This is a genomic window from Streptomyces sp. NPDC093591 (assembly GCF_044764885.1).
Lineage (GTDB): Bacteria > Actinomycetota > Actinomycetes > Streptomycetales > Streptomycetaceae > Streptomyces.
Map to the genome: position 1 here is coordinate 57,672 of NZ_JBIWIY010000008.1, position 57,671 is coordinate 115,342.

The window sequence follows — 57,671 nt, forward strand, 5'->3', positions numbered from 1 at the left end:
ATGGCGCGTACGAACATGACACCTCCCGGAAATCCGGGCCCACATCCGAAATCTTCGGCATGTCCAGTCTTCTACTGGGGTCATGACGCCGCAATCAGCACAAGTCAGGAAAGTTTCCTAATAGACCTGTTTCCGGAAGAGAGGCCCTTCCCCAGTGCGCATCCGAACACTGCCCCTCGCCGCGGTTTCCGTCGCCGCGCTGCTCGCCGCCGGGCTGTTCCCCGCGAGCGCCTCCGGCGCGTCACGGCCGCCGTCCGTCCGGGAGGGCTCGGTCGGCGCGGCCGACCTGCTCGCGAAGGTCGCGTCCTGCTCGCAGATCTCCCACGGCAGGTACCGTACCGACGCGGGCGCCTCGGCCACCGTCCCCGTGTGCGGCAAGAACGGCGCCGTCTTCTGGACGGCCGACATGGACATCGACTGCGACGGGCAGCGCACCGACGAGTGCAATGAGGACACCGACCCCTGGTTCCAGCCCGACACCGCCTTCCACCAGTCCGACGGCCTGCCGCTGCGCTCCGAGACGCTGCCGTATGTCGTCGTCCCCAGGATCAGCGACATCTGGGACCACTCCGCGGCGGGCATCGAGGGCGGCAGCGTGGTCGCCGTCGTCCACGACGACCAGGTCCTCTACGCCGTCGTCGGCGACACCGGCCCTCAGGGGGTCATCGGCGAGGCCTCCTACGCCGCCGCCGAGGCGCTCGACATCGACCCCGACCCGGCGACCGGCGGCGCCGCCTCCGGCGTGACGTACATCCTCTTCGCGAACTCCCGCGTCACGCCCATCGAGAGCCACGACGCGGCGGCCTCGCTGGGCGAGCGGCTGGCGCAGCAGTTCATCCGGGACAACTGAACGCGCCCGTACGTCAGTTGGGCTGCCCGAGCGGCCGTACGACGACGGTGTTGACGTCCACGCCGTCGGGCTGCCGGATGGCCCACACCACCGAGTCGGCGATCTGGTCGGCGGTCAGCAGATGCCCCGGCGGCAGGCTGCCGTAGCTGTCCCAGAACGGTGTCTCGACGCGTCCGGGCGCGATGTGGGTCACGCCGACACCCCAGTCGGTCACCTGCCGCCGGGTGTTCTCGGCGAGCCCGGTCACCGCCCACTTCGTCGCCCCGTAGAGGTTGCCGGGACCGGGCACGAACCCGGCGACGCTTCCGACCAGGACGATCCTGCCGCGGGTCTCCTTGAGGGCGTCGATGGAGGCGCGGATGAGCAGGGCCGGGCCCAGGACGTTGGTCAGCACCATCTCGGTCCAGCCGGACGGGTCACCCTCGGCGACCGAGTCGTGGGTGGCGAAACCGGCGTTGGCGACGACCGCGTCGAGTCGGCCGAAGGCCTTGAGTACCGTGTCGACGGCCGCCTGCACATCGCCGTACTCGGCCGCGTTCCCGACGATCGTCAACAGACCGTCGGGAGCCCCGAGTTCCTCGGCGAAGCCCCGCAGCCGCGCCTCACCGCGGCCGGTGACGGCGACCCGGTACCCGGCGTCCAGCAGTTGCCGCGCGACCGCGGCGCCGATGCCGCTGCCACCGCCGGTGATGAGTGCGACCGGAGAGTCGGTCGCGGTCGATCCGGTCAGGGCTGAGCTGGTCATGGTCGATCCGGTCATGGTGATCCCCCTGCGTTTTCGTTCGGACGCCGGGGATTCCATCACTTGGAGAGTTCTCGAAGTCAAGGCTCACTTCGTCCGTACCGCCGTGTACACCGTCTGCGCGGCCAGGACGAACACGTCCGGCCGGTGGTGCACGCTCGCCTTGTCGTCCGGGTCGAGGAGCCGGTCGAGGGTCGCGCGGTCGTCGGCGTCGAGGTGGTCGCCGAGGCCCTCGCGGGTGCGGGTCAGGGAGGCGACGACGTAGGCGCGGGCCCGGTCCGTGGTCGGGGCGGGCAGGTCGAGGAGGAAGGTGCGGGTTCCGGTGGGCCTGAGTCCGGCGGAGGCGAGCAGCGCCGGCCAGTCCTCGGTCTCGGCGACGGAGCCGGGCAGGTCCGCGCGCATCGCGGCGAACCGCTCCTCCTCCAGCGCGTCGAGGCGCGCCTGCAGTCCGGGCCGTCCGAAGCCGAGGTCGCGCGGCAGGAACCGGGCCGGCAGGCCGCCCTCCTGGAGGGCCAGGGTGCCGCCGGGCGTGAGGCGGGCGGCGAACGCGGCGAGGGCGGCGCGCTGGTCACCGAGGTGGTGCAGGCTGCGGCCGGCCCAGAGCAGATCGGCCGGGTAGTCCAAGTCGTCGAGGATGCCGGGGAGTTCACCGGCGAGGGTGCCGAAGCGGTCGGCGACGCCAAGTCGCTCCGCCCGCGTCCGGGCCCGTTCGAGGAGCGGCGCGGATCCGTCGACGGCGACGATCCGGGCGCCGGGGAAGGTGTCGGCGAGCAGACAGGCGATCACGCCCGGTCCGCTGCCCACGTCCACGATCAGCCCGGGCTCGGTCTGCCGCTTGGCCAGCCAGGCCATGGCGTGCTCGTACAGGGGCGTGAACAGCTCCGCCTGCGCCTCCAGCAGCGGGGCCATCTCGTTCCAGTCGATGTCGGTGTGGTCGTGGTGAGAGTGATGGTGACCGGCCTGGTGGTCTCCGTGATGGTGGTGCGCCATGCTCGTCAGCCTCTCCTTCGGATGGGGCCAGCGTGCGCCGACGCACCGTCGTGAGGCCACTGTCGTTGCCGCAACGGCAAAAATAGGACGGCAGAAATACGGCGGTGAAAATGGGATGCGGCCCGCACGACCGATCACCCACGATGGCCCGATGGACGACGAGATGGTGAAGCGCTTCCTCGAGGACGGGTTCGTGAAGATCGAGGGCGCTTTTCCGCCCCGCGTCGCCGAGCACTGCGCGCGGCTGCTGTGGCGGGAGACGGGGTGCGACCCGGAGGACCCGGGCACCTGGCAGGCCCCCGTGCACTGGGTTCACGACATGGCACAGGGCCCCTTCGCGGCCGCCGTGAACACCCACGTCCTGCACGAGGCCTTCGATGTGCTGGTGGGTGAGGGCCGCTGGCAGTCGCGGTACTCGCTGGGCAGTTTCCCGCTGCGGTTCCCGCACGAGGAGGAACCGGACGACGCGGGCTGGCACATCGAGGCCAGCTATGTGCCCGAAGGCGCCGAGCACCCACATACGAACGTGCGCTCGAAGGACCGCGCACTGCTCATGCTGTTCCTGTTCAGCGAGGTCACCGAGGACGACGCCCCGACCCGCATCCGGGTCGGCTCCCATCTCGACGTACCGCCGGTCCTGGAACCGTACGGCGAGGCCGGCGCCTCCTTCCTGGAGCTCGGCCCGAAGGTCGCCGAGGCCTCCGCGCACCGCCCGCTCGCCCACGCCACCGGCGTCCCCGGCGACGTCTACCTGTGCCACCCCTTCCTGGTCCACGCCGCCCAGCCCCACCACGGCACGCGACCTCGCTTCATGGCGCAGCCGCCGCTGCACCCGGCGGTGCCGCTGGAGCTGGAGCGGCCTGACGGTGACTACTCGGCGGTGGAATTCGCGATCCGCCGGGGCCTGGCCCAGGAGAACTGACCAGCCCCGGCGGCTCCCGCGCCCCGTCAGGGGCGCGGGACTGTTTCAATTTGCGGCTCCGCCGCTCGGGCGCGATCAACCACAACGGATCCGCAGTCGAACACAGCGTTACGAGCGAGCCGTCACAGCGCCGGGTACGCGTTCTGCATCAACTGCTGGAACTGCGCCGAGAACCAGTGCCCCGACAGCGGGGAGTTCGGCAGGGCGCCGGACATGTTGTTGCCGTTGCGCGGGTTGCCCGTGTAGGTCGGGTCGCACATCCGGTCGAAGCCCTTGCCCTCGTTGTTCGGGATGGCCGTGCTGGAGCCGTCGGACTCGCCCGGCGGCTTCATCCAGACGTACGCGTCGATCCCGGCCGCCGGGTTGGCCTGCGGGCGCTCGCCGAGGCCGGCGCCGGACTGGTTGCACCAGTTCCCGATGTGGATGCGGCGGTCGTAGCGGCCGCCGTTGACGTACGTGTCGACGTCCGTCATCGCGCCCGGACCGGCAGGCCGGGCGGAGCCGCCCCAGCCGTTCCTCGACGTGTCGATCAGCATGCCGATGCCGGAGTTGAAGCCGGTCGTGACCAACTGGTTGCGGAAGGCCTGCGCGAAGGACAGCTCGTCGGTGTACCGGTTCCAGTCGACCCACTTGGACTCGCGGACCGACTTGCCGGCCACGGAGTCGTTGATGGTGAAGTTGTTCTCCTTCAGGGCGCTGTAGTTGGCCGTGTTGGTGATGAAGCCGTGCACGTCGTTGACGGTGGCGCCCTCGGAGGTGGCGGCCTCCTTCATCACGGTGGCGCTGGCGGCGAAGTTGTCGTCCCAGCCGATCCAGCCGTGGTGGCCGGCGTCGATGTAGTTGTAGACGTTGGGCGCGTCACCGAGCTTGTTGAGGGCGTAGCCGACGCCCTTCTGGTAGTTGCCGTTGGCCTTCATCACGTCGCACTGCGGGGTGGCCGTGGGACGGCTGCCGGTGTTGGTGACCAGGTTGGGCAGCGAGTCGATCTCGATGGTGGTGACGATCCGCAGCGAGGCGTACTTCGGGTCGGCGAGGATGGCGGCGATGGGGTCGATGTACTCGGTCTTGTAGCGGCCGAGCTCCGTCGGGCCGAGCTCGCCGTTGGAGGCGAGGGCGGCGCAGTCGCGGCCCGGCAGGTTGTAGATCACCAGCTGGACGACGAGTTCGTCCGAGCCCTTCTGGGTGAGGGCCTCGTCGAGGTGGTCGCGCAGACCCATGCCGCCGTTCACGCCGTTGATGGCGGCGATACGGTCCAGCCAGACGCCGGTGGGCTGGGTGGCGATCCGGCCGCCACCCGGCTCGGCCGCGGCCTTGGCGGACCACTCGGGGTTCACGTACACCTTGGCGCCGGAGTACGGGTTGTCGACCTTCGGGCCGGTGGGGTCGGGGTCGGTCGGGTCCGTGGGACCGCCGCCGCCGTCGTCGACGTTGCAGGTCACGCCGTCGAGGGTGAAGGTGGCCGGAATGGCGTTGGTGCCGCTGTAGGTGCCCTGGAAGCCGAAGCTGACCGAACCGCCCGTCGACAGGGTGCCGTTGTAGGTCTCGTTGGTGGCGGTGACGGCTGCGCCGCTCTGGCTGATCTTGGCGTTCCAGCCGTTGGTGACCTTCTGGTTTCCGGCGTACGACCACTTCACCGACCAGTTGGACTTGGCGGCGCCGCTGTTGGTGACGGTCACGGCGGCGGTGAAGCCGGTGTCCCACTGGTTCTGCACCTTGTAGTCGACGGTGCAGGGGACGGCGGCCGTGCCGACGTCCGCGGGGACGGCCGCGGCGAGCGCGGTCCCCGCGGACCCGGCGACCAGCGCCAGGGCGGCGAGCATCGCTGTTCTGGTACGACTCATGAGTGCGGGTTCCTTCTCCGTGAGGGGGTGAGAGGGGTTATCCGTCGAGGGCGCGCAGGTGATCACGCAGCCCCGTGCCGTACGACGTGGGAGTTCCGTCGTAACTGGAGATCAGGGCGGGCCCGGAGCTGCAGTTCCAGGTGTTCCAGGTCCAGCCCAGGTAGGACAGGCCGCGGTCGTCGAACCACTTCATGACCTGGTCGCCGGCGACCTCGTACCCGATGCCGGGACAGGTGCCGCCGTCCCGCCGGCACTGCCACGCCTGGGTGGTCGTGGAGGTCGCGCGGTCCGGGTAGGGCTCGTTGAACAGGTCGAAGACGACGGTGGGGTCGTCCTTGAAGGTGCCGGCCGACGCCCAGAACGCGGGCGTGTACTGCATGTTGGGCATCGGCTTCTGGCAGCCGGCGTGCACGTCGGAGCAGCCCGCCGAATTGCCGGTGTACTGGCCCAGGACCAGTGGAGTTCGAGCATCGGCGTCATGCCGTGCGCCTTCACCCGGGCCACCAGGTCCTTGACGGCGTCCATGTAGTTCGCGCCGCCGTACTCGGGGTTGATGTTGGACAGACCCAGCCAGCACTCCTCGTTCAGCGGAATGCGGACGGTGTTGGCGTTCCAGTCGGCGATCGCCTTGATGGCGGCGTCGTCGACCGGACCGTCCCAGATGCCGTGGCCCTGGACGCACATGAACTCGCCGCCGGAACGATTGACGCCGAGCAGACGACGGGTGGTGCCGTCGGCGTCCACGAGCTTGTTCCCGGAGACGTGCAGGGCCGGCACCGTGCCGTCACCGGGGCCCGTCGGATCGGCCGGCGACGGTTCGGCGGCGACATTGCAGCTGGTGCCGTTGAGCTTGAACGCCGTCGGTACGGCATTGCTCCCCGACCAGGAGGCGATGAACCCGGCGCTGACGCTCGCGCCGGTCCCGAGCGCGCCGTTCCAGCTCTCGTTGGCAGCGGTCACCGTCGTACCGGACTGGGACCACTTGGCGTTCCAGCCCTGGGTGACCTTCTGGCCGCCCGCGAAGTCGAACGTCACATCCCGACCAACCCCCGGACTCCCAGCAGAAAAGCGGGTCGGCAGGGGCAGTCGGCGCGGACGTCGCGAGGCGAACCTGAGTAAAGGTACTGAACGCGGGGGGTGTCGCATGAGCGACTCCTTGCAGATCAGCGCGTCGTGACGGACGCGTCGACTGATGGAATCGCTCCCACTGGTGTCAATGAAGCTAGCGCCAAGTGACGGTAAAGGACAGAGGGGTTGCTGACTTTCCCTCAACTAAATCCGTCGAATCTTTTCGACTCTTCAAGCACCTTGACCCCTTGCACCCCCGTCCCCACTATGGGAGCGCTCCCACTGGTTCAAGCCTTGACTTCTCCGAGCAACAAGGAGGAACCAGCACGTGCATCCCCCACGCAGACGCAGAGCCGTACGACGGTTGTGGACAGCCGTCGTCGCGGCCCTGGCGCTTCCCTTGACGATGCTGAGCACGGGTTCGACACCCGCTCAGGCGACGGCAGTTCAGTGCAGTGTCGACTACAAGACCAATGACTGGGGCTCCGGCTTCACCGCGGAGCTGACGATCACCAACCGCGGTACGGACGTCATCGACGGCTGGACCCTGACGTACGGCTACGCGGGCAACCAGAAGCTCAGCAACGGCTGGAACGGCACCTGGTCCCAGTCCGGCCAGTCGATCACAGTGAAGGACGCCGGCTACAACGGCAGGATCGCCGCCGGAGCCGCCGTCACCACCGGCGCGCAGTTCACCTACAGCGGCGCCAACGCTGCTCCGACGAACTTCGCGATCAACGGCACGAGTTGCACCGGCGCCCACCAACCCCCCATCACCGTGCTGACCAGCCCGGCGGCGGGCGCCGTCTACACGCAGGGCGGCGCCGTCCCGCTCGCGGCCACCGCCGCGGCCGCGGACAACGCGACCATCAGCAAGGTCGAGTTCTACGACAACACCACGCTGCTGGGCACGGACACGACGGCGCCGTACTCGCTCTCGGTCTCAAGCTTGACCGTGGGCAGTCATTCGCTCCTCGCGAAGGCGTACGACAGCCTGGGCGCGTCCGCCGAGTCGACGCCGGTCGGCATCACGGTCGCCTCGGGTCCGGCCGTGGTGGCCTCGCAGACCCAACTCCCGGTCCAGCAGGGCAAGTCGGCCTCGTACGACGTCAAGCTGTCCACGCAGCCGTCGTCCAACGTGACCGTCACGACCGCCCGCGCGAGCGGCAACTCGGGCCTGTCGGTGACCGGCGGCGCCTCGCTCACCTTCACTCCGTCGAACTGGAACACCGCGCAACAGGTGACCATCACCGCCGACAGCTCCGGCACCGGCGCGGCGACCTTCGAGTCGACGGCCAACGGGCACGCGAAGGCGTCGGTCACGGTGACCCAGATCGCGGCGACGAAGGCGTACGACGCCCGTTTCCTGGAGCTCTACGGGAAGATCACCAACCCGGCGAACGGCTACTTCTCGCCCGAGGGCATCCCCTACCACTCGGTCGAGACGCTGATCGTCGAGGCACCGGACCACGGTCACGAGACGACCTCCGAGGCCTACAGCTACCTTCTCTGGCTGCAGGCGATGTACGGCAAGGTCACGGGCGACTGGACCAAGTTCAACGGCGCCTGGGAGATCATGGAGAAGTACATGATCCCGACGCACGCCGACCAGCCGACCAACTCCTTCTACAACGCCTCGAAGCCGGCGACGTACGCGCCCGAGCTGGACACACCCAACGAGTACCCGGCGAAGCTCGACGCGTCGGTCTCGGTCGGCTCGGATCCGATCGCGGGTGAGCTGAAGAGCGCGTACGGCACGGACGACGTCTATGGCATGCACTGGCTGCAGGACGTCGACAACGTCTACGGCTACGGCAACTCGCCCGGCAAGTGCGAGGCGGGGCCGACGGACACCGGGCCGTCGTACATCAACACCTTCCAGCGCGGCGCGCAGGAGTCGGTGTGGGAGACGGTGCCGCAGCCGACCTGCGACGCCTTCAAGTACGGCGGAACCAACGGCTACCTGGACCTGTTCACCGGTGACGCCTCCTACGCCAAGCAGTGGAAGTTCACCAACGCCCCCGACGCCGACGCACGTGCGGTGCAGGCCGCGTACTGGGCCGACAAGTGGGCCGACGAGCAGGGCAAGGGCGGTCAGATCTCCGCGACCGTGGCCAAGGCCGCGAAGATGGGCGACTACCTGCGCTACGCGATGTACGACAAGTACTTCAAGAAGGTCGGCAACTGTGTCGGCGCCTCGTCCTGCCCGGCGGGCACGGGCAAGGACGCCTCGCACTACCTGATGTCCTGGTACTACGCCTGGGGCGGTGCCACCGACACCTCGGCGGGCTGGGCCTGGCGCATCGGTTCCAGCCACGCGCACGGCGGCTACCAGAACCCGATGGCCGCGTACGCCCTGTCCAACTACGCCGACCTGAAGCCCAAGTCGGCGACGGGACAGGCGGACTGGGCCAAGTCCCTAGAGCGGCAGGTCGAGTTCTATCGCTGGCTGCAGTCCAGCGAGGGCGCGATCGCGGGCGGTGCGACCAACAGCTGGGCGGGCCGGTACGCGACGCCACCGGCCGGGAAGTCCACGTTCTACGGCATGTACTACGACCAGCAGCCCGTCTACCACGACCCGCCGTCCAACCAGTGGTTCGGCTTCCAGGCGTGGTCGATGGAGCGGGTGGCCGAGTACTACCAGCAGACGGGGAACGCGGCCGCGAAGACCGTCCTCGACAAGTGGGTCGACTGGGCGCTGTCCGAGACGACCGTCAACCCGGACGGCACCTTCCGGTTCCCGTCCACGCTCCAGTGGTCGGGCCAGCCCGACACCTGGAACCCGTCAAGTCCGGGCGCCAACAACGGACTTCACGTCACCGTCGCCGACTACACCAACGACGTCGGGGTGGCGGCCGCGTACGCCAAGACCCTGACGTACTACGCCGACCGCTCCGGTGACACCGAGGCCGCGACGACGGCGAAGGCGTTGCTGGACGGCATGTGGGACAACTACCAGGACGACCTCGGTATCGCCGTCCCGGAGACCCGCGCCGACTACAACCGCTTCGACGACGGGGTCTACGTCCCGAGCGGCTGGACCGGCACCATGCCGAACGGTGACGCGATCAACGCGTCGTCGACCTTCGACTCCATCCGCTCGTTCTACGAGGACGATCCGGCCTGGTCGAAGATCGAGGCGTATCTCGCGGGCGGTGCGGCGCCGTCGTTCACGTATCACCGGTTCTGGGCCCAGGCGGACATCGCCTTGGCCATGGGTTCGTACGCGGAGCTTCTCGAATAGTCCCCGCCAGGCGCTCCGCGGGTTGGGCCGTGTTTCGACTGCGGGTCCGTTGTGGCTGGTCGCGCAGTTCCCCGCGCCCCTGAAAGCAGGGCGTGGCAGGTCACGGTGTTTCCTCGGAACCGCTTGAAGGCTCCTCGTACGTGGTCTCGTCACCTGACGGCGAGGCCGAACTGCCGGGCGCCCCCCTCCCGCACTGGGGGTCGCCCGGCAACTCTCGCGAGCGGTGGAAAGCGCTTGCCATCGCTGGTCTCCTCTCCCCCCACCCCGGAAAGGACCCCTCGTGCGAAGAACCCGCATCCTCACCGCCGCGCTGGCCCTCGCGGCCGGGCTGCTCGCGGGCGCCCCGCCCGCGCTGGCCGCCGACGCCGCGAAGGACGTGTCGATCAGCGCCGACAGCTACACCTGGAAGAACGCCCGCATCGACGGCGGCGGTTTCGTCCCCGGCATCGTCTTCAACCGCAAGGAGAAGAACCTCGCCTACGCCCGTACCGACATCGGCGGCGCCTATCGCTGGCAGGAGTCGACGAAGACCTGGACGCCGCTGCTGGACTCGGTCGGCTGGGACGACTGGGGGCACACGGGTGTGGTGAGCCTGGCGTCCGACTCGGCCGATCCGGACAAGGTGTACGCGGCGGTCGGGACGTACACCAACAGCTGGGACCCGAAGAACGGCGCGGTCATGCGCTCCGCCGACCGCGGCGCCAGCTGGCAGAAGACCGACCTGCCGTTCAAGCTGGGCGGCAACATGCCGGGCCGCGGCATGGGTGAGCGGCTGGCGGTCGACCCGAACAAGAACAGCGTGCTGTACCTGGGCGCGCCCAGCGGCAAGGGGCTGTGGCGCTCGACCGACTCCGGGGTGAGCTGGTCGCAGGTGGGGAACTTCCCCAACGTCGGCAACTACGTGCAGGACCCGAGTGACACCAGCGGGTACTCCAGCGACAACCAGGGGATCGTCTGGGTCACCTTCGACGAGTCCACGGGGACGTCGGGGAACGCGACCAGAACCATTTACGTCGGGGTCGCCGACAAGGACAACGCCGTGTACCGGTCGACCGACGCGGGCGCCACCTGGTCGAGGGTCGCCGGGCAGCCGACGGGATACCTGGCGCACAAGGGTGTACTGGATACCGTCAATGGTTATCTGTACCTCGCCTACAGCGACAAGGGCGGCCCGTACGACGGCGGCAAGGGCCGGCTGTGGCGGTACGCGACGGCGACCGGCACCTGGACGGACATCAGCCCGGTCGCCGAGGCCGACACCTACTACGGCTTCGCCGGCCTGACCGTCGACCGCCAGAAGCCGGGAACGGTGATGGCGACGGCGTACAGCTCCTGGTGGCCAGACACGCAGATCTTCCGCTCGACGGACAGCGGCGGCACCTGGTCGAAGGCGTGGGACTACACGTCGTATCCCAACCGGACCAACCGCTACACGATGGACGTCTCGTCGTCGCCGTGGCTGACCTGGGGCGCGAACCCGTCGCCGCCCGAACAGACGCCGAAGCTGGGGTGGATGACCGAGGCGCTGGAGATCGACCCGTTCGACTCGAACCGGATGATGTACGGGACGGGCGCGACGATCTACGGCACCGAGGACCTGACGAAGTGGGACAGCGGAAGCCAGTTCACCATCAGGCCGATGGTGCAGGGCCTGGAGGAGACGGCCGTCAACGACCTGGCCTCTCCCCCGTCGGGCGCCCCGCTCCTGAGCGCCCTCGGTGACATCGGCGGCTTCCGGCACACGGACCTCACCAAGGTGCCGTCGATGATGTTCACGCAGCCGAACTTCACCTCGACCACCAGCCTGGACTTCGCCGAGTCGAACCCGAACACTCTCGTGCGGGTCGGCGACCTGGACTCGGGGCCGCACATCGCGTTCTCGACGGACAACGGCGCCAACTGGTTCGCGGGGACCGATCCTTCGGGCGTCAGCGGCGGCGGCACGGTCGCGGCGGCGGCGGACGGCAGCCGGTTCGTGTGGAGCCCGGCCGGTACGGGCGTGCAGTACGCGACGGGCTTCGGCAACTCCTGGGCGGCCTCCAGCGGCATTCCGGCGGGGGCGGTCGTCGAGTCCGACCGGGTCGACCCGAAGGTCTTCTACGGCTTCAAGTCCGGGAAGTTCTACGTCAGTACGGACGGCGGCGCCACCTTCACCGCGTCCTCGGCGACGGGGTTGCCGAGCGGGGACAGCGTCCGCTTCAAGGCGCTGCCCGGGGTGAAGGGGGACGTGTGGCTGGCGGGGGGTGCGACGGATGGGGCGTACGGGCTGTGGCACTCGACCGACGGCGGCGCGACCTTCACGAAGCTCTCGAACGTCGAGCAGGCCGACACGATCGGCTTCGGCAAGGCGGCGACGGGGGCGTCGTACCAGACGCTGTACACCAGCGCGAAGATCGGCGGCGTACGCGGCATCTTCCGGTCGACGGACAAGGGCGCGACCTGGACCCGGATCAACGACGACGCCCACCAGTGGGGTTGGACGGGGGCGGCGATCACGGGTGATCCGCGCGTGTACGGCCGCGTGTACGTCTCGACGAACGGCCGGGGCGTCATCTACGGCGACACCTCCGACGCGGGTGGCGGAGACGGCGGCGGTGGCGGAACCGACCCCACCCCGACACCGACCGGCGCCTGCGCGGTGACGTACAAGGTCACCAACCAGTGGTCGGGCGGTTTCCAGGCGGACGTACAGCTGTCCAACACCGGTTCAAGTGCCTGGAGCGGCTGGTCCCTCGGCTGGTCCTTCGCGGACGGTCAGAAGATCACGCAGCTGTGGAACGCCGAGCACACCCAGTCGGGCTCGGCGGTGACCGCGAAGAACGTCGACTGGAACGGCAACGTGGCGGCGGGTGCCTCCGTGAGCTTCGGGTTCACGGGAAGCTGGTCTGGGGCGAACGCGAAACCGACCGCGTTCAAGCTGGGCGACCAGACCTGCACGGTGAGTTGAGCGAGCCCGAGGGCGCGGGCCGGCGACGGCCCGCGCCCTCGGTGCCGTCCTACAGCGTCCACTCCCCGATCTGCTCGGCGAAGCCCGAGTCCATCCCCCACGTGACCGTGGCCGCCTTCGACGCCTTCGGCACCTCGAACACGACCCAGCCGAGCGCCTTGGCGCCGGGCTTCAGCCGGACGTCCGACGACATCGACGGCCCGGCCGTGATGTCGGCGAGGACGGTCCCGAACTGCTGGCCCTTGTCGTCGGTCATCTTCGCCCCGTTCACGGGAGCGTCGGAGTAGACCGTGGTCCCGGTGTTGACGAGCTGGAACTGCACGCCGATCCACCGGTTGCCGGACTCGGGGGCGAAGAACTCGTCGCTGGACTTGGCGTTGTCCACGACCTTGACGACGGTGGCATCGACTCCGCTGCCGTCCTCCATGCCCTTGAGGGCGAGCGTGTCGCCGACCTTGGCGACGCCGGGCGCGGCGCTGCTCTTCTCGGCGGCGGGCTCCTTGTCGTTGCCGCTGCCGCTGTCGGCCTTGGCGGAGGCCTTCGCCTTCGGCTTGTCGACGACCTCGTCGCCGGAGCCGGAACCACAGGCGGTCAGGCCGAGTACGGCGACGGCCGCGGTGGCGGCGAGACGTATGCGGGTGTGGTGGAACATGTTCTCCCCAGGTTTTCGGTGGTACGCGTGTGAATGACCTGTGAAGAACCCGCATGGTTGCACGGGACATCGAAAAAACCCGGACCCGAGAAGCAACCTGGCAGCCCGTCACTACGTCCGGGCTGCCAGGTGGGGCGACTTGGTCCGCTCAGGGTGTGTACACCGTCGGCCGGGGGGCCGTCGGCATGCCGTTGCCGATGAAGAAGCTCGGGTGCGGGGGCTGGTTATAGGCGGTGTTCTGCCAGGCCAGGGCCGTGCGGTACATCGGGTCGTGGAGCAGGGTCGTGATCTTCGTGCTCGTCTCGTACGGCGTCGAGTAGATCCTGAGCGCCGTGTTGCCGCTGGTGCGCCAGATGACCTCCTCGCGCCAGTCGCCGAGGATGTCGCCGGACAGGACGGGCGTGGCCTTCGTGCCGTTGTTGGACGAGACACCGGAGCCGGTCAGCAGACGGGTGTCGGACGCGGTGCCGTACTTGTCGATGCGGGTGCCGTCGAGGAGTTCGCGGACGGGGTCGCCGTCCCACCAGGACAGGAAGTTGATGCTGGACGGCTCCCGGCCGAGGGAGCCGCCGGACGCCGAGCGCAGGGTGGTGTCCGAGGCGGACCAGGCCTCGGCGCCCGCGCTGCCGGCGTAGATGTCGCCGGCGACGCCGCGTCCGTTGTCGGCGCCCGAGGCGGTCTGCCACAGGATCGAGCCGGTGCGCGCGTCGGCCATCCAGGAGCCGGGCTTGCTGGAGTCCTCCGAGACCTTGAAGTACTCCAGCCCCGCGCGGGACGGGTTGAGGTCCCCGACGTGGCCCGCGTCGCCGTGGCCCAGCTTCGTGGTCCACAGCCCCCAGCCGTTGTCGTCCACGGTCATGGCGCCGTACACGATCTCGTCCTTGCCGTCGGCGTCGACGTCCGCGACGGACAGGCTGTGGTTGCCCTGACCGTCGTAGCCCTGACCGGCGTTGGTGGAGGAGTTGGTGTCGAAGGTCCAGCGGCGGGTGAAGGTGCCGCCTCGCCAGTCCCAGGCGGCGATGACCGTGCGGGTGTAGTAGCCGCGGGCCATGATGAGGGAGGGGCGGGCGCCGTCCAAGTAGGCGGTTCCGGCGAGGAACCGGTCGACCCGGTTGCCGTACGAGTCGCCCCACGAGGACACCGTGCCCCGGGCCGGCACGTAGTCGACCGTCCCCATCGCCCTGCCGGTCTGCCCGTTGAACATGGTCAGGTACTCGGGTCCGGAGAGGATGTACCCACTCGAATTGCGGTGGTCGGCGGACGAACTGCCGATCACCGCGCCGGTGCCGTCCCGCGTACCGTCGGCCGTCTTCATGGCGACCTCGGCCTTGCGGTCGCCGTCGTAGTCGTACACCTGGAACTGCGTGTAGTGGGCGCCGGAGCGGATGTTGCGGCCCAGGTCGATGCGCCACAGCCGGGTGCCGTCGAGTTTGATGCCGTCGACGAAGGTGTTGCCGGTGTAGCCGGACTGGGAGTTGTCCTTGGCGTTGGTGGGCTGCCACTTCAGGACGATGTCGAGGGCGCCGTCGCCGTCGAGGTCGCCGACGGAGGCATCGTTGGCCTCGTAGGTGTACGCCACTCCATCTGGGGTCGTACCGCCGGCGGGCGGGCTGATCGGGACGTCCTTGTAGCCCGGGCGGAACTGGATGGCGTGCACGGAGTCGCCCTGCTCCACGCCGCCCACGATCGCGCGGACCGTGTAGTCGGCCTGCTCGGGGGCGCCGGAGTGGAAGTAGTTCGTGGAGCCGGTGATGGGGGTCGCGTTGACCTTCGTGCCGGCCCGGTAGACGTTGAAGGAGACGTCGTTCGGGTCGGTGCCGAGCCAGCGCCAGCTGACCAGGTTGCCGCCGGCCGTGTGGACGCTGACCACGCCCCGGTCGAGGGCCTCGACCTGGCGGGCGGTGGCGGCCTCGGCCGTGCCGGCGCCGTTCAGCGTGGTGATTCCGGCGGCGACCAGGGCGGTGGTGGCGACGGTCGCGTAGAGGGCGGCCCGGCGTCTACGGTGCTTGCGCGGGTGCTGCACGTGACGTACCTCCTCGGGAGGACGGACGGGTTCCGTTCCCTCAGTCGCCGCTGTGCGCCCCGGAGTTGCCGTACCTTTCGGCCAGTTCGGCCACCGTTCGGGCCATCTTCGCGCGCAGCTCCGGCGGTTCGAGCACCTCCACGCCGGCGCCCAGACGCAGGAACTCGGCGTGGGCGTGGTCGACAGACTCGATGGGGACGGTGACCCGGGTCCAGCCGTCCGCCTCCGTACGGTGGTCGACCGCGCGGTCGAGGATCACGCCGGGCGCCAGCCGGACCACCGCCTCGCCGGGGCGGAGCCGGTCGTGGAAGTCGCGCTGGTAGGCCGACCAGTGGGCGGCCAGGTGGAAGTCGTCGGGGCGGGTGAACTCCTCGCCCGTGCCGTCGAGTCGGAGGATCTGGTCGACGCGGTAAGTGCGGGGTCCGGGTCCCGCGACGACGTACCAGCGCCCCGCCTTGAGGACCAGTCCGTACGGCTCCAGGCGACGCTCCACATCCGTGGGTTCACGCCAGCGGCGGTACAGGACGTGCAGGACGCGACTGTTCCAGACGGCGTCGGCCACCGCGGGGAGGAACGGCGTCTCGTCGGCGTCGGCGTACCAGCCGGGTGCGTCGAGGTGGAAGCGGCCGCTGATCCGGTCGGCGTGGGGGCGCAGTTCCTGCGGCAGGGCGGCGCGGACCTTGAGCTGGGCGGCGGCCAGGACGGAGCCGAGGCCCAGCTGGGCGGCGGGGCCTGGGGCGCCGGCGAGGAAGAGGGCCTCGGCCTCGTCGGCGGTGAGTCCGGTGAGGCGGGTGCGGTAGCCGTCGACGAGGCGGTAGCCGCCGGCGTGGCCCGCGTCGCCGTACAGCGGGACGCCGGCGGCGCTCAGCGCCTCGACGTCCCGGTAGACCGTGCGGATCGACACCTCCAGCTCGTCGGCGAGTTGGGCGGCGGTCATCCGTCCCCGGGTCTGGAGGAGGAGCAGGATCGAGACCAGTCGGCTGGACTTCACTGCCACAGGATGTCAGTGAAGCGGTCCTAGCGTCCTGCCATGAGCTTCGCCGAGAAACTGCTGACCGTGCCCCCGCCCATCGAGGTGGCCGGGCGGCACGTCAAGCGCTACCACGTCACCGCCGACCCCGCGGGCATCGCGCCCGAGGTCGAGAAGGCGGCGTACGAGATCCTGCCGGACCTGCTGCCGGAACCGGACGGCACGCCCCCGGCGACCTTCGTCGTGCTGCACCGGGGCGGCGACGACGGCGCCTACCTGAACGCCTACAGCTGGGTGTGGGACAACGTCCTGCACTTCAAGGGCGCCGCGGCGGGCCAGCCGGTGCTGGGCTGCCCGGACCGCGACCCGACCCACTTCGTCACCCCCGACCTGCCGTGGATCGGCTGCGTCTGGGAACTCCCGCCGATCCTGCACGAACGGGACGCCTGGGTACGGCACCTGCTCGCGCCCGAAGTCCCGGACCTCAAGGCCTACTTGGCCGACTCCCTTCCCTCAGGAACCACTGGAGACCGCACATGAGCAGCCCACACGACTTCGACTTCTTCCACGGCGCCTGGGATGTCCTCAACCGCCGCCGCACCGACTTCCTGAACCCGGACAGCGACTGGGAGGAATTCCCGGCGACCAGCAGGTGCTGGCCGCTGTTCGACGGGACCGCGAACCTCGACGAGATCGACATGCCGCGACTGTCGGCGAAGGGCGCGACCCTGCGGCTCTTCGACCGGGAGACCGAGCAGTGGTCGCTGAACTGGGCCTCCAGCATCAGCGGAACGCTGTTCCCACCTGTGTTCGGCCGGTTCGAGGGCGGGCGCGGCGAGTTCTACGGCGACGACACGCACGACGGCAAGGACGTGCGCGTGCGGTTCGTGTGGTCGGGAGTCTCCGTGGAGTCGGCCCGCTGGGAACAAGCGTTCTCCGTGGGCGAGGGCCGGACCTGGCTCACCAACTGGACCATGGACTTCACTCGGGCTTGCGGAACGCCCGCAGGCTGAACACCGGGTCCGGCCGGGGCCGGTCCTGGTCCGGGAGTTCCGCCAGCCGGACGGCGAACTCGTCGGCGAGCGCGCCGCCGGGCGGCAGGGCGACGAACCAGCCCCGGCGCAGGTCGGCGACCGTACGGCGGGGGCTGCGCCCCTGGCCGCGGCCGGTGAAGCGGGCCTGCCCGGCCGGGACCAGGCCGTGGTCGAGGGCGTACGACTCGACGAGCGCCGCCTCGTCCCTGGCCGGGCGGCGCGGGCGGGAGGCCAGCACGGCATCGATGTCACTGCCCACGTTGTGCGCGGCGGCCTTGTCGACCGTGGTGATGTACACCCCGCCGGGCCGCAGCACGCGGGCGCACTCGCCGACGATGGTCCGCACGTCCTCGTCGGTCGCCGCCAGGTGCAGCAACCACACGCTGCTGACGGCGTCGAACCGGCCGTCCCGCAGCGGCAGCCGGCGGCTGTCGGCGAGCAGGACGGCGCCGGGCAGGCGGGCGGCGGCGTGCCGGGCCATGGCGGGTGCGAGGTCGACGCCGGTCACGCACAGGCCGTCCCGCGCGGCGGCGAGCCGACGCGTCACGATGCCGGTGCCGCAGGCGACGTCGAGCAGGCGCCGGGTTCCCTCCGGCATGAGCCCGAGCACCGCCTCGGCCGCGGCCGCCGCCCGGGGCTCGCCGCCGCGCGAGGCGTCGTACCGCTCCGCTTCCTTGTCGTAGTCCAGCACGCCCGTCAGTGTGCCCCGTGGCCGGGAGCGAGATCCTCGATTTTCCGGGCGAGGGCGAAGTCCCGCTCGGTCACCGCGCTGACGGTGTGGGTGTTCACGGTGAGGGACACCGTGTTGTAGCCGAGGGTGAGGTCGGAGTGGTGGTCGAGCTCCTCCTGGACCTGGGCGATGTGCACGACCATCGCCGTGGCCGCGAAGTGTGAGGGGAGCCGGTAGGAGCGGGCGATGCGGTCGCCGTCCAGCGACCAGCCCGGCAGCTCCGCGAGCCGGTCCTCGATCTCCTTCTGCGACAGCGGTTCGAGGGGCATCCTCGCTCCTTCCTGCAGTGGGGGTCCGTCTTCAGCCTGCCACAGCCTGGCCTCGGCGGCCCTGGTCGGACGGCGCCCCGGGGTGAGCGGCGGGCGGATTCGGCCGCCCGGGCGCACCAGCAGGCCCCCCGCGCGCCTGTCACCGGCGAAGGCCGGCCCACTCACCCCGCGCTCGCCGTGGCCGGCTCGGATCCGAGCCGGCGAGCTGAACCCGATCGGGTAGCCGAGGGCCCCGCCGAGGAGACAGCCACGTACTCGGGCGCGGACCAGGCCCTCGCCCGCCAGGGACGACGTCCGCGCCTCGGTCATTCCACGCGGTCCTCGGCTACGGTCGTACCCATGACCATCGGTCCGTCCGCAGACGCCGCGCGCGCCACCGCCCCCGCCCCCAGCGACCAGGGCGTGGGCCCTCTGCTACGGGCCTGGCGGGTGCAACGGCGGGTCAGTCAGCTGGAGTTGGCGCTGCGGGCCGACTCCTCGGCGCGGCACATCAGCTTCATCGAGACGGGCCGTTCCCGGCCGAGCGAGGAGATGGTGCTGCGGCTGGCCGAGCACCTGGACGTGCCGGTGCGCGAGCGCAACGCGCTGCTGCTGGCGGCCGGATACGCCCCGCGCTACCCGGAGACCCCCCTCGACGATCCCGCACTGGACGCCGTCCGCGCGGGCATGGAGCAGTTGATCCAGGGCTACGAGCCCTACCCGGCGCTCGTGGTCGACGCGATGTACAACGTCCACGCGGCCAACCGGGGCGTCCTGATGCTGCTCGACGGCATCCCCGAGCACCTTCTCGCGCCGCCGCTGAACGCGATGCGTCTGACCCTGCACCCGGAGGGTCTCGCGCCGCGCATCCGCAACCTGCGGGAGTGGCGCGGGCACCTGCTCGCACAGATGGACCGGCAGATCGCGCTGCACCGCTCCGAGCCGCTGCGGAAGCTGTACGAGGAGGTGGCGGCGTATCCGGTGCCGGAAGAGGCACCGGACGCCGGGCCCGCCGAACCGACCGGGCCCGTCCCGTACTTCGCGCTGCCGATGCGGATCGAGCACGAGGGCCGCGTCCTGTCCTTCGTCTCCTCCATCTCCACCTTCAACACCCCCATGGACGTGACCGTCGCCGAGCTGGCCATCGAAACCCTCCTCCCGGCCGACCCGGCCACGGTCAAGTACCTTCAGTCGCTGATGTCCTGACGGGCTTTCATGGCGGCCTGCTGGAGTGCCGCGAACCCTGCGACGGTGACCGCCTGCAGGACCGTCCACACGGCACCCGCGGTGGTGGGCGTCAGCCACACCACGAGGGCCACGAGGCTCAGCACCGCCCAGGCGAGGTTGGCCTCGATCACCGCGCGCACCGCAAGCGCGGCGGGACGTGCACGGGAGGCGAGCAGGCCGACGGCGGCGGCGTAGCCGGTGAGGAAGGCACCGAGCGCGAGCAGCAGCGCGCGGTCGACTCCGAGCAGCCGCCCCAGCGGCTCGGACGCGACGAGGTAGGCAAGCCCGTTCGCCCCGGTCACCACCGCGTCCAGGGCCAGGAAACGGCGCAACACGCTCTGCGGGTCGGAGGTCCGGGCAAGCGCGGCAAGCGAGGTGGCGGACATGACGAATCACCCTCCGTCGGGGTCGAGGTGCGGTTGTGGGGTCCGGGCTCCGGAACGGAGTGCGCCGCCCCGGAGTCCGGTGCCCCAACGATCTCGCGGACGGGCAGAGGGGTCGATTACTCGCGAGGTAATGCGGGCCGCGAATCGACCGAGCTGTGCGGCTCCGCCGCCTGGGCGCGACCAGCCACAACGAACCCGCAGTCGGCACCCCACACCGACCACCCCGTTCGAGCCCCGAACATGGCACACTGCTCGACGTACTTCCGGCGCGTAGGGGAGGCGTGGCGTGAGTGAGCGGCGACCAGCCCCGACCGTGGGCCAGGTGGTGCTCGGCAAGCGCCTGCAGGAACTGCGCGAGGCGGCCGGCCTGAGCCGTGACGAGGCCGCACGGGTCCTACGGGTGGCCTCGGCGACCGTACGCCGCATGGAGACCGCCGAGGTCGCCCTGAAGATCCCGTACGTGCAGGTCCTCCTGGAGACGTACGGCGTGCCCGAGGACGACGCGGCCGCGTTCGTCGCCCTGGCCGAGGAGGCCAACCTGCCGGGCTGGTGGCAGCGGTTCCACGACGTGCTGCCGGACTGGTTCAGCCTGTACGTCAGTCTGGAGGGCGCCGCCCGCATCATCCGCTCCTACGAGCCGCACTTCGTGCCCGGTCTGCTGCAGACGGAGGAGTACGCGCGTGCCGTGATGGAGGCGGGGACGATCGGGCAGACGGGGCCGGAGACCATTGAGCGGCATGTGGCACTGCGCATGGCGAGACAGCGGCTGCTGGAGCGCCCGGACCCGCCCCACCTGTGGGTGATCATGGACGAGACGGTGCTGCGGCGTCCGGTGAGCGCGCGCGACGAGGTGATGCGCGACCAGGTGGACAAGCTCCTGGAGTTCGCCGAGCGCGACCGGGTCACCCTGCAGATCGCCGAGTTCGCCTCCGGCCCGCACCCGGGGACGTACGCGCCGTTCACCCTGTTCCGCTTCGCCGAGCCCGAGCTGCCCGACATGGTCTACACCGAGTATCTGACCGGCGCCCTGTATCTCGACTCCCGCAAGGAGGTCGCCGCGCATCTGGAGGTACTGGACCACATGTCGACGGGCGCCGCGTCGGCCGAGCGCACGAAGAGGATCCTGCGGGAGCACCGCGAGGAGTTCTGAGCGGCGCACGCCCCGATCTTCCCGGTCCTTCACGGCAACCTCCGCGCCCCACGCGGCGACTTCCGAGTGACTCCCCCAGCTCCGTTCCGAGACCCGAGGAGAACACACCGCATGACCGGATCCAAGGCCGAGCCCACCCGCGTCGACACCAGCCGACCGCATCCGGCCCGCGTCTACGACTGGTGGCTGGGCGGCAAGGACAACTACCCGGTGGACGAGGAGCTGGCCCGGAAGATCCTGGCCGTGGACGGCACGGTCCTGCGCGGGGCGCGCGCCAACCGCCGGTTCATGCACCGGGCCGTGCGCACCTCCGCCGAGGCCGGGATACGCCAGTTCCTGGACATCGGCACCGGCATCCCCACCGAGCCCAACCTGCACCAGGTCGCACAGGGCGTCGCCGCGGAGTCCAAGGTCGTCTACGCGGACAACGACCCGATCGTGCTGCGGCACGCCGAGGCGCTGCTGCACGGCACCGCCGAGGGCAGCACCGACTACGTGCACGCCGATGTGCGCGACGTCGACGCCCTGCTGGGCCGGGCGGGCGAGCTGCTCGACTTCGCCGAGCCGGTCGCGCTGTCGCTGGTCGCGCTGACCCACTACCTGGGCGACGATCCGGACGGCGACGACGTGTACGGCCTGCTGCGGAAGTACGTCGCCGCGCTCGCCCCGGGCAGCTTTCTGATCCTGTCCCAGGTCACCCCGGACCTCAGTCCCGACGCCATCGAGAACGCGGCGAACCAGTTCCGGCGCAGCGGAACCCCCTTCTTCCCCCGGTCGCTGGCCGAGTTCTCCCGCTTCTTCGACGGCCTGGAGCTGCTCGGTCCCGGCGTCATCCCCGTGTACGGCTGGCGTCCGGAGCCGGCGGACGTGGCGGCCCAGGCCGAGGGCATCGTGCCTGTGTACGCGGGGGTCGCCCGCAAGAACTGACCCGTACGGCTGCCGTGAAGGGGTGCGCTCCCGCGCCTCGCCCTAGGTTCGGGACCAGGGCAAGCAAGGGAGCGCCTGTGACCGACACGCGGATACCGCCCACCCCGCCCGCCGAGCCGGAGTCCGGCGACCCGCCCGCCGAGCCGCCGGCCGAGCCGGGCGCGGCGCTGCTGAAGGCGGGCAGGTTCTTCCGGCCGGGCACGCCCGCGCCCGATCTGCACAGCGTCGAGCTGACCGGCGGGCGGGAGGCGGACGCCTTCTACCGGGACCGCTGGAGCCACGACAAGGTCGTGAACTCCACCCACGGCGTGAACTGCACGGGCTCCTGCCGCTGGAAGGTGTACGTCAAGGACGGCGTCATCACCTGGGAGACCCAGGAGACGGACTATCCGAGCGTCGGCCCAGACCGCCCCGAGTACGAGCCCCGCGGCTGCCCCAGGGGCGCCGCCTTCTCCTGGTACACCTACTCCCCCACCAGGGTCCGCTACCCGTACATCCGCGGGGTGCTCCTGGAGATGTACCGGGAGGCGAAGGAACGCCTGCGCGACCCCGTCCTGGCCTGGGCGGACGTCCAGAACGACCCCGAGCGCCGCCGCCGCTACCAGCTGGCGCGCGGCAAGGGCGGCCTGGTGCGGGCGAGTTGGGACGAGGCGGTCGAGCTGGTCGCCGCCGCGCACGTGCACACCATCAAGACGTACGGCCCCGACCGCATCGCCGGTTTCTCCCCCATCCCCGCGATGTCGATGGTGTCGCACGCGGCGGGCGCCCGCTTCCACTCCCTGATCGGCGCCCCGATGCTGTCGTTCTACGACTGGTACGCCGACCTGCCCGTGGCCTCCCCGCAGGTCTTCGGCGACCAGACCGACGTGCCGGAGTCGGGCGACTGGTGGGACGCGGCGTATCTGATGATGTGGGGCTCGAACGTCCCGGTCACCCGCACACCCGACGCGCACTGGATGGCGGAGGCCCGCTACCGGGGCCAGAAGGTCGTGGTGGTCGCGCCCGACTACGCCGACAACGCCAAGTTCGCCGACGAGTGGCTCCACCCGCACCCGGGCACGGACGGCGCGCTGGCCCTCGCCATGGGGCACGTCGTGCTCAAGGAGTTCTTCGTCGACCGTGAGACACCGTTCTTCGCGGACTACGTACGGCAGTTCACCGACCTGCCCTTCCTGGTCACGCTGGAGGAGCGGGACGGCGCCCACGTCCCCGCGAAGTTCCTGCGCGCTTCGCAACTGGGCCAGGGCGGCGGGAGCGCCGAGTGGAAGACGGTCGTACTCGACGAGGTGACGGGCCGCGCGGTCGCCCCGAACGGCTCTCTGGGCTTCCGCTGGTCCGAGTCGGGCGAGGGCAGCTGGAATCTCGAACTCGGCGAGATGCGCCCGCGGTTGAGCCTGTACGGCAGTGAGGTCGCCGCGGGTGTGGAGGTGCTGCTGCCGCGCTTCGACACCGAGGGCGGACCGCACGGGCAGGGACGCGGGGACGTCGTACGGCGGGGTGTCCCGGCGACCAAGCTCGGCGGCGCCCACGGGCCCCTGGTCACGACGGTCTTCGACCTGCTGCTCGCCCAGTACGGGGTGGGGCGGCCGGGGCTGCCGGGCCGCTGGCCGGTGTCGTACGACGACGCCGACGCACCCGGCACGCCCGCCTGGCAGGAGGCGCACACCTCCGTCCCGGCGGCCAAGTGCATACGGATCGCGAGGGAGTTCGCGCGGACCGCCGAGCGGTCGAAGGGCCGCTGCATGATCCTGATGGGCGCCGGCACCAACCACTGGTTCCACTCCGAGACGATCTACCGCGCGTTCCTCGCCCTGCTCCAGCTCACCGGCTGTCAGGGCCGCAACGGCGGCGGCTGGGCGCACTACGTGGGCCAGGAGAAGTGCCGTCCGGTGACCGGCTGGGCGACGCTCGCGGCGGCGTCGGACTGGTCGCGGCCGCCGCGCCAGATGATCGGCACGGCGTACTGGTTCCTCAACACCGACCAGTGGCGCTACGACGGGTTCACGGCCGATGTGCTGGCCTCGCCGCTCGGTCAGGGCCGGTTGCGGGGGATGACGGGCGCGGACTGTCTGGCGCTGTCGGCGCGTGCGGGGTGGATGCCGTCGTATCCGACCTTCGACCGCAATCCGCTGGACCTGGGCGAGGTGTTCGGCGATCCGGTGGCGCGGGTGGTGGCCGAATTGCGAGCGGGGACCTTGAAGTTCGCCTGCGAGGACCCGGACGCTCCGGAGAACTGGCCGCGGGTGCTGACACTGTGGCGGGCCAACCTGCTGGGCTCGTCGGCGAAGGGCGCGGAGTACTTCACCCGGCACCTGCTGGGCACCCACTCGTCCCTCCGCGCGGAGGAGGCCGCCGAGGACGTACGGCCGCGGGATGTGACCTGGCGCGACGAGGCGCCCGAGGGCAAGCTCGATCTGCTGCTGTCGCTGGACTTCCGGCAGACGTCGTCCACACTGCTGTCGGACGTCGTCCTGCCCGCCGCGACCTGGTACGAGAAACACGACCTGTCCAGCACGGACATGCATCCCTATGTGCACTCCTTCACCCCGGCCGTGGATCCGCCGTGGCAGGCGCGCACCGACTTCGACACGTTCAAGGCGCTGGCCGAGCGGCTGAGTGAGCTCGCCGTCGACCATCTGGGCGTGCGCAAGGACCTGGTGGCCACTGCGCTCCAGCACGACACCCCGGGCGAGATCGCCCAGCCGGGCGGGGTCGTCCGGGACTGGAAGCGCGGCGAGTGCGACCCCGTGCCGGGGAAGACCATGCCGAACCTGACCGTCGTGGAGCGCGACTACACGGCGATCGGCGCCAGGTTCGCCTCGCTCGGCCCGCTGGTGGAGGAGCTCGGCCTGCCGGCCAAGGGCATCACGCTGCAGCCGGACGAGGAGGTCGAGGACCTCCGGCGGCTGAACGGCGTGACACCCGACGGCCGCCCCTTGCTGGATACGGCCGTGAAGGCGGCGAACACCGTCCTCGTCCTCTCCGGCACCACCAACGGCCGCCTCGCCACCCAGGGTTTCCGCACCCTTCAGACCCGTACCGGGCAGGAGATGGCGCATCTGGCGGCCGAGCACGAGGGCAAGCGGGTCACGTACGCGGACACCCAGGCCGCGCCCGTGCCGGTGATCACCTCGCCGGAGTGGTCGGGCAGCGAGTCGGGCGGGCGGCGCTACACCGCCTTCACCCTCAACACCGAGCACCTCAAGCCCTGGCACACCCTCACCGGCCGCCAGCACTTCTTCCTGGACCACGACTGGATCCACGAGCTGGGCGAGGCGCTCCCCGTCTACCGGCCGCCGCTGGACATGAACAGACTCTTCGGCGAACCGCGCCTCGGCCCGGACGGGCAGCGGGAGGTGACGGTGCGTTACCTCACGCCGCACAACAAGTGGTCCATCCACTCCGAGTACCAGGACAACCTCTTCATGCTGGCCCTCTCCCGCGGCGGCCAGAACATCTGGATGTCCCCGCAGGACGCCGACGCGATCGGCGTCGTGGACAACGACTGGGTCGAGGCGGCCAACCGCAACGGCGTGGTCGTCGCCCGGGCCGTCGTCTCGCACCGTATGCCGCCCGGCACCGTCTACATGCACCACGCGCAGGAACGCACCGTCGCCGTCCCGAAGACGGAGGCCACCGGCAGGCGCGGCGGCATCCACAACTCGCTCACCCGGCTGATCCTCAAGCCGTCCCATCTCATCGGCGGCTACGCCCAGTTGTCCTGGGCGTTCAACTACCTGGGCCCGACGGGCAACCAGCGCGACGAGGTGACGGTGATCCGCCGCCGCAGCCAGGAGGTCGAGTACTGATGCGTCCGATGGCCCAGATAGCGATGGTGATGAACCTCGACAAGTGCATCGGCTGCCACACCTGCTCGGTCACCTGCAAACAGGCGTGGACCAACCGGCAGGGCATGGAGTACGTCTGGTTCAACAACGTCGAGACCCGCCCCGGCCAGGGTTACCCGCGCCGCTACGAGGACCAGGAACGCTGGCGCGGCGGCTGGGAGCTGAACCGGCGCGGCGCGCTGAAACTGAAGGCGGGCGGGCGGCTGCGCAAGCTCGCCGGGATCTTCTCCAACCCCGAACTCCCGGAGATCAAGGACTACTACGAGCCCTGGACGTACGACTACAAGAACCTCACCGACGCCCCGCTGGGCGACGACTTCCCGGTCGCGCAGCCGCTGTCGCAGCTCGACGGCAAGCCGATGAAGATCGAGTGGTCGTCGAACTGGGACGACAACCTGGCGGGCGCCCCGGCGCACGGCGACCTGGACCCCATGGTCGAGCGGGCGCGCCAACACGCCTCGGACAAGGTGCGGTTCGAGTTCGAGCAGACCTTCATGTTCTATCTGCCGCGCATCTGCGAGCACTGCCTCAACCCGTCCTGCGTGGCCTCGTGCCCGTCCGGCGCGATGTACAAGCGGGCGGAGGACGGCATCGTCCTCGTCGACCAGGATCGGTGCCGGGGCTGGCGGATGTGCGTGACGGGATGCCCGTACAAGAAGGTGTACTTCAACCATCGCACCGGCAAGGCCGAGAAGTGCACGCTGTGCTATCCGCGCGTCGAGGTCGGTCTGCCGACGGTCTGCTCGGAGACGTGCGTGGGCCGGCTGCGCTACCTGGGGGTGGTGCTCTACGACGCCGACAGGGTGGCGGCCGCCGCCTCGGTGCGCAGCGAACGCGACCTGTACGAGGCGCAGTTGGGCGTCTTCCTCGACCCCGAGGACAGCGCGGTGCGGCGGGCGTGCGAGGAGGCGGGGATCCCCTACGACTGGCTGGAGGCCGCCCGTCGTTCCCCCGTGCACGCGCTGATCAGCAAGTACCGGGTGGCGCTTCCGCTGCATCCGGAGTACCGGACGATGCCGATGGTCTGGTACATCCCGCCGCTCTCCCCGGTGGTGGACGCGCTGTCGGAGACCGGGCACGACGGTGAGGACGCGGGCAACCTGTTCGGCGCGATCGACAGCCTGCGCATCCCGCTGGAGTACCTGGCGGAGTTGTTCACGGCCGGTGACGTCGGCCCGGTCCGGTCCTCGCTGGAGAAGCTGGCCGCGATGCGCTCCCACATGCGGGCGGTCAACCTCGGCGAGGAGCCGGATCCCTCAGTGCCGGCCGCCGTGGGCATGGGGGTCTACGAGATCGAGCAGATGTACCGGCTGCTGGCCATCGCCAAGTACGAGGACCGGTACGTGATCCCGACGGCCGCCGTCGGGGACGCCCGGCGGCTGGAGGAGTCGGCGCTCCCGCAAGGGTGCAGCCTGGACTACGACGGCGGGCCCGGGATGGGCGGGGACGGCCCCTTCGGCCGGGACTCGGGCCGCAAGCTGCTGCCGCTGATGCCGGTGGAGAACTTCCACCTCCTGCGCGGACGACAGACCGCGGACGACCCGGCGCACACCACCCCCACAGCCGACTCCGAGGAGGCCTGATGCCGTCCTTCGAGGTGCTCTACCAGGCGGCCGCGCTCTGCCTGACCTACCCCGACGACGACTTCCGCGCCCGTCTGCCGCTGCTGCGCGAAGCCGCCCCGCAACTGCGCGAGTTCACCGACCACGCGAAGGTCACGCCCCCGCAGGAGCTGGCCGCCCACTACGTCCAGGTCTTCGACTTCGAGAACCGCCACAGCCTGTACCTGAGCTGGTGGCGCGACGGGGACACCCGGCGGCGCGGCATGTCGCTGGTCCGGTTCAAGGACGTCTACCGCGCCCACGGACTGGAGTGCACCGGCGAGGAGCTGCCCGACTTCCTGCCCGCGGTACTGGAGTTCACGGCTCGCACCGGCAACACCGATCTCCTGCTGGAACACCGGGACGCCCTGGAAGAGCTCCGCTCCCGGCTCACGGACTTCGGCACACCGTACGCGTCCGTCCTGGACGCCGTGTGCGCCACCCTTCCGACCGCACAGACGGGGGCAGGCCCATGACCACACTCCTGTGGGGCGTCCTGCCCTACGTCACCTTCGCCCTGCTCGTCGCCGGCCTGGTCTGGCGTCACCGCTACGACCGGTTCGGCTGGACGACCCGCTCGTCCCAGGTGTACGAGTCGAAGCTCCTGAACATCGCCTCGCCCGCCTTCCACTACGGCATCCTGTTCGTGCTGGTCGGCCACGTCGTCGGTCTGTTCGTCCCCGAGTCGTGGACGGACGCCGCCGGCGTGAGCGAGCGCACCTACCACCTGTTCTCCCTCTACGGCGGCACGGCGGCCGGCGTCGTCACCGTCGGCGGTATCGCGCTGCTGGTCTACCGCCGCCGCACCCGGGCCCCGGTGTTCCGCGCGACCACCGCCAACGACAAGCTCATGTACGTCGTGCTGGTCGCGGCGATCGTGCTGGGCATGGCCGCCAAGCTGTCCCACGCCTCCGGCGACGGCTACGACTACCGCCAGTCCATCGCGCCCTGGGCCCGGAGCCTGTTCGCTCTGCGGCCGGACACCGGCCTGATGGCGGGTGTGCCGGTGCTGTACCAGGTGCACGCGGTGTTCGGCATGGTGCTGATCGCACTGGTGCCGTACACCCGGCTGGTCCACATGTTCAGTGCACCGGTGCAGTACCTGTTCCGGCCGTATGTGGTGTACCGCAGCCGCGACCCCGAGCAGCTGGGGCCGCGGCCGGAGCGGCGCGGCTGGGAGCGGGCCGGGTCCTAGGCCGCTCCGCCCTTCTGCTCCTTGTCGTCGTCCACGATCTCGGCGTCGACCACGCCCTCGTCGTCCTGCGGTGAGGTCTGCTCCGTGCCCGGGCCGGCGGCGCTGTCCGCCGGGGTCTGCTGGGTCTGGGCGTACATCGCCTGGCCCATCTTCTGGCTGACCGAGGCGAGCTTGTCGATGCCCGTGCGCAGGGCGCTCGTCTCGGCGTTCTGCTCCAGTTGCCGCTTCAGTTCCGTGACCGCCGACTCGACCTCCGACCTGGTGTCCGCCGGGACCTTGTCCTCGTTGTCGCGGAGGAACTTCTCGGTCTGGTAGACGAGTTGCTCGGCCTGGTTCCGCGTCTCCGCCGCCTCGCGTCGTTTGCGGTCCTCCTCGGCGTACTGTTCGGCCTCCCGCATCATGCGGTCGATGTCGTCCTTCGGGAGTGCCGAGCCGCCCGTCACCGTCATCTTCTGCTCGCGGCCCGTCGCGAGGTCCTTGGCGGAGACGTGCATGATCCCGTTGGCGTCGATGTCGAAGGCGACCTCGATCTGCGGCACCCCGCGCGGGGCGGGCGGCAGGCCCGTGAGGTCGAAGACGCCGAGCTTCTTGTTGTACGCGGCGATCTCGCGTTCGCCCTGGTAGACCTGGATGCCGACCGAGGGCTGGTTGTCGGTGGCGGTGGTGAAGATCTCCGAACGCCGGGTGGGGATCGTCGTGTTGCGTTCGATGAGCTTGGTCATGATGCCGCCCTTGGTCTCGATGCCGAGGGACAGCGGGGTGACGTCGAGCAGCAGGACGTCCTTGACGTCGCCGCGGATGACGCCCGCCTGGAGGGCGGCGCCGACGGCCACGACCTCGTCGGGGTTGACGCCCTTGTGCGGGTCCTTGCCCGTGAGTTCCTTCACCAGGTCGGTGACGGCGGGCATGCGGGTGGAGCCGCCGACGAGGATGACGTGGTCGACCGCCGAGAGCTTGATGTTCGCGTCCTTGACGGCCTGGTGGAAGGGGGTCTTGCAGCGGTCGAGGAGGTCGGCGGTGAGCTCCTGGAACTGGGCGCGGGTCATCTTCTCGTCGAGGTGCAGGGGGCCCTCGGCGGAGGCGGTGATGTAGGGCAGGTTGATCGTCGTCTCGGAGGAGCTGGACAGCTCGATCTTGGCCTTCTCGGCCCCCTCGCGTAGCCGCTGCAGCGCCATCTTGTCGTTGCCGAGGTCGATGCCGTACTGCCCCTTGAACTTCTTCACCAGGTGCTCGACGATCCGCTGGTCCCAGTCGTCGCCGCCCAGGTGCGTGTCACCGTTGGTGGCCTTCACCTCGATGACGCCGTCGCCGATCTCCAGCAGCGAGACGTCGAAGGTGCCGCCGCCGAGGTCGAAGACCAGCACCGTCTGTTCCTCGCCCCGGTCGAGGCCGTAGGCGAGGGCGGCGGCCGTGGGCTCGTTGATGATCCTGAGGACCTTCAGGCCCGCGATCTCCCCGGCCTCCTTGGTGGCCTGCCGCTGGGCGTCGTCGAAGTACGCGGGCACGGTGATCACCGCGTCGGTGACGTCCTCGCCAAGATAGGACTCGGCGTCCCGCTTCAGCTTCTGCAGCACCCGGGCCGACAGCTCCTGCGCACGGTAGCGGGTGCCGTCGATGTCACCCTGGTCCGGGAAGCGCCAGCTCCCGTCGCCCATGTACCGCTTCACGGAGCGGGCGGTGCGCTCGACGTTCGTCACCGCCTGCCGTTTGGCCACCTCACCCACGAGGACCTCGCCGTTCTTGGCGAAGGCCACGACCGACGGTGTGGTCCTGGCCCCCTCCGCGTTGGCGACGACCGTGGGCTCACCGCCCTCCAGGACGGCCACCACCGAGTTCGTGGTCCCGAGATCGATCCCGACCGCGCGTGCCATCGCTGTCCCCTTCCGCCAGGGCGCCCCTTGAACTCCAGCACAAAACTTGAGTGGGTTCTTGTCAATGGGACGGGTGACCGTGGGGACGAGTACCAAACGGGAGCTGAGCACCCGCTCAGCCCTCTCGGTTTGTGGGCGGGGCCGGCCCGCAGGGCCGCCCCCGTCCAGGGGCGCGGGGCTGTAACTCTCCGCGGCACCCTCGTAGGCGAACCCGCTACGCCAACTTCGCCGACAGCGTGATCGTCGTCCCCGTCAACGCCTGACTGACCGGGCAGTTCTTCTTCGCATCCTCCGCCGCGGCGACGAAGCCCTCCTCGTCGAGGCCGGGAACCGTCCCCTCGACGGTGAGGTGAATCCCGGTGATCCCCTCCCCCGGCTGGAAGCTCACGTCGGCCGAGGTGACGAGCTTGGTGGGCGGGGTGCCCGCACCCGCGAGGGCGTGCGAGAGCGCCATGGAGAAGCAGCTGGAGTGCGCGGCGGCGATCAGCTCCTCCGGGCTGGTCTTGCCGTTGGCCTCCTGGGAGCGCGAGGCCCACGTGACCGGCTGGGCGGCGATGGCACCGGAGGAGTCGAAGTTGACGACACCGTTGCCCTCGAGCAGGTTGCCTTCCCAGACGGTGTGTGCGGAGCGCGTGGTAGCCACGATTCTTCCTTTCGCATGGGGCCCGTTTCCTGGGTCCGTGTCCCCCATACGATCACACTCCGGCTCACTGCACCCGGAAGACCGGCCCACGCGGGGTGAACGGCAGGCGACGACCCTGGGGGATCAGGTACGCGTGCTCGCGCCGCACCCGCAACACGTCGCACCACCCGTCCGTGATGACCAGGACGGGCGCGCCCGGCGGGAAGTCGTCCGCGCGCTGCAGCAGGTCGATCCCGGGCTGCAGGACCGTACCACCCCTGCCGTGCACCCGCACCCGCCCGGCGATCTCCGTCACCGGCACATACCCGGCGTCGTACGGAGCCGCGTCGCAGAACACGACCCGCGCCGCCGGTACGTCCCGGGCCGCCGCGTAGGAGGCGATGGCGCCCAGCGCCTTGCCGAGCAGGACGGCTCCCATGGAGCCGGAGGTGTCCAGGACCACGCCGAAGGTGCAGCGGGCGATCTCCTCGGGCGGGAACCAGCGGCCCGCGCGCGGGATGTCGGGCGTCGACGACTGGCGGCGCGAGGGACGGGCGTACGACCGCACCGGCTCGGGGCGCGGGACGAACTCGTCGAACCAGCGGGCCAGTCGGGCGTCCCAGGGCAGCGGCGGATGGCTGAGCGCGCGGATCTCCTGGACCAGGCCGCCGGGCAGGAAGCCGCGCTCCTGCTGCTGGTGCAGATCCAGGCCGTGCGTCAGGCCCCGGCGGTAGAACTCGTCGAGGTCGACATAGTCGCCGGGAGAGCCCAGCGGGGCACCGAGCACATCGCCTACGCCCTTGCCGCGCAGGGTGGCCAGGCGGCGCATCCGGCGCAGGTCGCCGGCGATCCGGTCGTACACCTCCTCGGCGGACAGGCCGCTGAACTGCGCGTCGTACAGCAGTCCTTGGGGCATCTCGCCGACCTGCATCTCGCGCAGCCAGCCGTTGATGACGTAGTCGCAGGCGACGTTGAACAGGTACGGGTCGCGGGCGCCGCAGCGGTCGCCGTGGCGCAGGGCGGCGTGCAGCATCTCGTGGGCGAGGATGAACCGCCATTCCTCGGCCTCGAAGGTCCGCAGCGGGTTGATGTAGATCTCGCCGGCCTCGGCGTTGACCGCGGCGACGGAGATGCCGTGCGCGCGGGCGAGTTCGGCGTCGGCGACCAGCTTGATGCCGGCCGCGATGCCGCCCAGCAGCGGGTAGGAGGAGATGAACCACTCCAGTGCCCACTGCCACGGCCGCTTCTTGACCGGTTCGCCGTCCATGGAGTCGCGTCGGCCGCCCGCCATGTCCATCGCGGTGGACACGGTGCGGGTCAGCGCGGTGGCGAAGGCCAGTTGGTGGTCGGGGGGCTGGTTGTACCAGCCCCGCCATTCCACGAGCAGCTGGTCGGGCTCGGCGCCGGCGGTACCGCAGCGCTCGTACGCGGCCGGGAGCCCGTGGAGTCGCCAGTGCGCGGCGAGCCGCTCCTCGTCGCCGTCCGGGTACGAGAGGGGCTGATCGTCCGGGGCGCGGCCGATCGGGAACGACAGCAGGAAGCGGTTGACGACCACGCAGCGCGCCGCGAGGTCGTACCGGTCGGGCTGCTCGCGCTCCCCCTTCGCCGCCGGGACATGGCCGAAGCCGAGGTGGAGGACGGCGTGCCCGATCGACCAGGCCCATACGGCGGGATCGGCGACGCGGGTCGGGTGGGCGTGCAGCGTGCCGCTGGAGGAGACACGGACGAGCCCGTCCCGGAGCGCCGTGTCGCACTTCGCGTCGCGGCAGACGCTGAACTCGACGGCGGCGAGCGCCGGGTTGGCGCGCACCAGCCGCATTCCCTCGGCGAACGCCTCGCCCGCGACGTCCCGCTTCTTCTTCGCGGGAGTCCGATCGGCGGGAGCCCGGCTCATCGCCGCGCCTCGACCAGCCGCGGCATGTCCCGCGCCGCCTCGACCAGGAACCAGGCGGGCAGGACGGGGTTGCCGTCGGCGTCGGAGGCGATGACGCTCTGGGCGACCTCGACGGAGATCTCCGCCAGCTGCACCAGCAGGGACTTGGCGCGGTACGCGGTCTGCCGCCCGCTCGCCGACATGTGCTCCTTGCTGACCGGCAGTTCCTTGATGAGCCGCCCGCGGAAGGACTCGGCGAGGTAGTACAGCAGGTCGCGGTCCGCCATGCGGTGCGGCCAGCGGGCGTCGCCCTTGATGATCGCCTCGATGCCGAACCGGCTGCGCACGATCTTGACGTAGCCGCAGAACGCGGTGGCGTGCACGGGCGTCAGGGTGCCGTGCGCCAGCACCTTCAGCGTCTCCTCGTCGAGGTCGCGGCCGAAGGAGTGCAGGGCGTCGGAGAGCATGTGCCAGGAGCGGGGCGTGGAGAACGGCTCCTCGGTCTTCGGCGGCTTGGACCACAGGTGGTCGGGCCGGTCGATGAGATGGTCCAGGATCCACGGGTGGATGCCGTTGTTCGCGGCCCAGGTCAGCCAGTCCTTGGCGGACGCCTCCAGGTGGACGTGGGTGAGGCGGTTGATCAGGGCGGAGGCGATGGGGCGGGCGAGCGCGTTGTCCGTCGCCCGGTTGCCGGCGCCGATCACGATGGAGCCCTTCGGCAGCTCGTAGTTGCCGATACGGCGGTCCAGGATCAGCGAGTAGAACGCCTTCTGCACATCCGGGGTGGCCGCGTTGAGCTCGTCCAGGAACAGGCAGTACGGCTCGTCGCGGGCGATCGCCTCCGGCGGGCAGAACACCGACCGCCCGTCCCGGATCTGCGGCACACCGATCAGGTCCTCCGGCGCGAGCTGGGTGCCGAGCAGACTCACGCACTCCAGTCCCAGCGACTCGGCGAAGTCCCTGACGAGGGAGGACTTTCCGATGCCGGGGGCGCCCCAGAGGAAGACCGGCCGCACGGTGGCGAGGCCGAGAAGGAGTTCGGGGATTCGGGCGGGCGTGACGGTGACAGCTGCCTGCAAGGCGAGGCGCTCCTTGGGGTGTTCGAGAGGTTTGCGACTTTGTGACTCGAACAGTGTGGGTGTACGGCCCCTCGGACGCAGCCGATTTTCACGCGGCCCGGCCGGTTCTCAGGCGGCCCGCTCCTCCGGCTCCGCCACCAAGGGCACCTGGGGGCCGTTCGATTCCCGCAGCCAGCGGCGCAGCACGCGGTGCACGTGCTCGGCGCCGACGAGGTCCTCCCCGTCGTCGACCGGCGCGGAGAAGGCGAGCGGCGACAGCAGGAACGGCTTGCCCTGCGCGCCGCCGAGCCCGCCGTGCGAGCCGATCTGCTCCTCGAAGGCGAGGACCTCGCCGCCGTCGGCCGGGTCGTACGCGGAGTTGACCATGATGTCGGCGGCGTTCGGGAAGGAGTGCGTGCGCCGGACGGCGTCGGCCGCACCCGGCCCGAAGACCTCCAACGGCCCGGGCTTGTCGTCCAGTTGGTCGAGCGGGATCTCCGCGCCGTACGCGCCGAGCACGAGCCCGCCGTGCTTCTCGCTGCGGACGAGCAGGAAGCCGACGCCGGGGTGGTTGGCGAGGGTGGTGAGCAGGGCGGGGTGGCGGGCGTCGATCTCCTCCTTGGTCATCCGGTGCGGCACGTCGGGGAAGGAGACCAGGCCGAGGTTGCCGGAGGCCAGCACGAGCGGCTCGGAGCGGCGGCGCGAGGGGCGGTGCTGCTCGCCGCCCTCCTCGACGGGGATGCGCAGCGCGGCGCGCACGGCCGCGCGGGCCTCGGCGCCGCTGTGGGTGCGCTGCGCCCTGCGCGGCACGGGCAGTCCGCAGCCGGCCCGCACCAGGTCGCCGAGGCCGAGTCCGTAGCGGGCGCGGAAGGTCTCGCCGGGACTCTGGCCGTGGTCCGACAGCACGACGATCCGGTACGGCCGCGGCGCGTGCTCGGCGACGTTCTCGATCAACGCCAGGGCCCGGTCGAGGCGTTCGAGGACCTTCTCGGCGTCCCGGCTGCACGGCCCGGAGTGGTGGGCCACCTCGTCGTACGCCACCAGGTCGGCGTAGACGGAGGTGCGCCCGGCGAGCATGTCGCCCATCACCGCGGCCACGACGACGTCCCGTTCGACGACGGTCGCGAAGGCACGGACGAAGGGGTAGAGGCCGCCGCGGGAGACGCGCGGGCGCTGCTTGCGGGCCCGGGCCCGGGTGGACTGGCCGATCTCGCGGCCGACCTCGGCGACGAAGGACAGGGCGGTGCGCACGGCGTTGGCCGGGTCGGAGAAATAGGCGAAGTAGCCCGCCCGGGAGCGGTTCTCGCGGCTGCGGCGCTTGGTGGCGATGGACAGCACGAGGGCCTGCTCGTCGGCGCCGCCGCTGAAGAGGTTGCCGCGGCTGGCGCCGTCGGCGGTGAGCAGTCCGCCGTCGCCGGTGCGGTCGATGGCGCGGCGCTGGAGTTCGGCGGCGCTGGTGGGGCGGTTGCAGACCATCACCTCGCGGCCGGCCTTCTCGTACCAGCGGAAGGCGGGCACGTCGTGGTTGCTGCCGTGCAGGATGCCGAGCTGGCTGGCGCCGGTCTGGCTGGACCAGTCGGTGCGCCAGGGGGTGAGCCGGTGGGTGGGGCGGCCGCCGCCGGGACCGTCGCCGTAGGGGGCGCCGGCGCCGAGCCAGCGGGCGACCGTGGGCATCAGGTCCTTGTCGACGGCGGTGCACAGGACGTCGTGGCCCACGCCGTCGAGCTGCAGGAACACGGTGCCGGGGCTGGACGGGCCGGGTGGCAGCGCTCTGCGGCGGCGGTCGGCGAGGCGGTACAGCCTGCGCCGGTACGCGTCGTCGTCCCGTACGGCGAGGGCGGCGCCGGTGGCGGAGGCGACGGCGGACATCACGGCGGCGACGATCACGGCGGTCTCGGGGGCGGCCTCGCTGTCGCCGGAGGGCACGAGGCGCAGGGCGACGATGAGGAGCGAGCCGTTGAGGAAGAACACCAGCAGGCCGAGCACCAGGGCGGGCACCAGCAGCAGGAGCCGGACGAGGAGGGGCCAGAAGACCGCCGAGAGCAGACCGAACGCGCCGGCGCCGAGGGCGGCGGTGACGGCGATGCTGGTGGCGCTGTCGCCGTCCGCGGACTGGAGCTGGAAGTCGGGCAGGATTCCGGCGAGCACGAGCATGGTGACGGTGGAGACCGCCCACACGGTGACGCTCCGCCCGACCTGACTGGCGATCCGCCGCCAACGCCCACCACGCACGCCCAGCTCCCGTCCCGGCTCGCCGCCCCGAACGAGCCTTCAGGTCCCCAGCGTGGCATACCGCTCCGACAGCGGGCGGTGGGCGGGCTTCGGCCCGTTGTTGTTCGCCCCCGCCGCCCCTACCAGTCCATCCTGAAGGGGCTCCGCCCCTTCGACCCCGCCAGGGGGCTCCGCCCCCTGGACCCCCGTCGGCCCTGAAGGGGCCTTGTCCTCAAACTCCCCCAGAGGGGGCACCCCCAGACGGGCTGGAATGTGTCAACGTCCGTCGTAGCCCGCCGTCGGCATCGACAGTCTCCGATGCACCCGGGCCTTCATCTGCGCGTCGTACGACGGTTCCGCGCGCCCCACGATCTCCACCCGCACTCCCCGCCGGGCGCACTCCGCGGTGAACTCCTCGACGGAGGACAGCGCGCTCTCCAGCACCCTCCGGCTGGGCGCCACGAACAGGTCTAGGCCGGGCCGCACGCCTTCCCACAGCACGCTGTGGTCCGCCCGCAAGCGGCGTACGAGCAGCTCACGCGCGACGACGTACCCGTGCTCGGCGGCCCAGCGGGCGCACATGGCGTGCTGGCTGCGGGAGTCCACCAGGAAGGGGTCGGCGTCCAGCTCTTCGAGAGGCGTCAGACTGGCGATCGCCGTGACACGCACTACGGATGACCCCATGGCGTCCCCCTCACCTCCGGGTTTCGCCGCCGACCCTACTCCAGCCCGTACGCTTCGGGGAGTCGCGCGAAGGAGGCAAAGAAGGTGCCGGTGGAGATCACCTGGTGGGGTCACGCCACTTGCACGATCGACGATTCGAACGTACGCGTCCTCACCGACCCCCTGTTCGCACGCCGGCTCGCACATCTGCGCCGCCGCCGGGGCGTGCTGCCGCCGCCGGGCGCCTGGCGTGCTGACGTCGCGGTGGTCTCCCACCTCCACGCGGACCACCTGCACGTTCCGTCCCTGGCGAGGCTGGCGCGGGGCACCCGCCTGCTCGTGCCCCGGGGTGCGCCACGCGCGGTGCCGGCCCTGCGCCGGCTCACGCATCTGCGGGTGACCGAGATGGCACCCGGGGACGTGACGACGGTGGGCGAGCTGGCCGTACGGGCCGTGTCCGCGCGGCACGACGGGCGGCGGCTGCCCGTCGGACCGCACCGCTCCCCCGCCCTGGGCTATGTGATCGAGGGCGAGGGGCGTACGTACTTCGCCGGGGACACCGGGCTGTTCGAGTCGATGGCGAAGGAGGTCGGGCCGGTCGACGTGGCGCTGCTGCCGGTGGGCGGCTGGGGACCGTATCTCGGGGAGGGCCATCTGGACGCGGGGCGCGCCGCCGAGGCGCTGGCCCGGCTCGCGCCGCGCAGTGCCGTGCCGGTGCACTACGGCACGTACTGGCCGATCGGCATGGACGCCGTGCGCCCCCATGAATTCCATGCGCCGGGCGACGAGTTCGCGCGGCTCGCGGCGGAGCGCGCGCCCGGCGTGTCGGTGCACCGGCTCACGCACGGGGAGAGCGTGCGCCTGGAGGTGACCCGGTGACGGTGCTGGCCGCCACCACGACGGTGGTGCCGCCCGAGTCGACCCAGCAGGCGATCGGCTACCCGTCGCTGTTCCTGCTGGTGCTGATCGGGGCGCTGGTGCCGATCGTGCCGACCGGGGCGCTGGTGAGTTCGGCGGCGGTGGTGGCGTTCCACCAGACGGCGCCGTTCTCGCTGGCGCTGGTGTTCGTGACCGCGTCGACCGCCGCGTTCCTGGGCGATGCGACGCTGTACTGGCTGGGGCGGCGCGGGATGCGGTCGAAGAACGGCTCGCGCTGGCTGGAGGCGATCCGCTCGCGCGCGCCGGAGGAACGGCTCGCTCAGGCGCAGGAGAAGCTCGCCGCGCACGGGGTGGCCGTGCTGGTGCTGTCCCGGCTGGTGCCGGCGGGGCGGCTGCCGGTGATGCTGGCCTGTCTGCTGGCGAAGTGGCCGATGCGGAGGTTCGCTCGCGGTAACTTGCCGGCGTGCCTCGCGTGGGCGGTGACGTATCAGCTGATCGGGATTCTCGGGGGGTCACTGTTCGACGAGCCGTGGGAGGGAGTTGTGGCGGCGATTGCGTTGACGCTGGTCATCAGCGTGGCGCCCAGTGTGTGGAGACGGGTTCGATCTGCCGGGTGATGGTTCATCGCGGGGTGCGGGTCGTATGTGGTTGCTCGCGCAGTTCCCCGCGCCCCTGGGTGGGCCCACTCGCCCCTGGTCGGTCGAGCACCCTCGACCCGCCCACCGGAAGGTCCCACAAGTCCTCCCGCGCCAATCCCGCCTTCGCCCATGCCGCCCTCACACGCGTGAGCGGTTCCAGGACCGGCTCCGCCGACAACACGAACGTGCCCCAGTGCATCGGCGCCATCCGCCTCGCGCCCAGGTCCTGGGTGGCGCGGACCGCCTCCTCCGGGTCGCAGTGGACGTCGCTGAGCCACCAGCGGGGGTCGTAGGCACCGATGGGGAGCAGGGCGAGGTCGATGCCGGGGTAGCGCTCGCCGATGCGGGTGAACCAGTGGCCGTAGCCCGTGTCGCCCGCGAAGTACACGCGCTGTCCGTCGGGGGCGGTGAGCACCCAGCCGCCCCACAGACTGCGGCAGGTGTCGGTCAGGGTGCGCTTGGACCAGTGGTGGGCGGGCACGAAGTCGAAGCGGACGCCCGACAGTTCGGCCGCCTCCCACCAGTCCAGTTCGGTGACCTGGGTGAAGCGGCGGCGCCGGAACCAGCCCGCGAGGCCGGCCGGCACGAACACGGGGGTGTCGCGCGGGAGTCGGCGCAGCGTGGGGGCGTCCAGGTGGTCGTAGTGGTTGTGGCTGATGACGACCGCGTCCACGCGTGGCAGGGCGCTCCAGGCGATGCCGACGGGGGTGATGCGGGCCGGGGTGCCGAGGATGCGGCGCGACCAGACGGGGTCGGTGAGGACGGTCAGCCCGCCGATCCGCACGACCCAACTGGCGTGCCCCGCCCAGGAGACGGCAACCGTGCGCGCGTCCACGCGGGGCAGCGGGCCGGGTTCGAAGGGCAGCCGGGGAATGTCGGCGAGGCCCTCGCGGCCGGGGCGTACGGCGCCTTCGCGGGCGAAGCGGGCGAGGGTCCTGATGCCGGGCAGCGGGGCGGTGAGACGGTCGTGGAAGGTCCGCGGCCACGCCCGGCGTTCACCCAGCGGGCGGGGTGCGGCGAGCGGCGGGAACGTGGGCGGGAGGGGGGACGGGCCCGCCGGAGCGTCGGTTCCCCGGGGCGGCGTACGCTGCGTGGTCGTCGTGGGCGGCGTGGTCGACATGGCTGACTCGGACTGCTGCGTCATCGAGGAGGCTCCCATCGCTGAGCGTCGTCGCGGAGATCGTCGAAGACCGACTTCAGGTGGATCAACGCACGTTGCACGTGTGGCAGTTCCAACGGCGAGGGTGACGTGAGGCATTCCGCGCGTTCCTCGTCGCCGCCGGCCAGCAGCGGCCCGGTGGACAGCCGTACGCGCAGTGCGCCGAGGTCGTCGCCGAAGCGGTGCCCGCCCGGGGCGGGCAGGCCGAGCCGGGCGGCGAGGAAGTCCTCCAGGTCCTGCGCGTCCCCCACGTCGTGCGCGGACAGCCCGGCGCGCAGCGGGCCCAGGTCGACGTACAGATGCCGCCCGGCCTGCGGGGGCCGCGCCACGGCACCGGCCCCCACGGCGGCCGCGTGGATGGCGCCGGCCACGCGCGCGTGCAGGCGTACGGCGGCGGTGATCCGCGCGGTGACCGGTTCGGGCTCGGCCAGCGCATAGCCGGCCGCGAGGGCGACCGGGCCGGCGACGCGGGCGCCGAGTGCGGTGAGCACGTCGAGCACGCGCGCGTGGAGGCTGTCGCCGAGCTCGCCCGCGGGGAACCGGGCGACGGCGGCCGGCCAGCCGGGCGGGAGGTGGGCGCCGGACAGGTCGGTGACGACGGTGACCTGGTCGGGCAGCATCTCGGCGGGGCTGAGCAGCACGGTGTCGTGCGGGGCGTGCACGGTGTCGCGCCAGGTCTCGTCGCTGACCAGGTGCAGGCCCTCGTCGGTGGCGGCCTCCAGGGTCTCGTGCAGCGCTTCGGGCGGGGCCACCGTGGCGGTGGGGTCGTCGGCCACGGACAGCACGAGCAGCCGCGGGTCACCGCCCTCCGCGCGGACTCGGCGGACGGTCTCCAGCAGGGCGTACGGATCCGGGACTCCGCCGCACTCGGCCGGTGTCGCCACGTGGAAGACGGGTCTGCCCAACAGTCGTGCGTACGGCGCCCACCAGGCGGCGCAGGGCCGTGGCACCAGGACGTCGCCGCCGAGCGCTGCGGTCAGCGCGAGCAGCAGCGCGGGCGCCCCGGGAGCGGCCACCGCCCGGCCGGGCTCGGCCGGCAGGCCACGCCGGTCCCAGTAGCCGCAGGCGGCCTCCAGGAGTGCGGCACCGCCGCCGACCGGCTCGCTCTCGGCGCGCCCCGCCGCCGCGGCGAGCACGGCGGCCAGTTCGGGCAGCACGGGCAGCCCGTCGTCCGGGAGCGGCGGCCCGAACCGGACGGGGCCGTGGTCTTCGGGGTCCGTCCGGCGCATCCGTGCCTCCGCGCAGTGCCTGGTGTCCTGGTGCGCTCTGCGTACCCATCGTCGAGCAACCCCATGAGCGTCCGCTGAGGTTGCGCCGGTCACATACGGGCCGTCAGTCCTCCACGGTGGGCGTCTTGCGGCGCAGCCGGTACACCGCCCCGCCGAGCGCGCCCGCGATCAGGACGCCTCCGGCGACCAGGGCGGGGACGGAGTCGGTGAAGGCACCGCCCGCGCCGGCCTCCACGCCGCGGTGGATCGCCTCGTTGCCGCAGTCTTCCGGGGGCTGCCCGCCGGTGTCCGAGTGGTGCTCGCCGGCGTCCGAGTGGTGCTCGGTTTCGTACGAGTTGAGTTCGGACTCGTCCATGTAGGGGTCAGCGTTGTCCTCATAGGGCACAGCCTTGTCCGAGTGCTGTTCGCCGCAGGGACGGGTGCCGCCCCCGCCGCTGCCCCGACCGCCGTCGGCGCCTCTCCCGCCCCCGCCGTCGGCGCCCTCCATACCCCCGTCGACGCCACCGCTGCCGCCCTCAGCGCCGTCCCCACCGCTCTCGACGCCGCCCGTGCCTCCCTCGACGTCACCCTTGCCGCCCTCAGTGCCACCTCCGTCCCCTTCGGCGTCGCCCTTCCCGCCGCCACCGTCCGGAGCCACCGTGCTCGTGGCGCTCCACGGCTCCCCCTCCCCTCCGGATGGTGCCGGGCAGGCGGCGTCGAGGGTGGCCGGCGCGGACCCGCCGAGCGAGTCGCAGGGGGCCGGGACGGTGACGCTGCCGCCCGGGGAGACGGTCCCGGGGCTGACCTCCGCGGCCGGGTCCGCGGAGGCGGCCGAGGCGGTACCGCCGACGGCGGCAGCGGCCAGAGCGGCGACGGACAGGACACGGACGGTGCGGCGCATGGGGTGAACTCCTTCGGCCGACGGCTGCGGGGGTACGGCGTTCGCGCCCCCAGCCATGACAGCCCGCCCCGCGTCCGGGCGCGCGCGGCCGGGCACCATTCGCGGGACGGGGGACGGCCGAGCGGGTGACGCGGAGGGCGTCGAGGCGTAGAGGCGTCGGAGCATCGAGGCATCGACCGAAGCCAGTTGGATTTCCGAACCGAGTTCACCCCAGTGCGTCCGGTATTCCAACGCGCTTGGTCAGTTCATCAGCGCGGCCAAGTCCCGCTCCAGCCCGCGCCCCCGCCTGCTGACGACGCCTGCCGCGACGTCCGACAGCTTGCGGTTGGTGCCCTGCGAGATGCGGCGCAGTACACCGAAGGCGGCGTCGGCGTCGCAGCCGAGGACGTGCATGACGATGCCGCACGCCTGGTCGACGACGGGCCGGGAGCGCAGGGCGGTGCCGAGGTGGTCGAGCTCGGTGAGCGCGGCGCGGTAGGAGCGGTCGCGGACCAGGCAGCTCGCGGCGAGTTCGCCCAGGGCGTGCACGGGCCCGTGCGGGGCGTCCTCGAGGGCGCCGGGCCGAAAGCTGTAGAGACTGAGCGTGACCGTCAGACCGGACCGGCGGAACGGGAGCGTGACGCTGGAGCGCACGCCCGAGTCGAGCGCCATGGCGCGGTACTCCGGCCAGCGTTCGTCGCGCAGCAGGTCGGCCGAGTCGACGGGCCTGCCCCGTTCCAGGGCGGCCGGAATGGGCCCGTCCCCGGACCGCAGTTGCACGGCGACGAGTCCGGCGAGGTCGGGATGGGTCACGGCGGCGGGCCGTTCGGCTCCCGCCTCGGCCACCATGCTGCTGGCTCCGCAGCAGTCGGTGGTACAGCGCACGGCCTGTTCGGCCAACTCGGACAGTCTGCGCCCCGGAAGGGCGGCTTCGGCGGACTCGTCACCCCAGTGACCCACCTGTTCCTGAGCGGGCATCCTCAACTCCTCCTCTTCCGTGCGCGTTCCCGGACCGGCCCGGAGAAAACAGGGGAAAGCAACGGGGAACAGGGAGAACCAGTTGGCACCCGCCGCTCCGCGAAGCCGCACCGCCAGCTAGGTTCGTTCTCATGACGCAGACGGACGAATTCGGTGAAGAGCTCGCGGATTTCGTGCGCCGCGTCGCGGAACTCAAGGCGGCGCGGTCCCTCTCGGGTGGGGACCTGCCGACGGTCCTGGACGCGGCGATCTTCGAACTCGACCATGTCGCCGACCAGTTGTGGCCCTGGTACGAGCGGCTGTCCTCGGGCTCCTCGGGCGCGGTGCCCCGTACGGCGTCCGCCGACCGTCAGGAGCACCATCTGCTGCGAGCGGTGTTCCAGCGGTTTCCGCTGCCGGTGGCGCTGGTGGACCGGGAGGCGGTGGTGCGCCGGCTGAACTTCGCGGCGACGTCCTTCACCGGCGTGCGGGCGGGCTATGCGACGGGCCGGCCCCTGACCGGTTTCCTCACCCATGCCGACCGGGCGGCCTTCCGTTCCCAGGCCGCGGCGGTGGCGCGGGGCGAGGGCGACCGCAGTCTCACCGTGCACCTCCAGCAGCGGCCGTCCGCGCCGGTCCACGCGACCCTGACCGCCGTGCGCCCGAGCGGGGAGCCGCACACCACCGTGCTCGTGGTGCTGCAGCCCGGCGACCTCGGCGCACCCGGCGCCCCGGGCCCGGGCGAGAGTCCGACCGCCCAAATTCCCGACCTCGGCGAGGCCACCCGGCACGCGGCTCTGGCGGACCTCGCGGACGAGATGACCACGACGCTGCTGACCGCACCACGCGGCGACCGCGAGACCGTCCTGCAGCGGGCGGCCCAAGTCCTGCACGGCTCCTTCGCCGACTGGGTGATCGCCGACACCGGCACGCCGGAACTGTCCCGTACGACGGTGCTGGCCCCGTCGGAGAAGGAGGCGAAGGCGCTGGCGGCCCAGGCCCCCACGGAGTGCCCCCTGGTCGTGCAGACGGCACGCACCGCCGTCCCGTCCCTCCAGGTCCGCCCACCGGACCCGGCCGCCTTCGGCCACACCGCCGAGGGCGCCCCCGTCCTCGTACAGGCAAACGTCACATCACTGTTGTGCGTGCCCCTGACGGCCGACGGCACCGTGCGAGGCGTCCTGACGCTGTTCAGATGCGGCGCCCGTCCGGTGTTCTCCATGGCAGAGGCCAAGGCGATGGACACGATGTCCCGGCACATGGCACTGGCGGCCGCAGGAACGCCCTGAAGGGGCGCGGGGCTGTATCGACACGCGGCTTCGCCGCGCGGGCGCGACCGGCCACAACGGCGTATCGGCCCGCAGACAACCCCACACCCCTACGGCGCTACCCCGCAGGCCTACGCCACATCGCTGAGCACCTGTTCCCGCACCCGGCTGCAGCACCGGCTGATCAGCCGGGACACATGCATCTGCGAGATACCCAGTTGCTCGGCGATCCGGCTCTGGGTCATGTCGCTGAAGAACCGCATGTACAGGATCGCCCGCTCACGCTCGGGCAGCGCCGCGAGCCGAGGCGCGACGGCCTCACGGTCCACGACCGTGTCCAGCGCCGGATCCACGGAACCCAGCGCGTCGCTCAGCGAATACCCGTCCTCGCTGCCGGGCAGTTCGGCGTCCAGGGACAGGGCGGTGAAACTCTCCAGCGCCTCCAGACCGACCCGGACGTCGGCCTCGGTCATGTCCGCGTGCTCGGCGATCTCACCGACCGTGGGCCTGCGGCCCGAGACGGTCTGCAGATCCTGAACGGCGAACCTCACACGGTTCCGCAGATCCTGCACCCGGCGCGGCACGTGCAGCGTCCACATGTGGTCGCGGAAGTGCCGCTTGATCTCGCCGGTGATGGTCGGCACGGCGTAGCTCTCGAAGGCGTTGCCGCGCTCGGGGTCGTACCGGTCGACGGCCTTGACCAGGCCGAGGGCGGCGACCTGCCGCAGGTCGTCGAAGCTCTCGCCGCGGCTGCGGAACCGGCCGGCGAGCCGGTCGGCCATGGGCAGCCACGCCTCGACGATCTTGTCGCGCAGGGTGTCGCGCTGCTGGCCCTCGGGCAGCTTGGCGAGGGTGCGGAAGTCCTCCGCGGTGTCGGGGGCGTCGTCGTGCGGGTGGTGCTTCGCGCTCACTGAAGTGGGCATCGTGCGTCGCAACTCCCTTGGTTGTGCTCTGGCTTGGACGGTCACCATGGGAGTGCGGGCGCGTACCGGAGCCGGACACACCCGTGGCGGGGGCTCCCGCTTCCCACGGACGTGCCTCCTGTCCGAAGCACTGATTCTTCGCCTGCCCCCGCGCCCGGGCCGCAAACACCCGGGCAGGTTTTCCACCCGCCCGCAGGGTCACTCGTAGCGGTGCCGCGCAGTCCCCCACCGGAGCCCAGGAGGTCCCGCATGAGCACCAAGGTCGCCGACCACGTCCTGCAGCGCCTGCGCGAGTGGGGTGTGGAGCACGTCTTCGGCTATCCCGGCGACGGCATCAACGGTCTGCTCGCCGCCTGGGGGCGGGCCGAGAACCAGCCCCGTTTCATCCAGTCCCGGCACGAGGAGATGTCCGCGTTCCAGGCGGTCGGTTACGCCAAGTTCAGCGGCCGTGTCGGAGTGTGCGCGGCGACGTCCGGCCCGGGCGCGATCCACCTCCTCAACGGCCTGTACGACGCCAAGCTCGACCACGTGCCGGTCCTGGCGATCGTCGGCCAGACGCACCGCACCGCGATGGGCGGCTCGTACCAGCAGGAGGTGGACCTGCACACGCTGTTCAAGGACGTCGCCTCGGACTTCGTGGAGACGGTGACGGTCCCCGAACAGCTGCCGAACGTACTGGACCGGGCGCTGCGCACCGCGTACGCGCGCCGCGCCCCCACGGCGATCATCATCCCCGGCGACGTCCAGGAGCTCGACTACTCGCCGCCGACGCACGAGTTCAAGATGGTGCCCTCCAGCCTGGACCGCAGCAGTTGGACGGCGATCCCCTCGGACGACTCGATCCGCAGGGCCGCCGAGATCCTCAACACCGGTGACAAGGTGGCGATCCTGATCGGCCAGGGCGCGTCCGGCGCGCGGGCCGAGGTGGAGCGGATCGCCGAACTGCTGGGCGCCGGCGTGGCCAAGGCGCTGCTCGGCAAGGACGCCCTGAGTGACGAACTGCCGTACGTCACCGGCTCGATAGGCCTGCTGGGCACCCGCCCGTCGTACGAGCTGATGCGGGACTGCGACACCCTGCTGACCATCGGGTCCTCCTTCCCGTACACGCAGTTCCTGCCGGACTTCGACAAGGCGCGGGGCGTGCAGATCGACATCGACCCGCACATGGTCGGGATGCGCTATCCGTACGAGGTGAATCTCGTCGGCGACGCGAAGGCGACTCTGGAGCGGCTGATCCCGCTGATCGAGGAGGGCCGTGGCCGCGAGTGGTACGACACGGTCTGCGACAACGTGACGACCTGGCGCGAGGTCATGGAGCGGCGGGCGAACCTGTCGGCCGACCCGATCAACCCGGAGTACGTCGCCCGCGCCCTGGACCCGCTGCTCCCCGGCAACGCGATCATCTCGTCCGACTCGGGCTCGGCGGCCAACTGGTACGCCCGCCACCTGACGATGCGGCCCGGCATGCGCTCGTCGCTGTCGGGGACGCTGGCGACGATGGGCTGCGGGGTGCCGTACGCGATCGGCGCCAAGTTCGCCCACCCGGACCGGCCGGCGATCGCGCTGGTCGGCGACGGGGCGATGCAGATGAACGGCCTGGCGGAGCTGATCACGGCGGCGAAGTACCAGGACCTGTGGGAGGACCCCCGCCTGGTGGTGGGCGTGTTCAACAACCACGACCTCAACCAGGTCACCTGGGAGATGCGCGCCATGGAGGGCGCCCCGTCCTTCCTGCCCTCGCAGGAGATCCCCGACGTCCAGTACGCCGCCTTCGCCCGCTCCCTCGGCCTGACCGGCATCCGCGTGGAGAAGCCCGAGGACGTCGAGGCGGGCTGGCGCGCGGGTCTGGAGGCGGACGGCCCCGCGGTGATCGAGTTCCTCACCGACCCCGCCGTACCGCCGATCCCGCCGCATGCCACGTGGGAGCAGATGGAGGCGACGGCGGCGTCGATCCTGAAGGGGGACGCGGACCGGGGGTCGATGGTCCGGCAGGGGTTCAAGGCGAAGGTGCAGGAGTTCTTGCCGGGACGGGAGAAGAGGCACCACTGACCCGGCTCGCCCCACTACCCTGAGCTCCTGCGCGGAAGGGGGCTCGGCTTGCCGGAGCACGGGGGAAACGCGGCGGAGCAGTACAGGCCGCGGGTGTTCATCTCGTACGCCCATGACGACGACGCCCACATCGAGCAGGTGGAGACGCTCTACGAACTCCTGCGCAAGAAGGGCGGGTTGGACGCGCAGCTCGACCTGTACGCGGGGGGACGGCCCCAGGACTGGGCCCACTGGATGGAGCGGCAATGCTCCGACGCCGACTACACCCTCGTCATCGCCTCACCGAAGTACAAACTTCGCGCCGAGCACGGCGAGCGGGACGGCGCGGGACTCGGGGTGGCCTGGGAGTCCTCGCTGCTGCGCAGCCGGGTCTACGAGGGCTACCAGGACTGGTTCGAGAAGATCCTGCTGGTCGTCCTGCCGGGGCGCAGTGAACGCGAGCTTCCGACGTTCTTCGCCGCCGCGCGGATGAGCCGGTTCCTGGTGCCCACTCTGGACCCGGAGGGTATCGAGCAGCTCGTCCGGTACATGTGGGGGCAGCCCTACCGGGTGCCGCCGGAGCTCGGCCCGGTCCCCGAGTACGGCACCCGTCCGCAGCTCGTGTCCGACTCCGGGGAAGCGCCCCCTGTCGTCCACGCCACGAGCGGCGCGACGGACGCCGCCGTACCCGACCCGGACATCCCCGACGGGTTGGACGAGGCCGCCTGGCGGCAGTTGGCCGACATCCTCCGTGGTGTGCGGCCTCAGAGTTGGGCCGAGCAGGCTTACCAGTGGTCCTTCGCGGCTGAGGGCGGTCCGGGCCGGGCTGCCGCCGCGCCGCACAGCACTCCCGCCGGCGACTTGTACGCATGGGCCAGGGACCTCGGCGAGCGTCGCCACACGCGGGGCAAAGTGCCCAAGCCGGTCGTCTTCGCGCATGCCCTGGCGGCCGGTTACGGGGCCGGGGAGAGCCGCGCCGATCGCCAGCTCGCCGGTGCGCTGGAGCGGTGGGTGGACCGGTTCCTGGACAGCCGGGCGGAGCTGCCGGACGCACCGGCCATCAAGCGGGACGAGGCGACGCTGACCGTACGGCTGTCGGAACATCCCCAGCGGCGGGACCGGTTCTACGCCCAGATATGGCTGCGTACGACGGACGGGAGAAAGCCCCGGCGTCTTCAGCCGCCGGAGAACGCGGGGTCGCTCGTCGTGGACATGGACGGGGCGCGTGACCTGTTTCAGAAGTCCATGCGGACCGCGCTCCTCCACGTGCAGCTGAAGCGCATCGAATTCGCCGTCTTCGACGACCTGTTGGAGGAGGCGTTCGAACAGTGGCCGTTGCAACTCCTCAAGGAGCCGCGCCCGATCGGCAAGCTCTACGAAGTCGTCGTCCGCTGCCCGGCCCAGCGCCGCCACTTCGACCTGCCTCAGCTGTGGTCTCTCCGATGGAACTGGCTGACCCGGCACAGCCACCCGGACGAACAGGCGACGGCGTGGGTGGCGGACGAGGACGTCGAGTACCTGGACGATCACATCGGCAAATGGCGCAAGAACGAGCGTCTGGCCTGTGTGGCCGTTTCGACACCGCTGTCCCAGAGGGGCGTCGGCGCGGCGCTGGAGGCCGGGATGCCCATCGTCGTCTGGCAGCGCGACGGTCACCGCGGTGACCCCTGCGTGCCGCCCTTGAACGAACTCCTGAAACTGGACAAGGTGGCCGACGTGTCGGAACTTCCCTACGCCGTGGCGGAGTTGCGCACGAGCACGGACGTGCCCGAAGCGGCCCGGGCCAGCGTGGTCCTGCTCTGGGACGACCCGAACCACTCGCCGGACGCGGACCCGCTGAGCGATGCCAACCTCATCCCCTGACACGACCGTCCGGCACGCTGCCGGAGACCGACCGGAGGTGCCGTGAAGGACTGGTGGATCTACAAGGGCGACCCGGCGGTCCCGACCGATCGCCGCCTCGCCCGGCTCGCCGAGCACCGGCCGCCCTGGCGGGTGTTCGAGGGCAAGGTCGACCCGGACCACAAGGTGCCCTCACTCGACGACAAGCAGTACGCGGCGGACCGCGAGCGCGGGGCGGGCTACCTCGCCGACGACGCCGAGATCGACCTCGTCAACACGGCTCTCCTGCTGCGGCGCCCGCTGTTGGTCACCGGGGTACCGGGGGTGGGGAAGTCGACGCTGGCGTACAGCATCGCCGAGGACCTGGGCCTGGGCCCGGTGCTGAGGTGGCCCATCACCAGCCGGGCCACGCTGCGCGACGGCCTTTACCGGTACGACGCGCTGCGGCGCCTGGAGGACGCCAACCTCACCCGTATGCAGGCGACGTCGGACGAACAGCTCTTGGACGCGCCGGAAGCGGAGGAGGGCGACGCACGGCCGGCGGACGCGGTGACACCGCCGGCGGACGGCATCGGCCGGTACCTCCGGCTGGGCCCCCTGGGCACCGCGTTCCTGCCCACCGACCGCCCTCGCGTCCTGCTCGTCGACGAGATCGACAAGTGCGACATCGATCTGCCTGGTGACCTGCTCACGGTTCTCGACGAAGGGCGTTTCGACATCCCGGAGCTGACCCGCCTCGCCGATCACCGGCGAACGGTGACCGTGGGCACCGAAGACCCCGACGTACGGGCCCGGATCACCGCGGGCCGGGTGCAGTGCCGGGCCTTCCCGGTGGTCGTCCTGACCAGCAACGGCGAGCGGGAGTTCCCGCCGGCCTTCCTGCGCCGCTGCATCCGGCTGACCATCGAGCGGCCCGGCGAGGACAAGCTGCGGCGCATCATCGAGCAGCGCATCGGAGCCGGAGCGGCGGCGGCGGCCGCCGCTCCCGACGGTTTGATCAGCAGGTTCCTGGAGCGGCGCGAACGCGGTGAACTGGGCACGGACCAGCTGCTCAACGCCGTACAGCTGCGCCTGGCCGGGGCGTGGACGGCGCCGGACGAGATCGGGCAGCTGGCACAGGCGACGTTGCAACCGCTGAGCGGGCCGGACGCGACGTGATCACCCACCTCCTGGATCTCCTGCGGGAGGGCGGGGTCGAGGACCCCTGCCCCGAGGAGCTGGCGGACATCCTGTGGCTCGCCCAGCACCTCCTCGGGGACGAGCCTCCCAGGACGGGGGACGCGCCCGGCCCGACGCCGGACGCGTCGTCCGCCGAGCCGCCGGAACCCAAGGAGGATCGGACCCCGCGGCCTCAGGAACCCCGCGAGGACACCGGCGGATCCGGCGCGGGCCGACGGTCCTCGCTGCACATCCGCGGCACGCACCGGCACGCCCGCACCGGCCGTCTCGCCGCTCCCGTGCACGTCCCGGCGGAGGCCGCGCTGCCGCACGGCCTGGCGCTGACCAGGGCGCTGAAGCCGCTCACCCGCAAGGTGCCGTCCCGCACCGCGTTCGAACTGGACGAGGAGGCGACGGTCACGCGGCTCGTGGACGAGGACATCATGGTCCCCGTGCTGCGCCCCGAACCGGCACGCCGGCTCAACCTCACCCTCGTCGTCGACACCAGCCCCTCGATGGCCCTGTGGCAGCACGAGGTCCGCGAACTGCACCAGGGCCTGACGCGGCTCGGCGCATTCCGCGACATCCGCCGCTGGAACCTCTCCCCGGCCCCCGAGGGCGCCGGGGTCGAGGTGCGCCCGCACCCGTCGGTGGGACGCCCGGCCCGGCACCACCGCGAGATCCTCGACCCGACCGGCAATCAGCTCATCGTCGTCCTCAGCGACACGGTCGGGGCCATCTGGCACGACGGGACGGCGGAGCGTCTGCTGCTCGACTGGGCGCAGCGCTCCCACGTCAGCGTCATGCATCTCCTGCCCACCTCGCTGTGGAACAGGGCGGGCGCCGCGCCCACGCCGGTGTCGCTGCGCATTGCGCAGCCGGGGGCGCCCAACGCGCGGTGGGGCCTCGCGCTGCCCCGCCGTTTCGTCGCGCGGCGGCGGCCTGCCCTGGCCGTTCCCGTGGTCGAACTGGAGCCCGGACCGCTGCGGGGCTGGGCCCAGATGACCGCGGGCAGCGGCCGCTGGACCCCGACGGCGGCGCTGCTGCTGCCGCAGCACGCGGCGCGCGGGCGGCTCGGCGAGGGCCCGCCGTCCAGCTCCGCCGCACCGCCCCCGCCGCCACCGAGCGCGGACGAGGCGATCCTGCGGTTCCGCAGGTCCTCGTCGCCGAGATCCTGGCAACTCGCGGGGCTGCTGTCCGCCTTGCCCACGGTCACGCTTCCCGTGGCCCGGGTCGTGCAGCGGGCCATGCTGCCCGATTCCTCCCGGAGCGAGCTGGCCGAGGTCTTCCTCGGCGGGATTCTGCACCGGGCGGAGGAGACGGCCGACAGCGCCGAACAGGCGGAGCCCCTCTTCGAGTTCCCTCCCGATGTCCGCGACGCGCTCCTCAACGCCCAGTACCGGCGTGACGTACATGAGGTCCTGGCCGTGCGGGATCAGGTGTCGGACCATCTGCGGCGTCGCCGGAGGAACCCGTCCACTTTCGTCGCGGTGGCCACGGGTGCGGACCCGAAGCGGGCGACCGTGCCCGTCACCGGGGGGCCGTTCGCCGTGGTTCCTGCGGAAGCGCAGGGTACGGAGGGCGGGACCCCGCCGGCGCGCGTCCTGATCGGTCACGTGGGTGCGGACCGCGCGTGGGCCGAGTGGGCTGCCTGGCACGTCCAGGACGCGGGCTACGACGTCGTGCTGGACGAGTGGCAGCGGGAGACGTGGCGCACCCTCGTGGGCCGGCTGCGGTACGAGGTGGAGCGGCCGGGGACGCGCGTGGTCGCCTTGTTCTCCCAGCACTTCCCCGGGCCTGACGCGTCCCCGTTTCCGAACGGTCTCGCCCGTCTGACGCAGGTCGGCGACGTGGTCCCGGTACTCCTCGACTCGTCCTCGCCCCCGCCGCTCCCCCGGCCCCTGCCCACGCTGTCGGGTCTGGGCGAGCGGGAGGCACGGCGGACGCTGCTGGATGCCGTGCGCAGGCCCTTCGGCGACGGGGCGGAGTTCCTTCCCGGCGGCGAGCCGGGCCGCCTGCGGCAGACGGGAGATCACGGGCCCAGGCTGCCCGGGACGCGGCCGCGGGTGTGGAACCTTCGCCGGCGCGATTCCGCGTTCACCGGACAGGAGGGCGAGCTCGCGGACGTCCGTACGCGGCTGGCGCACGAGGGGCGAGTCGCCGTCATCGCACTGCACGGGCACGGCGGGGCCGGCAAGAGCAGACTCGCCGTCGAGTACGCGTACCGCTTCGGCGGCGAGTACGACGTGGTCTGGTGGGTGGCGGCCGACGATCTCGTACGGATCCCCGGGCAACTGGCGGAGCTGGCCGAGGCCATGGGCGTGACCCGGCGCGGCACGCCTGCCGAGGTCGCCCTGCCCGCCCTGGCGGCCGAACTGCGTTCCCGGACCCGGTGGCTCCTCGTCTTCGACTCGGCCGAAGACCCTGCCGTCGTGACCCACATTCCCGACGGGCCGGGGCACGTACTGGTCACGTCCCGTGATCCGAACCTGCGTCTGAGCATCCCGGCCGTCTCCCTCGACGTGTTGTCCCTCACGGCGTCCGTGGCACTGCTGCGCAGCCGCCGTCCGGGACTGTCCGCCGCGGACGCCGTGCGCCTGGCCGAGTCCCTGGGCCACCTGCCGCTGGCGTTGGAGATGGCGGGCGCGTTGCTCTCGACGATGAGCGTGGACGCATTTCTGCGGGGCCTCGCCAAGTCGGTCGCCGGGCTGCCCGGGTGGACACCCCCTGTGGTCGCCGTGATCCGGGAGAGCGTCTGGCGCCTGCGCCGGCAGGACTGCGAGGCGGCCGACCTGCTCGACGCCTGTGCGCTGCTGCCGGCCTCCGAGCCCTTCCCCCTGCACGCCTGCGTCCCCGCGCGGCCCGGCAGGTCGTCCCTGGCACAGCGCCTGGCCGATCCACGGGCCCGCAACCGGCTGCTGATGAAGGTCAGCGAGGTCGGGCTGGCCCGGGTGTCCGACGGCACGCTGCAACTGCACCAGCTCACCAAGGCCGTCCTGCGCGGGGATCTCTCCCCCGAGGAGCGCCGTCACGCGGCCGATCACGCCGCCCTCCTGCTCCAGTCGGCGTTCCCGACCGGCGTGCCGGATCCCGCGGCCACGTCGCACTGGCCCGCTCTGCTGTCCCACCTGCTGGCCGTCGCCCCCCTCGACCTCGTCACCCCGGACGCCCGGCAGGCGGCGGGTGAGGCCTGCCGGTACCTCTACGAGCGGGGCGAGACCGAGAGCGTCCTGCGTCGGCTGCGGGAGCTCCACGAAGGCTGGACGGCTTCGCTGGGGCCCGACCATCCCGACACCTTGCGCGTCGCCGTCCCCCTCGGCATCGTCCTGGCCGAGGCGGGAGACCTGGAGGAGTCACGTGACCTGGCCGAGGACACGTACGAGCGGCAGTGTCGGCTCCTGGGTGAGAACCACCCCGACACCCTGCGTACGGCGACCCACCTCGCCGACCGCCTGGCGCGCCTCGGGCATGCGGACAGGGCACTGAGTCTGACCGCGGACACGTACGAGCGACGGCGGCGGAGCCTGGGGGACGACGCCCCGGACACCCTGCGCACGGCCTCTGTCCTCGCCAGGCGCCTGACCGGCACGCTACGGCTGCGGGAGGCACAGGTCGTGGCCGAGGGCACCTACGAGCGGCAGCTCCGAGTCCTCGGTGCCCGCCACCCCGACACCCTGCGCACGAAGGACGTACTGGCGGAGCTCCGGCATCGCACGGCGGGCGACGATCAGCCCAGAGTCTGACGGCGCACCTTGGCGGCCGGCGGTGGGGCGGGCTGGAGGGGATCCGGCTCCCTTCGCGGCAACACCAGTTCCTCGTACCGCCCCATCGCCAGCACCACGCCGAGCATGAGGAGCGGAAGCAGCACAGCGAGCAGCGCCATGGCCTGGTCCTTCCCCGGAACCGAAAGAGGTGGGGGGTGAGGGAGCGGGTCTCCCTCCTTCCGGTGTGCAAACCCCTGTGTCGGCCCCCGATGTGCGGGTACGCGGTGCGCACGCCCGAAGATCTGGAGGGAGTCATGCAGCGAGGCAGCGACCGGCTGAGCGTTCACCGTGACGACGAGATGAAGCACGAACTGCAGGGGCTGCTGAGGTCCGGGCACCCCACCCGGACCGAGGAGTGGCACGATCCGGAGCCCTCTGCCGACGACGATCCCGACGTCGCCGGCGGGCCGGTGGGGTGGCCGGGGCCGGCCCCGGCGTCCCTGGCGACGGTCCGGCTGGAGCTGGCGCGGATTCTGGGCCGTAGCGCCTTCCCGGCGACCCCGCGGGAGCTCATCGCCGCGCTGCGCCGCGGGTACGCGCCCGACGCGCTGGTCGAGCCGTTGGAGCGGCTGCCGCGCTCGTCGCGCTACGCCAACGTGCAGGAGCTGGCCGAGGCCGTGACCGGGGCCGAGCGGTCCACGCGGCGGAAGAACGCGTAAGGGAACGCATAGGGGCCCGGTCGGCGGGTACTGCGGGCTGGGTCACGCCGACGCGGCCGCGGCACCCCTACCGGCCGGGGAACGCAGGAGGGCCAGTGATGGCTGATTTCGTGAAGGACGTCATGACGCCGGGGGTGGTCGCCGTCCGGCCGGACGCCTCGCTCGTCGAGGCCGCGCAGCTGATGCGCGCGCAGGACATCGGCGATGTGGTGGTGGCCGACGGACAGCGGGTCGTGGGGGTGCTCACCGACCGTGACATCACGGTGCGGGCGGTCGCGGACGGCGCCGATCCGCTGACGGTGAGCGTCCAGTCGGTGTGCAGCCGGAACCCGGTGGTGATCGACCCGGGTGAGCGCGTGTCCGTCGCGGTCTCGCTGATGCGCGAGCACGCGGTACGACGGCTGCCGGTCGTCGAGAACGGCCTGCCGGTCGGCGTCGTCAGCCTCGGCGACCTGGCCGAGACCCAGGATCCCGAATCCGCGCTGGCCGAGATCAGCCGCGCCGCTCCGGACGAGTAGTGAGGTGCGTGAGCCGGGACCCGGACCGCCGAGGCCCCGGCTGACCTGCACCTGTGCCCATGGAAGGACCTTGAGACATCATGCGTATCGCTTTTCTGACCGCACCCGAGGGCGTCGAGCAGGTCGAGCTCACCGATCCATGGCAGGCGGCGGTGGACGCGGGGCACGAGCCGGTGCTCGTGTCGACGAAGCCGGGCACGATCCAGGCGTTCCACCATCTCGACAGGGCGGAGAAGTTCCCCGTCCAGGAGGTCGTCGGCGAGACGTCGGCCGACTCCTTCGGCGGGCTCGTCCTGCCGGGCGGGGTCGCCAACCCGGACTTCCTGCGGATGGACGGCAAGGCCGTGGCGTTCGTGCGGGACTTCTTCGAGCAGGGCCGGCCGGTGGCCGCGATCTGCCACGCCCCGTGGACGCTGGTGGAGGCGGACGTCGTGCGCGGCCGGGTGCTGACGTCGTGGCCGAGTCTGCGCACCGACATCGGCAACGCGGGCGGCACCTGGGTCGACGAGCAGGTGCGCATCTGCGACCACGGCCCCAACAAGCTGGTCACCAGCCGTAAGCCGGACGACCTCAAGGCGTTCTGCGAGGCGTTCCTCGACGTGTTCGCCAAGGACTCCAAGGAGGCAGCCTGATGGGAGACCGCAAACAGGAGCAGCGGGAGGCCTTCCGGGCGGACGACCCGGCGGGCGGGCCGCTCACCACCGACCAGGGTGTCGAGGTCGACCACACGGACGACTCGCTGGCCGCCGGGGAGCGCGGTCCGACGCTGATGGAGGACTTCCACTTCCGGGAGAAGCTCACCCACTTCGACCACGAGCGGATCCCGGAGCGGGTGGTGCACGCGCGGGGCGCGGGCGCGTACGGCTATTTCGAACCGTACGAGTCCTGCGCGGAGTTCACGCGCGCGGCCTTCCTCCAGGACCCGTCCGTGCAGACGCCCGTCTTCGTGCGGTTCTCCACCGTGCAGGGGCCGAAGGGCTCCGCGGACACCGTGCGGGACGTACGCGGCTTCGCGACCAAGTTCTACACGTCGGAGGGGAATTACGACCTGGTCGGCAACAACTTCCCGGTCTTCTTCATCCAGGACGGCATCAAGTTCCCCGACTTCGTGCACGCGGTGAAGCCGGAGCCGCACAACGACATCCCGACCGGCGCCTCCGCCCACGACACCCTGTGGGACTTCGTGTCCCTGCAGCCGGAGACGCTGCACGCGATCATGTGGCTGATGTCGGACCGGGCGATCCCGCGCAGCTACCGCATGATGCAGGGCTTCGGCGTGCACACCTTCAGGTTCGTGAACGCGGACGGCAAGGGCACCTTCGTCAAATTCCACTGGAAGCCGAAGCTCGGCGTGCACTCGCTGGTGTGGGACGAGGCGCAGGAGTGCCAGGGCCGTGACCCGGACTTCAACCGGCGCGATCTGTGGGACGCGATCGAGGCGGGCGAGTACCCGGAGTGGGAGCTGGGTGTCCAACTCGTGCCGGAGGAGGACGAGTTCGCCTTCGACTTCGATCTGCTCGACGCCACGAAGATCATTCCGGAGGAGCAGGTGCCGGTGCGGCCGATCGGCCGGATGGTGCTGAACCGCAACCCGGAGAATTTCTTCGCGGAGACCGAGCAGGTCGCCTTCCACACGGCGAACGTCGTCCCCGGTATCGACTTCACCAACGACCCACTCCTGCAGGCCCGCAACTTCTCCTACCTGGACACGCAGCTGATCCGGCTGGGCGGCCCCAACTTCGCCCAGCTGCCGGTGAACCGCCCGGTGGCCCCCGTACGCACCAACCAGCGCGACGGCTACCACCAGGGCGCGATCCACCGGGGCACGAACTACTTCCCGAACTCCCTGGGCGGCGGCTGCCCCGCGCACGCCGGCGTCGACGGCAGCGCGTACACGCACTACGCCGAACGTGTCGACGGCGCCAAGATCCGCCGCCGCAGCCCGAGTTTCCAGGACCACTACACCCAGCCCGCGATGTTCTGGAACAGCATGGCGGACTGGGAGAAGCAGCACATCGTCGAGGCGTTCCGGTTCGAGCTCGGCAAGGTGGGAGCGAAGCCGGTGCGCTCCCGCACGGTCGAGCATCTCGCCCAGGTGAACGGCGAGTTGGCGGTCGAGGTGGCACGCGGCATCGGCGTACCGGAACCGTCCGGGACGCAGGCCGCGGACAAGCTGTCCTCCCCCGCGCTGAGCCTGGAGTCACTGCGCGGCGACGGCTCGGTCCGCACCCGGCAGGTGGCGGTCCTCGTCGCCGACGGCGTCGACGGCGCGCAGGTCGCGTCGGTGCGGGAGGCGCTCACGGCCGAGGGCGCGATCGTCGAGGCGCTGGCGCCGACGGACGGCACGGTCACGGGCGCCGACGGTGACGAGGTCGCCGTCGACCGCGCCCTGCCGACCGTCGCCTCCGTGCTGTACGACGCCGTGGTGCTGCCCGGCGGCCCCGTGGGCACCCCGCCGACGGCCGCCGACCAGGACGCGATGCGCTTCGTACGGGACGCCTACCGGCATGGCAAGCCGGTCGGCGCCCTCGGCTCGGGCGTGGGCGTGCTGTCCTCCCTCAAGCCGGAGGGCGTGCGCCTGTCCGCCGAGTTCCACCGCACGGTGAGCGACCAGGGCGTGGTGACGGACACCTCGCCGGGACCGGCGAGCGAGGACTTCCTGCGCGCCTTCACCTCCGCCCTGGCGGCCCACCGCCACTGGGGAAGGTCGCCGGTGCACTGCTGAGCACCAGCACTGCTGAGCAGGCGAACGACGAGGCTGGGCCACGGCCCGGCCTCGTCCCGTTCACGGGCCGCCCACGCCCCGGTCGCGGGCGCCCTCGCGGGTTCGGCCCGGGGCCACCGTACGGCGTGGGTTGCGGCGCAGGTACTCGCCCTCCAGCTGCGCCATGCGTTCG

General features: G+C 71.3%; 47 protein-coding genes and 1 pseudogene (2 of these 48 cut by a window edge). 24 read left to right on the plus strand and 24 right to left on the minus strand.

The window, feature by feature from the left end:
* On the minus strand, positions 1-17 hold the beginning of the coding sequence (locus tag ACIREI_RS18205; protein ID WP_403333789.1) for a hypothetical protein. The gene continues 595 nt to the left of window position 1, outside the view; 17 of the gene's 612 nt are visible here — the first part of the coding sequence; the start codon lies at positions 15-17; its stop codon lies off the left edge, out of view.
* A gap of 137 nt (positions 18-154) precedes the next feature.
* Here ACIREI_RS18205 and ACIREI_RS18210 point away from each other — a divergent pair, with 137 nt between their 5' ends.
* Positions 155-850, plus strand: a complete 696-nt coding sequence (locus ACIREI_RS18210; RefSeq protein WP_403333791.1) for a glycoside hydrolase family 75 protein — start codon at positions 155-157, stop codon at positions 848-850.
* Positions 851-863: 13 nt separating this feature from the next.
* Here ACIREI_RS18210 and ACIREI_RS18215 read toward each other — a convergent pair whose 3' ends face one another.
* Together ACIREI_RS18215 and ACIREI_RS18220 are read right to left on the minus strand one after the other, a co-directional pair.
* A complete protein-coding gene (locus tag ACIREI_RS18215) occupies positions 864-1,610 on the minus strand; it encodes an SDR family oxidoreductase (RefSeq protein WP_403333793.1) in 747 nt (248 codons plus the stop codon).
* A gap of 69 nt (positions 1,611-1,679) precedes the next feature.
* Complete coding sequence (locus tag ACIREI_RS18220) at positions 1,680-2,582, minus strand: class I SAM-dependent methyltransferase (RefSeq protein ID WP_403333795.1); 903 nt, start codon at positions 2,580-2,582, stop codon at positions 1,680-1,682.
* Between the two features lie 151 nt (positions 2,583-2,733).
* Here ACIREI_RS18220 and ACIREI_RS18225 point away from each other — a divergent pair, with 151 nt between their 5' ends.
* Positions 2,734-3,504, plus strand: coding sequence for a phytanoyl-CoA dioxygenase family protein (locus ACIREI_RS18225; protein ID WP_403333797.1), 771 nt, complete (start codon positions 2,734-2,736; stop codon positions 3,502-3,504).
* A 122-nt stretch (positions 3,505-3,626) separates the two neighbouring features.
* Here the strand turns inward: ACIREI_RS18225 and ACIREI_RS18230 are convergent, their stop codons facing one another.
* Together ACIREI_RS18230 and ACIREI_RS18235 are read right to left on the minus strand one after the other, a co-directional pair.
* Positions 3,627-5,345: a glycoside hydrolase family 6 protein gene (locus ACIREI_RS18230; protein WP_403333798.1), complete on the minus strand. Its 1,719-nt coding sequence runs from the start codon at positions 5,343-5,345 to the stop codon at positions 3,627-3,629.
* Positions 5,346-5,382: 37 nt separating this feature from the next.
* Positions 5,383-6,491 (minus strand): annotated as a pseudogene (locus tag ACIREI_RS18235) (cellulose binding domain-containing protein).
* 250 nt (positions 6,492-6,741) lie between these two features.
* On the opposite strand from ACIREI_RS18235, the gene ACIREI_RS18240 reads away from it, so the two are divergent.
* Together ACIREI_RS18240 and ACIREI_RS18245 are read left to right on the plus strand one after the other, a co-directional pair.
* The gene (locus ACIREI_RS18240; protein ID WP_403333800.1) at positions 6,742-9,657 is read left to right on the plus strand and encodes a glycoside hydrolase family 48 protein; all 2,916 of its coding nucleotides are present in this window, start codon (positions 6,742-6,744) and stop codon (positions 9,655-9,657) included.
* Between the two features lie 280 nt (positions 9,658-9,937).
* Positions 9,938-12,604 (plus strand): cellulose binding domain-containing protein, encoded by a 2,667-nt coding sequence (locus ACIREI_RS18245; RefSeq protein ID WP_403333802.1) that lies wholly within the window; start codon positions 9,938-9,940, stop codon positions 12,602-12,604.
* Between the two features lie 49 nt (positions 12,605-12,653).
* On the opposite strand, the gene ACIREI_RS18250 is transcribed toward ACIREI_RS18245, so the two are convergent.
* The 3 genes from ACIREI_RS18250 to ACIREI_RS18260 form a co-directional block, all read right to left on the minus strand.
* Complete coding sequence (locus ACIREI_RS18250) at positions 12,654-13,256, minus strand: DUF4352 domain-containing protein (RefSeq protein ID WP_403333804.1); 603 nt, start codon at positions 13,254-13,256, stop codon at positions 12,654-12,656.
* Positions 13,257-13,404: 148 nt separating this feature from the next.
* Positions 13,405-15,279: a rhamnogalacturonan lyase gene (locus ACIREI_RS18255; RefSeq protein ID WP_403333806.1), complete on the minus strand. Its 1,875-nt coding sequence runs from the start codon at positions 15,277-15,279 to the stop codon at positions 13,405-13,407.
* Positions 15,280-15,319: 40 nt separating this feature from the next.
* Entirely contained in the window at positions 15,320-16,270 is a 951-nt protein-coding gene (locus tag ACIREI_RS18260; protein ID WP_403333808.1) for a helix-turn-helix transcriptional regulator, read from the minus strand.
* A gap of 39 nt (positions 16,271-16,309) precedes the next feature.
* Here ACIREI_RS18260 and ACIREI_RS18265 point away from each other — a divergent pair, with 39 nt between their 5' ends.
* Positions 16,310-16,789 (plus strand): hypothetical protein, encoded by a 480-nt coding sequence (locus tag ACIREI_RS18265; RefSeq protein ID WP_403333810.1) that lies wholly within the window; start codon positions 16,310-16,312, stop codon positions 16,787-16,789.
* Positions 16,786-17,262 (plus strand): hypothetical protein, encoded by a 477-nt coding sequence (locus ACIREI_RS18270; RefSeq protein WP_403333812.1) that lies wholly within the window; start codon positions 16,786-16,788, stop codon positions 17,260-17,262. Before ACIREI_RS18265 ends, ACIREI_RS18270 begins: the two co-directional genes overlap by 4 nt.
* On the opposite strand, the gene ACIREI_RS18275 is transcribed toward ACIREI_RS18270, so the two are convergent.
* Both ACIREI_RS18275 and ACIREI_RS18280 read right to left on the minus strand, forming a co-directional pair.
* The gene (locus ACIREI_RS18275) at positions 17,231-17,974 is read right to left on the minus strand and encodes a class I SAM-dependent methyltransferase (protein WP_403333814.1); all 744 of its coding nucleotides are present in this window, start codon (positions 17,972-17,974) and stop codon (positions 17,231-17,233) included. The two genes, ACIREI_RS18270 and ACIREI_RS18275, sit on opposite strands and share 32 nt — an antisense overlap.
* A gap of 5 nt (positions 17,975-17,979) precedes the next feature.
* A complete protein-coding gene (locus ACIREI_RS18280; protein WP_403333816.1) occupies positions 17,980-18,282 on the minus strand; it encodes a 4a-hydroxytetrahydrobiopterin dehydratase in 303 nt (100 codons plus the stop codon).
* Positions 18,283-18,621: 339 nt separating this feature from the next.
* Between ACIREI_RS18280 and ACIREI_RS18285 the strand changes: the two genes are divergently transcribed.
* The gene (locus tag ACIREI_RS18285; RefSeq protein ID WP_403333818.1) at positions 18,622-19,467 is read left to right on the plus strand and encodes a helix-turn-helix domain-containing protein; all 846 of its coding nucleotides are present in this window, start codon (positions 18,622-18,624) and stop codon (positions 19,465-19,467) included.
* On the opposite strand, the gene ACIREI_RS18290 is transcribed toward ACIREI_RS18285, so the two are convergent.
* Positions 19,449-19,874 (minus strand): hypothetical protein, encoded by a 426-nt coding sequence (locus ACIREI_RS18290; protein ID WP_403333820.1) that lies wholly within the window; start codon positions 19,872-19,874, stop codon positions 19,449-19,451. The two genes, ACIREI_RS18285 and ACIREI_RS18290, sit on opposite strands and share 19 nt — an antisense overlap.
* A gap of 286 nt (positions 19,875-20,160) precedes the next feature.
* On the opposite strand from ACIREI_RS18290, the gene ACIREI_RS18295 reads away from it, so the two are divergent.
* The 6 genes from ACIREI_RS18295 to narI all read left to right on the plus strand — a co-directional run bounded on the left by ACIREI_RS18295 (position 20,161) and on the right by narI (position 28,595).
* Positions 20,161-21,024 carry a helix-turn-helix domain-containing protein gene (locus tag ACIREI_RS18295; protein WP_403333822.1) on the plus strand — a complete coding sequence of 288 codons (864 nt, stop codon included), beginning with the start codon at positions 20,161-20,163 and terminating at the stop codon, positions 21,022-21,024.
* Between the two features lie 111 nt (positions 21,025-21,135).
* Positions 21,136-21,951: an SAM-dependent methyltransferase gene (locus tag ACIREI_RS18300; RefSeq protein WP_403333824.1), complete on the plus strand. Its 816-nt coding sequence runs from the start codon at positions 21,136-21,138 to the stop codon at positions 21,949-21,951.
* A 77-nt stretch (positions 21,952-22,028) separates the two neighbouring features.
* Entirely contained in the window at positions 22,029-25,760 is a 3,732-nt protein-coding gene (locus ACIREI_RS18305; RefSeq protein ID WP_403333826.1) for a nitrate reductase subunit alpha, read from the plus strand.
* Positions 25,760-27,382, plus strand: a complete 1,623-nt coding sequence (narH, locus tag ACIREI_RS18310; protein ID WP_403333828.1) for a nitrate reductase subunit beta — start codon at positions 25,760-25,762, stop codon at positions 27,380-27,382. The genes ACIREI_RS18305 and narH overlap by 1 nt, the downstream gene beginning before the upstream one ends.
* A complete protein-coding gene (gene narJ / locus ACIREI_RS18315; protein WP_403333830.1) occupies positions 27,382-27,876 on the plus strand; it encodes a nitrate reductase molybdenum cofactor assembly chaperone in 495 nt (164 codons plus the stop codon). Before narH ends, narJ begins: the two co-directional genes overlap by 1 nt.
* Positions 27,873-28,595, plus strand: coding sequence for a respiratory nitrate reductase subunit gamma (gene narI, locus ACIREI_RS18320; RefSeq protein ID WP_403333832.1), 723 nt, complete (start codon positions 27,873-27,875; stop codon positions 28,593-28,595). The genes narJ and narI overlap by 4 nt, the downstream gene beginning before the upstream one ends.
* Here narI and dnaK read toward each other — a convergent pair.
* The 6 genes from dnaK to ACIREI_RS18350 form a co-directional block, all read right to left on the minus strand.
* The gene (dnaK, locus tag ACIREI_RS18325; RefSeq protein WP_403333834.1) at positions 28,592-30,466 is read right to left on the minus strand and encodes a molecular chaperone DnaK; all 1,875 of its coding nucleotides are present in this window, start codon (positions 30,464-30,466) and stop codon (positions 28,592-28,594) included. The two genes, narI and dnaK, sit on opposite strands and share 4 nt — an antisense overlap.
* A gap of 214 nt (positions 30,467-30,680) precedes the next feature.
* Positions 30,681-31,109, minus strand: coding sequence for an OsmC family protein (locus tag ACIREI_RS18330; protein WP_403333836.1), 429 nt, complete (start codon positions 31,107-31,109; stop codon positions 30,681-30,683).
* Positions 31,110-31,173: 64 nt separating this feature from the next.
* Positions 31,174-32,982 (minus strand): hypothetical protein, encoded by a 1,809-nt coding sequence (locus ACIREI_RS18335; protein WP_403333838.1) that lies wholly within the window; start codon positions 32,980-32,982, stop codon positions 31,174-31,176.
* Positions 32,979-34,040 carry an ATP-binding protein gene (locus tag ACIREI_RS18340; RefSeq protein WP_403333839.1) on the minus strand — a complete coding sequence of 354 codons (1,062 nt, stop codon included), beginning with the start codon at positions 34,038-34,040 and terminating at the stop codon, positions 32,979-32,981. Before ACIREI_RS18340 ends, ACIREI_RS18335 begins: the two co-directional genes overlap by 4 nt.
* A 108-nt stretch (positions 34,041-34,148) precedes the next feature.
* A complete protein-coding gene (locus ACIREI_RS18345) occupies positions 34,149-36,251 on the minus strand; it encodes a phage holin family protein (protein ID WP_403333841.1) in 2,103 nt (700 codons plus the stop codon).
* A gap of 255 nt (positions 36,252-36,506) precedes the next feature.
* The gene (locus ACIREI_RS18350; protein WP_403333843.1) at positions 36,507-36,914 is read right to left on the minus strand and encodes a hypothetical protein; all 408 of its coding nucleotides are present in this window, start codon (positions 36,912-36,914) and stop codon (positions 36,507-36,509) included.
* 84 nt (positions 36,915-36,998) lie between these two features.
* Here ACIREI_RS18350 and ACIREI_RS18355 point away from each other — a divergent pair, with 84 nt between their 5' ends.
* Together ACIREI_RS18355 and ACIREI_RS18360 are read left to right on the plus strand one after the other, a co-directional pair.
* On the plus strand, positions 36,999-37,772 hold the full coding sequence (locus tag ACIREI_RS18355) for an MBL fold metallo-hydrolase (RefSeq protein ID WP_403333845.1): 774 nt from the start codon (positions 36,999-37,001) through the stop codon (positions 37,770-37,772).
* Positions 37,769-38,389, plus strand: a complete 621-nt coding sequence (locus ACIREI_RS18360; RefSeq protein ID WP_403333847.1) for a DedA family protein — start codon at positions 37,769-37,771, stop codon at positions 38,387-38,389. Before ACIREI_RS18355 ends, ACIREI_RS18360 begins: the two co-directional genes overlap by 4 nt.
* 4 nt (positions 38,390-38,393) lie before the next feature.
* On the opposite strand, the gene ACIREI_RS18365 is transcribed toward ACIREI_RS18360, so the two are convergent.
* The 4 genes from ACIREI_RS18365 to ACIREI_RS18380 form a co-directional block, all read right to left on the minus strand.
* The gene (locus ACIREI_RS18365) at positions 38,394-39,554 is read right to left on the minus strand and encodes an MBL fold metallo-hydrolase (protein WP_403333849.1); all 1,161 of its coding nucleotides are present in this window, start codon (positions 39,552-39,554) and stop codon (positions 38,394-38,396) included.
* Positions 39,551-40,798, minus strand: coding sequence for an aminotransferase class I/II-fold pyridoxal phosphate-dependent enzyme (locus ACIREI_RS18370; protein ID WP_403333851.1), 1,248 nt, complete (start codon positions 40,796-40,798; stop codon positions 39,551-39,553). Before ACIREI_RS18370 ends, ACIREI_RS18365 begins: the two co-directional genes overlap by 4 nt.
* 103 nt (positions 40,799-40,901) lie before the next feature.
* Entirely contained in the window at positions 40,902-41,678 is a 777-nt protein-coding gene (locus tag ACIREI_RS18375) for a hypothetical protein (protein WP_403333853.1), read from the minus strand.
* 240 nt (positions 41,679-41,918) lie between these two features.
* Complete coding sequence (locus ACIREI_RS18380; protein WP_403333855.1) at positions 41,919-42,635, minus strand: ANTAR domain-containing response regulator; 717 nt, start codon at positions 42,633-42,635, stop codon at positions 41,919-41,921.
* 131 nt (positions 42,636-42,766) lie between these two features.
* On the opposite strand from ACIREI_RS18380, the gene ACIREI_RS18385 reads away from it, so the two are divergent.
* Positions 42,767-43,903 (plus strand): PAS domain-containing protein, encoded by a 1,137-nt coding sequence (locus ACIREI_RS18385; protein ID WP_403333857.1) that lies wholly within the window; start codon positions 42,767-42,769, stop codon positions 43,901-43,903.
* 110 nt (positions 43,904-44,013) lie between these two features.
* Here the strand turns inward: ACIREI_RS18385 and ACIREI_RS18390 are convergent, their stop codons facing one another.
* Complete coding sequence (locus ACIREI_RS18390) at positions 44,014-44,805, minus strand: RNA polymerase sigma factor SigF (protein WP_403333859.1); 792 nt, start codon at positions 44,803-44,805, stop codon at positions 44,014-44,016.
* Between the two features lie 249 nt (positions 44,806-45,054).
* Between ACIREI_RS18390 and ACIREI_RS18395 the strand changes: the two genes are divergently transcribed.
* The 4 genes from ACIREI_RS18395 to fxsT are packed head-to-tail and all read left to right on the plus strand — an operon-like array spanning position 45,055 to position 53,576.
* Positions 45,055-46,854 carry a thiamine pyrophosphate-requiring protein gene (locus tag ACIREI_RS18395; protein WP_403333861.1) on the plus strand — a complete coding sequence of 600 codons (1,800 nt, stop codon included), beginning with the start codon at positions 45,055-45,057 and terminating at the stop codon, positions 46,852-46,854.
* A gap of 48 nt (positions 46,855-46,902) precedes the next feature.
* A complete protein-coding gene (locus ACIREI_RS18400) occupies positions 46,903-48,696 on the plus strand; it encodes an SEFIR domain-containing protein (RefSeq protein WP_403333862.1) in 1,794 nt (597 codons plus the stop codon).
* A gap of 42 nt (positions 48,697-48,738) precedes the next feature.
* Positions 48,739-49,833: an AAA family ATPase gene (locus ACIREI_RS18405; RefSeq protein ID WP_403333864.1), complete on the plus strand. Its 1,095-nt coding sequence runs from the start codon at positions 48,739-48,741 to the stop codon at positions 49,831-49,833.
* Entirely contained in the window at positions 49,830-53,576 is a 3,747-nt protein-coding gene (gene fxsT / locus ACIREI_RS18410) for an FxSxx-COOH system tetratricopeptide repeat protein (protein WP_403333866.1), read from the plus strand. The genes ACIREI_RS18405 and fxsT overlap by 4 nt, the downstream gene beginning before the upstream one ends.
* Here the strand turns inward: fxsT and ACIREI_RS18415 are convergent.
* Positions 53,561-53,716: a hypothetical protein gene (locus ACIREI_RS18415; protein WP_403333868.1), complete on the minus strand. Its 156-nt coding sequence runs from the start codon at positions 53,714-53,716 to the stop codon at positions 53,561-53,563. The two genes, fxsT and ACIREI_RS18415, sit on opposite strands and share 16 nt — an antisense overlap.
* A gap of 135 nt (positions 53,717-53,851) precedes the next feature.
* Here ACIREI_RS18415 and ACIREI_RS18420 point away from each other — a divergent pair, with 135 nt between their 5' ends.
* The 4 genes from ACIREI_RS18420 (at position 53,852) to ACIREI_RS18435 (ending at position 57,499) form a co-directional block, all read left to right on the plus strand.
* On the plus strand, positions 53,852-54,256 hold the full coding sequence (locus ACIREI_RS18420) for a DUF2795 domain-containing protein (RefSeq protein WP_403333870.1): 405 nt from the start codon (positions 53,852-53,854) through the stop codon (positions 54,254-54,256).
* A 98-nt stretch (positions 54,257-54,354) separates the two neighbouring features.
* Complete coding sequence (locus ACIREI_RS18425; RefSeq protein ID WP_403333872.1) at positions 54,355-54,774, plus strand: CBS domain-containing protein; 420 nt, start codon at positions 54,355-54,357, stop codon at positions 54,772-54,774.
* Positions 54,775-54,854: 80 nt separating this feature from the next.
* Complete coding sequence (locus tag ACIREI_RS18430; protein ID WP_403333874.1) at positions 54,855-55,406, plus strand: type 1 glutamine amidotransferase domain-containing protein; 552 nt, start codon at positions 54,855-54,857, stop codon at positions 55,404-55,406.
* Positions 55,406-57,499, plus strand: a complete 2,094-nt coding sequence (locus ACIREI_RS18435) for a catalase (protein ID WP_403333875.1) — start codon at positions 55,406-55,408, stop codon at positions 57,497-57,499. The genes ACIREI_RS18430 and ACIREI_RS18435 overlap by 1 nt, the downstream gene beginning before the upstream one ends.
* A gap of 60 nt (positions 57,500-57,559) precedes the next feature.
* Here ACIREI_RS18435 and ACIREI_RS18440 read toward each other — a convergent pair whose 3' ends face one another.
* A protein-coding gene (locus ACIREI_RS18440; protein ID WP_403333877.1) for a DUF6158 family protein crosses the window boundary here: on the minus strand, positions 57,560-57,671 show its 3' end. The gene runs 152 nt beyond the window's last position; the window shows 112 of its 264 coding nt (coding positions 153-264); its start codon lies off the right edge, out of view; the stop codon is at positions 57,560-57,562.

What these genes read in the sequence shown, in the direction of transcription:
- ACIREI_RS18215 (WP_403333793.1), bottom strand. Translation starts at nt 1,610, where the DNA reads ATGACCGGATCGACCATGACCAGCTCAGCCCTGACCGGATCGACCGCG.
- ACIREI_RS18220 (WP_403333795.1), bottom strand. Translation starts at nt 2,582, where the DNA reads ATGGCGCACCACCATCACGGAGACCACCAGGCCGGTCACCATCACTCT.
- ACIREI_RS18225 (WP_403333797.1), top strand. Translation starts at nt 2,734, where the DNA reads ATGGACGACGAGATGGTGAAGCGCTTCCTCGAGGACGGGTTCGTGAAG.
- ACIREI_RS18230 (WP_403333798.1), bottom strand. Translation starts at nt 5,345, where the DNA reads ATGAGTCGTACCAGAACAGCGATGCTCGCCGCCCTGGCGCTGGTCGCC.
- ACIREI_RS18250 (WP_403333804.1), bottom strand. Translation starts at nt 13,256, where the DNA reads ATGTTCCACCACACCCGCATACGTCTCGCCGCCACCGCGGCCGTCGCC.
- ACIREI_RS18265 (WP_403333810.1), top strand. Translation starts at nt 16,310, where the DNA reads ATGAGCTTCGCCGAGAAACTGCTGACCGTGCCCCCGCCCATCGAGGTG.
- ACIREI_RS18270 (WP_403333812.1), top strand. Translation starts at nt 16,786, where the DNA reads ATGAGCAGCCCACACGACTTCGACTTCTTCCACGGCGCCTGGGATGTC.
- ACIREI_RS18280 (WP_403333816.1), bottom strand. Translation starts at nt 18,282, where the DNA reads ATGCCCCTCGAACCGCTGTCGCAGAAGGAGATCGAGGACCGGCTCGCG.
- ACIREI_RS18285 (WP_403333818.1), top strand. Translation starts at nt 18,622, where the DNA reads ATGACCATCGGTCCGTCCGCAGACGCCGCGCGCGCCACCGCCCCCGCC.
- ACIREI_RS18290 (WP_403333820.1), bottom strand. Translation starts at nt 19,874, where the DNA reads ATGTCCGCCACCTCGCTTGCCGCGCTTGCCCGGACCTCCGACCCGCAG.
- ACIREI_RS18300 (WP_403333824.1), top strand. Translation starts at nt 21,136, where the DNA reads ATGACCGGATCCAAGGCCGAGCCCACCCGCGTCGACACCAGCCGACCG.
- narH (WP_403333828.1), top strand. Translation starts at nt 25,760, where the DNA reads ATGCGTCCGATGGCCCAGATAGCGATGGTGATGAACCTCGACAAGTGC.
- narJ (WP_403333830.1), top strand. Translation starts at nt 27,382, where the DNA reads ATGCCGTCCTTCGAGGTGCTCTACCAGGCGGCCGCGCTCTGCCTGACC.
- narI (WP_403333832.1), top strand. Translation starts at nt 27,873, where the DNA reads ATGACCACACTCCTGTGGGGCGTCCTGCCCTACGTCACCTTCGCCCTG.
- dnaK (WP_403333834.1), bottom strand. Translation starts at nt 30,466, where the DNA reads ATGGCACGCGCGGTCGGGATCGATCTCGGGACCACGAACTCGGTGGTG.
- ACIREI_RS18335 (WP_403333838.1), bottom strand. Translation starts at nt 32,982, where the DNA reads ATGAGCCGGGCTCCCGCCGATCGGACTCCCGCGAAGAAGAAGCGGGAC.
- ACIREI_RS18350 (WP_403333843.1), bottom strand. Translation starts at nt 36,914, where the DNA reads ATGGGGTCATCCGTAGTGCGTGTCACGGCGATCGCCAGTCTGACGCCT.
- ACIREI_RS18365 (WP_403333849.1), bottom strand. Translation starts at nt 39,554, where the DNA reads ATGACGCAGCAGTCCGAGTCAGCCATGTCGACCACGCCGCCCACGACG.
- ACIREI_RS18370 (WP_403333851.1), bottom strand. Translation starts at nt 40,798, where the DNA reads ATGCGCCGGACGGACCCCGAAGACCACGGCCCCGTCCGGTTCGGGCCG.
- ACIREI_RS18375 (WP_403333853.1), bottom strand. Translation starts at nt 41,678, where the DNA reads ATGCGCCGCACCGTCCGTGTCCTGTCCGTCGCCGCTCTGGCCGCTGCC.
- ACIREI_RS18380 (WP_403333855.1), bottom strand. Translation starts at nt 42,635, where the DNA reads ATGCCCGCTCAGGAACAGGTGGGTCACTGGGGTGACGAGTCCGCCGAA.
- ACIREI_RS18385 (WP_403333857.1), top strand. Translation starts at nt 42,767, where the DNA reads ATGACGCAGACGGACGAATTCGGTGAAGAGCTCGCGGATTTCGTGCGC.
- ACIREI_RS18390 (WP_403333859.1), bottom strand. Translation starts at nt 44,805, where the DNA reads ATGCCCACTTCAGTGAGCGCGAAGCACCACCCGCACGACGACGCCCCC.
- ACIREI_RS18395 (WP_403333861.1), top strand. Translation starts at nt 45,055, where the DNA reads ATGAGCACCAAGGTCGCCGACCACGTCCTGCAGCGCCTGCGCGAGTGG.
- ACIREI_RS18415 (WP_403333868.1), bottom strand. Translation starts at nt 53,716, where the DNA reads ATGGCGCTGCTCGCTGTGCTGCTTCCGCTCCTCATGCTCGGCGTGGTG.
- ACIREI_RS18420 (WP_403333870.1), top strand. Translation starts at nt 53,852, where the DNA reads ATGCAGCGAGGCAGCGACCGGCTGAGCGTTCACCGTGACGACGAGATG.
- ACIREI_RS18425 (WP_403333872.1), top strand. Translation starts at nt 54,355, where the DNA reads ATGGCTGATTTCGTGAAGGACGTCATGACGCCGGGGGTGGTCGCCGTC.
- ACIREI_RS18430 (WP_403333874.1), top strand. Translation starts at nt 54,855, where the DNA reads ATGCGTATCGCTTTTCTGACCGCACCCGAGGGCGTCGAGCAGGTCGAG.
- ACIREI_RS18435 (WP_403333875.1), top strand. Translation starts at nt 55,406, where the DNA reads ATGGGAGACCGCAAACAGGAGCAGCGGGAGGCCTTCCGGGCGGACGAC.